At 59.6% G+C, this 57671-nt stretch carries 39 protein-coding genes and 1 pseudogene (1 of these 40 running past the window's edge); 23 read left to right on the forward strand and 17 right to left on the reverse strand.

Annotation, left to right across the window (positions count from 1 at the left end):
• Window positions 1-711: pseudogene (locus AC3WMV_RS25515) on the forward strand (hypothetical protein); the annotation flags it as partial.
• 184 nt (window positions 712-895) lie between these two features.
• On the opposite strand, the gene AC3WMV_RS25520 reads toward AC3WMV_RS25515, so the two are convergent.
• The 3 genes from AC3WMV_RS25520 to AC3WMV_RS25530 all read right to left on the reverse strand — a co-directional run bounded on the left by AC3WMV_RS25520 (window position 896) and on the right by AC3WMV_RS25530 (window position 11144).
• Window positions 896-1255, reverse strand: coding sequence for a DUF6124 family protein (locus tag AC3WMV_RS25520; RefSeq protein WP_103369212.1), 360 nt, complete (start codon window positions 1253-1255; stop codon window positions 896-898).
• Between the two features lie 96 nt (window positions 1256-1351).
• Entirely contained in the window at window positions 1352-1723 is a 372-nt protein-coding gene (locus tag AC3WMV_RS25525; protein WP_095138608.1) for a DUF6124 family protein, read from the reverse strand.
• Between the two features lie 814 nt (window positions 1724-2537).
• The gene (locus tag AC3WMV_RS25530) at window positions 2538-11144 is read right to left on the reverse strand and encodes a retention module-containing protein (RefSeq protein WP_103369211.1); all 8607 of its coding nucleotides are present in this window, start codon (window positions 11142-11144) and stop codon (window positions 2538-2540) included.
• 532 nt (window positions 11145-11676) lie between these two features.
• Here AC3WMV_RS25530 and AC3WMV_RS25535 point away from each other — a divergent pair.
• The 3 genes from AC3WMV_RS25535 (at window position 11677) to AC3WMV_RS25545 (ending at window position 16895) form a co-directional block, all read left to right on the forward strand.
• Window positions 11677-13035, forward strand: coding sequence for a TolC family outer membrane protein (locus AC3WMV_RS25535; RefSeq protein WP_007962570.1), 1359 nt, complete (start codon window positions 11677-11679; stop codon window positions 13033-13035).
• A gap of 141 nt (window positions 13036-13176) precedes the next feature.
• Window positions 13177-15339: a type I secretion system permease/ATPase gene (locus tag AC3WMV_RS25540; RefSeq protein WP_096797468.1), complete on the forward strand. Its 2163-nt coding sequence runs from the start codon at window positions 13177-13179 to the stop codon at window positions 15337-15339.
• 194 nt (window positions 15340-15533) lie between these two features.
• Window positions 15534-16895, forward strand: a complete 1362-nt coding sequence (locus tag AC3WMV_RS25545) for an HlyD family type I secretion periplasmic adaptor subunit (RefSeq protein WP_098967759.1) — start codon at window positions 15534-15536, stop codon at window positions 16893-16895.
• A gap of 148 nt (window positions 16896-17043) precedes the next feature.
• Here the strand turns inward: AC3WMV_RS25545 and AC3WMV_RS25550 are convergent, their stop codons facing one another.
• Window positions 17044-17637, reverse strand: a complete 594-nt coding sequence (locus tag AC3WMV_RS25550; protein ID WP_103369209.1) for a tRNA-uridine aminocarboxypropyltransferase — start codon at window positions 17635-17637, stop codon at window positions 17044-17046.
• 5 nt (window positions 17638-17642) lie between these two features.
• Window positions 17643-18536 (reverse strand): LysR family transcriptional regulator, encoded by an 894-nt coding sequence (locus tag AC3WMV_RS25555; RefSeq protein ID WP_007956593.1) that lies wholly within the window; start codon window positions 18534-18536, stop codon window positions 17643-17645.
• Between the two features lie 340 nt (window positions 18537-18876).
• On the opposite strand from AC3WMV_RS25555, the gene speB reads away from it, so the two are divergent.
• From speB to AC3WMV_RS25585, 6 genes are all read left to right on the forward strand, one after another.
• On the forward strand, window positions 18877-19827 hold the full coding sequence (gene speB, locus AC3WMV_RS25560; RefSeq protein ID WP_003222717.1) for an agmatinase: 951 nt from the start codon (window positions 18877-18879) through the stop codon (window positions 19825-19827).
• A gap of 10 nt (window positions 19828-19837) precedes the next feature.
• Complete coding sequence (locus AC3WMV_RS25565) at window positions 19838-20260, forward strand: YybH family protein (RefSeq protein WP_027614575.1); 423 nt, start codon at window positions 19838-19840, stop codon at window positions 20258-20260.
• 56 nt (window positions 20261-20316) lie between these two features.
• Window positions 20317-21819, forward strand: coding sequence for a purine-cytosine permease family protein (locus AC3WMV_RS25570; protein WP_027614574.1), 1503 nt, complete (start codon window positions 20317-20319; stop codon window positions 21817-21819).
• A gap of 162 nt (window positions 21820-21981) precedes the next feature.
• The gene (locus tag AC3WMV_RS25575) at window positions 21982-23361 is read left to right on the forward strand and encodes a sodium:solute symporter family protein (RefSeq protein WP_103369208.1); all 1380 of its coding nucleotides are present in this window, start codon (window positions 21982-21984) and stop codon (window positions 23359-23361) included.
• 86 nt (window positions 23362-23447) lie between these two features.
• Window positions 23448-24173 (forward strand): MBL fold metallo-hydrolase, encoded by a 726-nt coding sequence (locus AC3WMV_RS25580; RefSeq protein ID WP_103369207.1) that lies wholly within the window; start codon window positions 23448-23450, stop codon window positions 24171-24173.
• A 42-nt stretch (window positions 24174-24215) separates the two neighbouring features.
• Complete coding sequence (locus AC3WMV_RS25585) at window positions 24216-24464, forward strand: phosphopantetheine-containing protein (RefSeq protein WP_097090492.1); 249 nt, start codon at window positions 24216-24218, stop codon at window positions 24462-24464.
• Between the two features lie 88 nt (window positions 24465-24552).
• On the opposite strand, the gene AC3WMV_RS25590 is transcribed toward AC3WMV_RS25585, so the two are convergent.
• Together AC3WMV_RS25590 and ptrR are read right to left on the reverse strand one after the other, a co-directional pair.
• Entirely contained in the window at window positions 24553-24681 is a 129-nt protein-coding gene (locus tag AC3WMV_RS25590; RefSeq protein WP_003184145.1) for a PA1414 family protein, read from the reverse strand.
• A 142-nt stretch (window positions 24682-24823) separates the two neighbouring features.
• Window positions 24824-25717, reverse strand: coding sequence for a putrescine utilization regulator PtrR (ptrR, locus tag AC3WMV_RS25595; RefSeq protein ID WP_103369214.1), 894 nt, complete (start codon window positions 25715-25717; stop codon window positions 24824-24826).
• A gap of 104 nt (window positions 25718-25821) precedes the next feature.
• Here ptrR and AC3WMV_RS25600 point away from each other — a divergent pair, with 104 nt between their 5' ends.
• The gene (locus AC3WMV_RS25600) at window positions 25822-27003 is read left to right on the forward strand and encodes an MFS transporter (protein ID WP_103369206.1); all 1182 of its coding nucleotides are present in this window, start codon (window positions 25822-25824) and stop codon (window positions 27001-27003) included.
• On the opposite strand, the gene AC3WMV_RS25605 is transcribed toward AC3WMV_RS25600, so the two are convergent.
• The 3 genes from AC3WMV_RS25605 to AC3WMV_RS25615 form a co-directional block, all read right to left on the reverse strand.
• Complete coding sequence (locus tag AC3WMV_RS25605) at window positions 26948-27880, reverse strand: DMT family transporter (protein ID WP_103369205.1); 933 nt, start codon at window positions 27878-27880, stop codon at window positions 26948-26950. The genes AC3WMV_RS25600 and AC3WMV_RS25605 overlap by 56 nt on opposite strands.
• A gap of 241 nt (window positions 27881-28121) precedes the next feature.
• Window positions 28122-28526, reverse strand: coding sequence for a DUF2177 family protein (locus AC3WMV_RS25610; RefSeq protein WP_103369204.1), 405 nt, complete (start codon window positions 28524-28526; stop codon window positions 28122-28124).
• A 45-nt stretch (window positions 28527-28571) separates the two neighbouring features.
• The gene (locus tag AC3WMV_RS25615; RefSeq protein ID WP_103369203.1) at window positions 28572-29408 is read right to left on the reverse strand and encodes a CvfB family protein; all 837 of its coding nucleotides are present in this window, start codon (window positions 29406-29408) and stop codon (window positions 28572-28574) included.
• A gap of 349 nt (window positions 29409-29757) precedes the next feature.
• Here AC3WMV_RS25615 and AC3WMV_RS25620 point away from each other — a divergent pair, with 349 nt between their 5' ends.
• The 3 genes from AC3WMV_RS25620 (at window position 29758) to AC3WMV_RS25630 (ending at window position 31812) form a co-directional block, all read left to right on the forward strand.
• Entirely contained in the window at window positions 29758-29946 is a 189-nt protein-coding gene (locus tag AC3WMV_RS25620) for a PFL_1563 family small protein (RefSeq protein WP_016985943.1), read from the forward strand.
• A 205-nt stretch (window positions 29947-30151) separates the two neighbouring features.
• Complete coding sequence (locus tag AC3WMV_RS25625; protein ID WP_096797476.1) at window positions 30152-30871, forward strand: TorF family putative porin; 720 nt, start codon at window positions 30152-30154, stop codon at window positions 30869-30871.
• Window positions 30872-30942: 71 nt separating this feature from the next.
• A complete protein-coding gene (locus AC3WMV_RS25630) occupies window positions 30943-31812 on the forward strand; it encodes a DUF6279 family lipoprotein (protein ID WP_103369202.1) in 870 nt (289 codons plus the stop codon).
• A 114-nt stretch (window positions 31813-31926) separates the two neighbouring features.
• On the opposite strand, the gene AC3WMV_RS25635 is transcribed toward AC3WMV_RS25630, so the two are convergent.
• Complete coding sequence (locus AC3WMV_RS25635; protein WP_096797478.1) at window positions 31927-32319, reverse strand: transcriptional regulator; 393 nt, start codon at window positions 32317-32319, stop codon at window positions 31927-31929.
• A gap of 175 nt (window positions 32320-32494) precedes the next feature.
• Here AC3WMV_RS25635 and AC3WMV_RS25640 point away from each other — a divergent pair, with 175 nt between their 5' ends.
• The gene (locus AC3WMV_RS25640; RefSeq protein ID WP_103369201.1) at window positions 32495-33229 is read left to right on the forward strand and encodes a DUF899 domain-containing protein; all 735 of its coding nucleotides are present in this window, start codon (window positions 32495-32497) and stop codon (window positions 33227-33229) included.
• Between the two features lie 76 nt (window positions 33230-33305).
• On the opposite strand, the gene AC3WMV_RS25645 is transcribed toward AC3WMV_RS25640, so the two are convergent.
• Both AC3WMV_RS25645 and AC3WMV_RS25650 read right to left on the reverse strand, forming a co-directional pair.
• Window positions 33306-33608, reverse strand: coding sequence for a hypothetical protein (locus AC3WMV_RS25645; protein WP_103369200.1), 303 nt, complete (start codon window positions 33606-33608; stop codon window positions 33306-33308).
• The gene (locus AC3WMV_RS25650) at window positions 33605-46861 is read right to left on the reverse strand and encodes a hemagglutinin repeat-containing protein (protein ID WP_103369199.1); all 13257 of its coding nucleotides are present in this window, start codon (window positions 46859-46861) and stop codon (window positions 33605-33607) included. The genes AC3WMV_RS25645 and AC3WMV_RS25650 overlap by 4 nt, the downstream gene beginning before the upstream one ends.
• Before the next feature lie 445 nt (window positions 46862-47306).
• Between AC3WMV_RS25650 and AC3WMV_RS25655 the strand changes: the two genes are divergently transcribed.
• The 3 genes from AC3WMV_RS25655 (at window position 47307) to AC3WMV_RS25665 (ending at window position 49041) form a co-directional block, all read left to right on the forward strand.
• Window positions 47307-47582 (forward strand): hypothetical protein, encoded by a 276-nt coding sequence (locus AC3WMV_RS25655; protein ID WP_097086740.1) that lies wholly within the window; start codon window positions 47307-47309, stop codon window positions 47580-47582.
• A gap of 262 nt (window positions 47583-47844) precedes the next feature.
• The gene (locus AC3WMV_RS25660; RefSeq protein WP_097086739.1) at window positions 47845-48429 is read left to right on the forward strand and encodes a papain-like cysteine protease family protein; all 585 of its coding nucleotides are present in this window, start codon (window positions 47845-47847) and stop codon (window positions 48427-48429) included.
• 12 nt (window positions 48430-48441) lie between these two features.
• Window positions 48442-49041 carry a hypothetical protein gene (locus AC3WMV_RS25665; protein WP_103369673.1) on the forward strand — a complete coding sequence of 200 codons (600 nt, stop codon included), beginning with the start codon at window positions 48442-48444 and terminating at the stop codon, window positions 49039-49041.
• Between the two features lie 62 nt (window positions 49042-49103).
• Here the strand turns inward: AC3WMV_RS25665 and AC3WMV_RS25670 are convergent, their stop codons facing one another.
• The gene (locus tag AC3WMV_RS25670) at window positions 49104-50444 is read right to left on the reverse strand and encodes a DEAD/DEAH box helicase (protein ID WP_041070247.1); all 1341 of its coding nucleotides are present in this window, start codon (window positions 50442-50444) and stop codon (window positions 49104-49106) included.
• 191 nt (window positions 50445-50635) lie between these two features.
• Here AC3WMV_RS25670 and AC3WMV_RS25675 point away from each other — a divergent pair, with 191 nt between their 5' ends.
• Window positions 50636-51934, forward strand: a complete 1299-nt coding sequence (locus AC3WMV_RS25675) for a mechanosensitive ion channel family protein (RefSeq protein ID WP_097086735.1) — start codon at window positions 50636-50638, stop codon at window positions 51932-51934.
• A gap of 109 nt (window positions 51935-52043) precedes the next feature.
• Here the strand turns inward: AC3WMV_RS25675 and AC3WMV_RS25680 are convergent, their stop codons facing one another.
• The 3 genes from AC3WMV_RS25680 to AC3WMV_RS25690 all read right to left on the reverse strand — a co-directional run bounded on the left by AC3WMV_RS25680 (window position 52044) and on the right by AC3WMV_RS25690 (window position 54389).
• A complete protein-coding gene (locus tag AC3WMV_RS25680; protein WP_103369672.1) occupies window positions 52044-52901 on the reverse strand; it encodes a carboxylate/amino acid/amine transporter in 858 nt (285 codons plus the stop codon).
• 343 nt (window positions 52902-53244) lie between these two features.
• Window positions 53245-53844 carry an FMN-dependent NADH-azoreductase gene (locus AC3WMV_RS25685; protein ID WP_096796629.1) on the reverse strand — a complete coding sequence of 200 codons (600 nt, stop codon included), beginning with the start codon at window positions 53842-53844 and terminating at the stop codon, window positions 53245-53247.
• Between the two features lie 230 nt (window positions 53845-54074).
• Entirely contained in the window at window positions 54075-54389 is a 315-nt protein-coding gene (locus tag AC3WMV_RS25690) for a 3-phosphoglycerate kinase (protein WP_096796628.1), read from the reverse strand.
• A gap of 49 nt (window positions 54390-54438) precedes the next feature.
• Here AC3WMV_RS25690 and AC3WMV_RS25695 point away from each other — a divergent pair, with 49 nt between their 5' ends.
• The 4 genes from AC3WMV_RS25695 to AC3WMV_RS25710 form a co-directional block, all read left to right on the forward strand.
• The gene (locus AC3WMV_RS25695; protein WP_027614550.1) at window positions 54439-55362 is read left to right on the forward strand and encodes a PA3225 family LysR-type transcriptional regulator; all 924 of its coding nucleotides are present in this window, start codon (window positions 54439-54441) and stop codon (window positions 55360-55362) included.
• A 14-nt stretch (window positions 55363-55376) separates the two neighbouring features.
• A complete protein-coding gene (locus tag AC3WMV_RS25700) occupies window positions 55377-56180 on the forward strand; it encodes an alpha/beta fold hydrolase (protein WP_098967722.1) in 804 nt (267 codons plus the stop codon).
• A 3-nt stretch (window positions 56181-56183) separates the two neighbouring features.
• Complete coding sequence (locus tag AC3WMV_RS25705; protein WP_027614548.1) at window positions 56184-56747, forward strand: peptidylprolyl isomerase; 564 nt, start codon at window positions 56184-56186, stop codon at window positions 56745-56747.
• Window positions 56748-56835: 88 nt separating this feature from the next.
• Window positions 56836-57671, forward strand: partial view of an ABC transporter ATP-binding protein gene (locus AC3WMV_RS25710; RefSeq protein ID WP_103369671.1) — the start only. 997 nt of this gene lie beyond the right edge of the window; the window shows 836 of its 1833 coding nt (coding positions 1-836); it begins with the start codon at window positions 56836-56838; its stop codon lies off the right edge, out of view.

A 57671-nucleotide genomic window follows, 5' to 3' on the forward strand; every position in this document is an offset into this window, starting at 1 on the left:
GAGAGCGAGGCAGTGGTTTTCCCTGTGCGCACTTACACGATCAAAGCGATTGAGGATGTGCGGCCAGAAATTACCCGTGTAGAAGACTCAAAAGGGAATGAGATTCTCCCAGACGGCACGACTGGCGACACCACGATCAAACTTGAAGGGAAAGGGGCTAAAGGTCAGCAAGTCAAGATCAAGGATGGCGCCATCGAGATAGGCATTGCCGACATCGATCCACAGAATGGTGACTGGGAGTTGACGGTGACGGACTTGAGCGTGGGTGACCACCGTTTTATCGCCATCGCTCTGTATGGCAGTGAGCAGGAGTCGGATCCGCGAACCTTGACCGTGACCGCATCCACGACGGTCCGATTCTGCGTCACAACCACCCCGCAGTCTCCTGGTAGTTTTGAAACAATACCAAACGGAAGCACGCTAAATATCGCATCTTTTAGAAATCACTATTTGAGTTGCGAATTCTACGCAGTTAGCCCCAGGGAACACCACGTTCTCATAATCGAGCGCAACAACATCGAGTGGTTCTCTTTATATAGTGGCACTAGATTAAATAAATGGTACCGACTGCATAAGGATTTTTATCCCGCATCCATCCCCCCTCGACTCTTAGAACCCGGCCGTTACACCATGTACATATATGCAACCGACTCCGCCCCCTCCAACCCGCGACAAGAGCTCCTAGGGGAACAGACTGTCACATTCATTTGATACGAACAACGTGAACCCATCTCATCCGCCTTCCCGTCAGGCGTAGCGGATGAAAAACGATTTTTACGTCACCTACTTTTTCGCCTTAAGGGCGGGGGCGGATCAAATGATCCGCCCCCGTTGTATTTCCGCATTATCCGCCGTGTTCAAAGCCTGCTCGCAATGAGGCCATCAATGCTGGCGCCTAATCCTTGGGCACGACGTTATCCAGCGCCTGATTCACCGCCAACTCCCCCAGCATAACCACCTGCGCAATGCCCAACACCGTATTACGACTCGGCCCCTCCAGCGTGCCGGCAAAGTCACCGAGCATCACCGTGGCCGAGGCCAGGGATTCGCAGGCGTTGGCCAGCAGGGATTCGGTGTCGGTTTGCGGGTTGACCATGAACATACTGCTAGGGGTGTAGGGCGTTGCCATGATGTTCGCGGGCGCGAGGTAGTGGTCGAGGGCGCGTTCGGCGGCTTCGTGGAGTTTTCTGGAGTTGAGGGACTCGTACGGCGATACCGGGTCTGTGATTGGTGGATTGGGCTTGGTTTCGGACATCGACTGAGGCTCCGGGCAAGTACCCCTTGAGGCACTTTGAAAGAATGACGACCTGTAGGCGCTGCCAAAGGCTGCGCCAACAGGTGTGCCGGGCAGTTAGTTCGGCACGCGGCGGCCGTCCAGTACCCGGTTGACCATCAGTTCACTGAGCATGATCACCTGATGCAGCATCAGCATCGCCCGGCGCTGTGGGTGGTCGACGGTGTCGCCGATATCGCGGGCCATGTCGCTGGCGGCGGCTAATGATTCGCAGGCTTCGACGAGCAAGGTTTCTTCGTCCACGGTGGGGTCGATGAGGAAGATTCTGTTCGCCTTGCATGACGAGGTTGAAGGGATCGAGATCTTCAGTGCGCCGGGGTTGAGGTAGAAGTTGATGGCGCGGTCGGTTGCCGCTTTTATCTTCTGCGGGTCGAGGGCTGGGTCGTACGGGATCGAGGTGTCTGGGGGGTTGGGTGTGGCTTTGAACATAAATGAAACTCCAATTTGAACAATAGGAGCCATCACCCTCGCTACCAAACGGCGGGTGGCGGCCATGCGCGGGTTGGTAGACCGGTCAAATTGGGTAACCCGGCGCTCACGAATGAGCCCCACGCATGCCCACCATATAAAGCCATATCTCAAAAAAGAAACAGCAATGAAGGTGTCGCAACAACGACAATTTAAGACGGGCTACCAAACCCGATCACTGATTTTCAGTGACAGGGATACGATATAGCCCGCCCCATAGCCGTGTAAGCCGGCGGATTCTGGCGTACCCGTAGGTAACGGCGCAAGGCGTTGTAGCCGGTATGGCGTAACGGTTCGTGTACTTTAAACGTGGTTGCGGGATGATGTTTATTTGCGGGGTTTGCTCTGTTGTTTTGATTTTGTCTGGTAGGCCGCCATCGTTGGCAAGCCAGCTCCCACAGTTGGAGTGTGTGCATTCAGTTGGGGATTGGTCGGCTGGGAGCCGCTTTCGCGAGCAGGCTCGCTCCCACAGTTGGAATGCGTGCATTCAGATGGGGGGTTGGTCGGCTGGTAGGCCGCCATCGTTGGCAAGCCAGCTCCCACAGTTGGAGTGTGTACATTCAGTTGGGGTTTGGTCGGCTGGGAGGCCGCTTTCGCGAGCAGGCTCGCTCCCACAGGGGAGCTTTGTTGTTCACAAAATGCTGAGCACCCTAAATCCAATGTGGGAGCGAGCCTGCTCGCGAAGGCTGACGCACTGGCAACCCATCTCTCCAGACAGAAAAAACCCGCCGCCCCGATCAACCGGAACGGCGGGTTTTGTCGTTTCAGGCCTTGATCACACTGTGTCCACTTTCAGCGAATGATCATTGAGCATGCCGCTGATGATCGTCGCCGTGTCGTGCCCGCCGGCTACCACCCCACCCGCCCCCGGGGTCACGCCGTAGTGGCTGGCGAGGTTGACGCCGGCCAAGTCGATGGTCTGGTTCGGCGTGGCGCCGGCCAGCGCGCTGACGTCGATGCTGGTGAGAACCGAGGCGCCGCTGCCGGTGACGGTGAAGTGCAGATAGTCGTCCAGCGACGCGGTGGTGCCGTTTTCACCTTGCAGCAGTTGCGACAGGTCGAGCTTGTCGGTGCCGGGGGTGAAATCGGTGATGGTGTCGTGGCCGGTGTTGCCCTTCAGGTACTGGAAGGTGTCCGCGCCGGCCCCGCCAGTCAGGGTGTTGTTGCCCATGCCGCCGATCAGCAGGTCATCTCCGCCACCACCGTTGAGGATGTCATTGCCCAGGCCGCCGTTGATCACGTTGTTATTGTTGTCGCCGGTCAGGGTGTCGTTGAAGTTCGAGCCGACCAGATTCTCGATATTACTGATCGTGTCGGTACCGGCGCCGATGGTGTTTTGCGCGCCGAGCAGGCCGAGGTTGACCGTGACCCCGGCGGTGGCGTGGGCATAGCTGACCGTGTCGATGCCGGTGCCGCCGTCGAGAATGTCGTTGCCCGGGCCGCTGTAGAGCAAGTCGTTGCCCGCGCCGCCGTGCATCTCGTTGTTGCCGGAACCGGCGGTCAGTACGTCGTTGCCGTCGCCGCCATTGAGGATGTTGTTGCCGGTGCCCGCCACCAGAATGTCATCCCCGGCAGTACCGGTGAGGGTGTGGCCATCCTGATAGGTGATGCTGACGTTGGCGGTGTCGCTGCCGCCATGGTTGTCATTGGCGATATAGGTGCCGTGGAAATCCGGCGTCACGTCATGGGCGCCGGCGTAGTTGACCGTCATGGTCAGTTGATAGTTTTCCGCTGCCGTCGGATTGCTGCCGCTGGTGTTGCTGATGTTGGTCACGTGGATCTGGTAGGTGCCATCGGCACCGGCAGTGATGGTGCCGCCGTCAGCGATGCTGACGAACGCGCCGCCGTTGACCGAGTACTCCATGGTGACGTGGCCGGCCGCGAGGTTGTGATCCAGGTTCAGCGTTTCGCCCTGTTTCAGTTTGACGGTGATCAGGTCCTCATCGTTGGCATTGGCATTGGTCACCGCACCGAGGTAACCGCTGACCACCAGCACTGCGGTCATCGCGGCGGTGTTGGCGGCGAATGCAGCGCGTACGTCGGCCAGGTTCTGGTTGGCGGCGGTGTTGCCGGTGCCGGCGAAGTTGATCGCGCCGGTGCCGGTGAAGTCCGCGCCCTTGGCCACCCATCCGGTGTTGAAGCTGGTCGGCGAAGCGTTGAGCGTGTCGCCGTCCGGATCGGTGTCGTTGGCCAGCAACAGTTCGCCCGGCACGGTGATGTTGCTCGACAGCACGTTGGTGATGACGTGGTCGTCCGTCGCCACCGGTGGCGAGTTGGGGATCACTTTCACGGTCAGCGTCGAGCTGGCGAGGTCGCCGTCGTTGTCGCTGAGGGTGAAACCGATGTTCTCGGTGATCACCGTGGTCGTGGTTTTTTGCGAGGTGTAGCTGTAGTCACCGGTGTCCAGGTTGATCACCAGCGTGCCGCTGTTGTTGGTGGCGATGCTGATCGTGTTGTTCACGGTGTTGAACGTGCCGTGGTTGGTGCCGCCGGATGCGGTCAACGAACCCTGGCCGCTGTTGGCGCGCGGGTCATAGGTGTAGGTGGTGCCGTCGACCACGATGGATTTGATGAAGCCGCCATCGGCGCCGAAGGTACCGCCCTCGCCCAGCAGCGAACCGGTGACCGGCGCACCTTCCACAGTGCCCGACAGCACCGAGTTGAGCTGATTGAGGTCGGTGACCACTACCGCGTTGGTGTTGGTGTGGCTGATGCCGTCATAGGCCAGCGGATCGAGGTTGGCGTTGCTCACGCCGCTGCCCAGACCGATGGCGTAGTTCTTGATGTTGTTGGCATCGAGGAAGTTTTTCAGCGCGGCTTCGTCGGCAGCGTTGATGTCGCCTTCGTTGGGTTTGCCGTCGGAGAAGAAGTAGCCGACGTTCTGCGCCCCGGTGAGTTTGCCCGAGGTGTTGAACGCGGTCTGCATCACCGCCACGGCAGCGTCGTAGTTGGTACCGCCACCGGCGGTGAGGCCGGCGAGTATGGACTTGGCCGTCGCCACATCGACCCACACCGAAGTCCGGTCAGTGGCATTACTGCTGAAGGTGACGAGCTGCACCTTCACATCGCCGAGATCATCGTACTTGTCGAGCAAGGCACTGATGGCCTGCTTGGCCAGCGCCAGACGTGATAGCCCCGGCACACCGGAGGCGTCGGCCATACTGCCGGAGATGTCGAGGACGATCAGCAGGTTGGAATCGATCTCCACCGCCGCCACCGAACGATCCGACGCCACGGCTTTGGGCACGTCGTCGACGATGTTGACCACAATCGTGCTGGTGGTGCTGTTGCCCAGCGCATCGGTGGCTTTGTAGGTAAAACTTTCGCTCAGGGTGTTGGCGCCGTCGTTGGCGTTCGGCGTGGTTTTCGGTGCCGAGGTCAGGGTGTAGGTGTAAGTGCCGTCGGCGTTGAGCTGGATCTGCCCGTAAGTGCCGGTGGCGCTGCCGACCAGGGTGTAGGTGAGCGCCCCGCTACCGCCGCTGACCGCGCCGACCAGTGTGCCGGTGGCGGTTTCGCCGGTGTTGCTCGGGTCGCTGCCGGTGACCGTGCCGGGGGCCAGGTCCTGGCCGTCCTTGGTCAGGTCGAGGGCTTTTTCATAGACCGTCACGTCCTGATCCACCGATGCAATCAGTTTGCTGTCGGCGACATTGATGGTGATGGTGGTGGTGCTTTCGTCGCCGTCGCCGTCGCGGATGGTATAGGTGAACGTGTCGGTGGCGCCCGGTGGGCTCACCGAGTTCGGGTTGCTGTGGTAGATGGCGTTACCCGCCGCGTCCAGGGTCAGGTAGCCGTAGGCGCCGTTGATGTTGCTGTTGAGGCCGCCGATCGCCGAGGTCGCGGTATTGCTGCCGGCGCGCACGCCGACCACTGCCCCGCCTGCCGCTGCGCCATCGGCGCCGGTAACGTCGTTGCCGAGCACGCTGATATTGACCGTGCCGCCCTCCGCCACCAAGCCGGTGTCGGCCTTGGCGGTCGGCAGGTCATCGATGATGTTGACGTTGATCTGGCCGCTGGCGGTGCTGCCATCGGTGTCAGTCGCGACTACGTTGAAGTTTTCGGTGAGGCTGTTGGCGCCGTTACCGGTCGGGTGATTTTCGTTATCCACCAGGGTATAGCTGTAGCTGACCACGCCGGTCGCAGGGTTGTAACCGGTGACGGTGAACGTGCTGCCCAGCGGCGACACCACCGATTGCGGGAAGCCTGCGGCGACCCCGTTGGTCACGACGGCAATGCCACCGACGGTGAGGGTTTGCAGGCCATCCAGGGCCGTGACGGTGAACGTACCGCTCTGGGTCAGCGCCGGAGTATCGGGGCTGGTGCCGTCACTGAGGTTTTTCTCGTAGACGGTGAGTTCGCCGCCGTTGACGTCGAGGCCGTTGAGCACCACCGGATCGTCGTTGTTGTGGATGTTCAGCACCAGGTTGGCGGTGCTGGTATCGCCGTCAGCATCGGTGAGGGTGTAGGTGAATGTCTCGGTGCCGTTTCCACCGCCGTGCAGCGCTTTGAAGTCGGCGTCAGCCGGGTTGAGCGTGTAGGTGTAAGTGCCGTTGGCATTGAGCACCAGCGTGCCGTAAGTCCCGGTGAAGGTACCGGCGGTGATCGGCCCGGCATTCGGTCCGGTGGCGACCACGTCCGCGCCTTGCACGTCGTTAGTCAGCACGTTGCCGGTCAGGGTCAGCTGGGTTTCCGAGGCACTGGTGGCGTTGCTGTCGTTGAGGGCTTTGGGCACGTCATCGACGATGCTGACGACGATGGTGCTGGTGACCACATTGCCCAGCGAATCGGTGGCCTGATAGGTGAAGGTTTCAGTCAGGGTATTGACCCCGTCGTCGGCATGCGGTGTGGTGGTCGCGGGCGAGGTCAGGGTGTAGGTATAAGTGCCGTTGGGGTTGAGCACGATCTGCCCGTAGTTGCCGGTGGCACTGCCGACCAGCGCATAGCTGATGGCGCCAACCGCACCGGTGACCGAACCGACCAGTGTGCTGGAGGCGGTTTCACCCGTATTGGTCGGGTCGCTGCCGATGACCGTACCCGGGGCCAGATCGGCGCCGTCCTTGGTCAGGTCGAGGGCTTTTTCGTAGACGGTGACGTCGGTGTCGCTGGTCGCATACAGCTTGCTGTTGGCGACATCGATGGTGATGGTGGTGGTGCTTTCATCGCCATCGGAATCGCGCACGGTGTAGGTGAACACATCCACCGCACCGGGGCCGTTCACGGCATTGGGGTTGCTGTGATAGACCGCGTTGCCGTTGGCATCGAGGGTCAGGTAACCGTAGGTGCCATTGATGTTGCTGTTGAGGCCGCCGATGGCCGAGGTGGATGTGTCGGAGCCGGCTCGCACACCGACTACCGCGCCGGTCACGGCCGGGCCGTCGGCGCCGCCGATGTCATTGTCGAGCACGTTGCCGCTGACGGTGCCGCCCTCCGCCACCGACGCGGCATCGGCATGCGCGCTCGGCAGGTCATCGATGATGTTGACGTTGATCTGGCCGCTGGCGGTGCTGCCGTCAGTGTCAGTCGCCACCACGTTGAAGTTCTCGGTGATGCTGTTGGCGCCATTGCCGTTGGGATGGGTTTCGTTATCGACCAGGGTGTAGCTGTAGCTGACCACGCCAGTCGCCGGGTTGTAGCCGGTGATGGTCAGCGTGCTGCCCAACGGCGTGACGATCGATTGCGGGAAGCCTGCGGCCACACCACCGGTGACGACGTTGATGCCGCCCACGGTCAGGGTTTGCAGACCGTCGAGCGCGGTCACGGTGAAGGTACCGCTCTGAGTCAGCGCCGGAGTATCGGGACTGGTGCCGTCGCTGAGATTTTTTTCGTAGACGGTGAGTTCGCCGCCATTCACGTCGAGACCGTTGAGGGTCACCGGATCGTCGTTGTTGTGGATCTGCAGGACGAGGTTGGCGGTGCTGGTATCGCCGTCCGAGTCAGTGATGGTGTAGGTGAAATTTTCGGTGCCGTTGCCGCCGCCGTGCAGGTTTTTGAAGTCGGCGTCGTTGGTGTTCAGTGTGTAGGTGTAAGTGCCGTCAGTGTGCAGTTCCAGCGTGCCATAGGTGCCAGTGAACGTACCGGCGGTGACCGGGCCGGTGGGCACGCGGTCGGCGCCTTGCACGTCGTTGGTGAGGACGTTGCCGGTCAGGATCAACTGACTTTCAGACGCGGTGTTGGCGTTGGAATCGTTCAGCGCTTTTGGCAGGTCGTCGATGATGTTTACATCGAGGGTTGCGTTAGCGGTGGTGCCGTTGTCGTCCACTACGGTGACGGCGAACTGTTCAGGCAGATTGTTGGCGCCGTTGGCGGTTGGATGTGCCTCGTTGTCGACCAGGGTGTAGCTGTAGCTGACGACACCGGTGGTCGCGTTGAATCCGGTGATGGTCAACGTGCTGCCCAGCGGTGTGGTGACCGATTGCGGGAAGCCTGCGGCTACACCGTTGGTGACCACGGCGATGCCACCGACGGTCAGGGTCGTCACGCCGTCCAGCGCAGTGATGGTGAACGTGCCGCTTTGGGTCAACGCAGTGGAATCGGGTGCGCTGCCGTCAGTGAGATTTTTCTCGTAGACGGTGAGTTCACCGCCATTGACGTCGAGCCCGTTGATGATCACCGGATCGTCGTTGTTGTGGATCTGCAGGACGAGGTTGGCGGTGCTGGTATCGCCATCGGAATCGGTGATGGTGTAGGTGAAGGTTTCGGTGCCATTGCCGCCACCGTGCAGGTTTTTGAAGTCGGCGTCGGTGGTGTTCAGCGTGTAGGTGTAGGTGCCGTCGGTGTGCAGTTCCAGCGTGCCGTAGGTGCCGGTGAACGTACCGGCAGTCACTGGGCCGGTCGGTACGCGGTCGGCGCCCTGAACATCGTTGGTCAGGACATTGCCGGTGAGGGTCAGATTGGTTTCTGACGCGGTGTTGGCGTTGGAATCGTTCAGCGCTTTTGGCAGGTCGTCGATGATGTTCACATCGAGGGTCGCGTTGGCGGTGGTGCCATTGTCATCCACTACCGTTACGGCGAACTGCTCGGGCAGGTTGTTTGCGCCATTGGCGGTTGGGTGTGCCTCGTTGTCGATCAACGTGTAACTGTAACTCACAACACCCGTAGTGGCGTTGAAACCAGTGATGGTCAGCGTGCTGCCGAGCGGTGTAGTGACCGATTGCGGGAAGCCTGCGGCCACGCCGTTGGTGACCACGGCGATGCCGCCGACGGTCAGCGTGGTGACGCCGTCCAGAGCGGTGATGGTGAAGGTGCCGCTTTGAGTTAGCGCGTTGGTATCAGGCGCGCTGCCGGTGCTGAGGTTTTTTTCGTAAACGGTCAGCTCTCCGCCGTTAACGTCGAGGCCGCTGATGACCACGGGGTCGTCGTTGTTGTGGATTTGCAGGACGAGATTCGCAGTGCTGGTATCGCCGTCCGAATCGGTGATGGTGTAGGTGAAAGTCTCGGTGCCATTACCGCCGCCGTGCAGGTTTTTGAAGTCGGCGTCGGTAGTGTTCAGCGTGTAGGTGTAAGTGCCGTCGGTGTGCAGTTCGAGGGTGCCGTAGGTGCCGGTGAAGGTGCCGGCGGTGACTGGACCGGTGGGTACGCGGTCGGCGCCTTGTACGTCGTTGGTCAGTACGTTACCGGTCAGGGTCAACTGAGTTTCCGAAGCGGTGCCAGTGTTGCTGTCATCGATTGCTTTAGGCAGGTCGTCGATCACGTTCACATCAAGCGTTGCATTGGCAGTCGTGCCGTTGTCGTCCACGACGGTGACGGCGAACTGCTCAGGCAAATTGTTGGCGCCATTGGCGGTTGGGTGTGCCTCGTTGTCGACCAGGGTGTAGCTGTAACTCACAACACCGGTGGTGGCATTGAAACCGGTGATGGTCAGCGTGCTGCCCAACGGTGTAGTCACCGATTGCGGGAAGCCCGCGGCCACGCCGTTAGTGACAACGGCGATGCCGCCCACCGTCAGCGTGGTAACGCCATCCAGTGCGGTGATAGTGAACGTGCCACTCTGGGTCAGCGCATTGGCATCCGGCTCGCTACCGCTGCTGAGGTTTTTTTCATAAACCGTCAGCTCGCCACCTTCAACGTTCAACCCGTTGATCACCACCGGATCGTCGTTGTTGTGAATCTGCAGAACCAGATTCGCAGTGCTGGTATCGCCGTCCGAATCGGTGAGGGTGTAGGTGAAAGTCTCGGTGCCATTGCCGCCACCGTGCAGCGCTTTGAAATCTGCGTCGCTGGTGTTCAGGGTGTAGGTGTACGTGCCATTGGCATTCAATACGAGGGTACCGAAAGTGCCGGTAAAGGTGCCGGCAGTGACCGGGCCGGTGGGCACGCGGTCAGCGCCTTGCACATCGTTGGTCAGGACGTTGCCGGTCAAGGTCAACTGGGTTTCCGAGGCGGTGTTGGCGTTGCTGTCATTCGCCGCTTTGGGCACGTCATCGATGATGTTGACGTCGAGCGAGCCGGTGGCGCTGTCGCCATTGCTGTCGCTTGCGGTCACGGTGAAATGTTCACTGAGGCTGTTGGCGCCGTCACCGGCCGGATGGGCATCGTTGCCGTTGAGGGTGTAGCTGTAGCTGACTACGCCGGTGCTGGCGTTATACCCGGTGATGGTCAGGGTGTTGCCCAGTTGTGTGGTGATCGACTGCGGGAAACCGGCCGCCACACCACCGCTGATCACGTTGATACCGCCGATGTTCAGGCTGCTCAGACCGTCCGGCGCCGACACCGTGAAGCTGCCGCTCTGGGTCAGCGCGCCGGGGTTGGCAGAGGAGCCGGCAGGCAGGTTGGCTTCGTTGAGGGTCAGCTCACCGCCAGGCACGGCGAGGCCACTGAGGGTCACCAGGTTGTTGACCGGCGGCGGCACGATCGGCGTGTTGTCGCCATTGTCGATGACTGCGTTGTGCCGCTCTTCGGGAAACTCGGGAATACCGTTGAAACCGGCGGTCGGGAAGCCGATCACCGGATCCACGCGCCCACCGACTTCCGTCAGCAGGACAAAACTGTGGCCGCCACCCAACTCACCTGGCGCGCCGCCCGGTGCATTCGGGCCGGCGGCGGTGGCCTCTGCCGCTTTGGTCGGGTCTTCACCGGCAGCGATGGCTTTCTGAATCTGCTCGACGTCAGTCAGTTGTGCTTCGCTGGGGGTCAGCGCTTCAGGGGAATCGACATGCACCGCCTGATTGGCCAGCAGTTGCCCGGACATGGTCATGCTGCTGTCGCGGCCCAGGGTCAACTCGTGGCCATTTTGCAGATGAATGGCGACGGCACCTTCTGCGCCGGTGATCACTTGATCGCCGGCAAACAAGCGGTCGCCCTCGACCAGGGCGCGGCGCGTGCCGTCGGTGCCCTGCGCAAAAACCTGACCAATGACTTTAGTGACTGTCCCGATGAGCGTTGCCATGTGAAATTCCTCCGCTGCCGACCACCGTCGGCACTGGTTCGCGAAGCAGCCCATGGCTCAATCGGGTTGTCGGGGCGACGCTCGCACCTCGACAGTTCGTTTCGCAGGTTGCGCAAACGAGGAAACTTCAGTGCTTTCAAGCACTTCGGACTCCTGATCAATGCAGCGAACCCACTAACGCTACGTAACGGTGGTGAATCACCCGAGTGACAAAAATCTGTCGCTCATCTGCCGCTACGCGTCCCTCCCCTTCAGCAGTACTTCGCCGTATGTCGCAAAGTGAATGGAACTTTCCTCAAGCCTTTTTGTGCTCCCTAAAGCGCATGAAACAAAGGCTTTCGATCTGAACAATGTGCTGGTTTTCGCCAAGCGCATAAGTTTTTTTCGGCATAAGCCTTATGAAAATTTTTTCTTAGCTACGCTTCAGGATGTTCTTAGCTCTGTTGTTACAAGAGTGAAACGCTTACACCTCAAATTATCGTCAAATATTTGGCGACAGTAACGCACCATCAGGACCAGGGAGATGCACCCCATGCGCGTTTTAACCCCCCTCTGCAGCGCGGTTTTGCTGGCCATGGCTTGCACTTCCCAAGCCCAGGCCATGAATCTGACCGAAGCGATTCAAAGCACCATCGCCACCCACCCGGACCTCGCCTCGCGCGTGGACGCCAAACTGTCCGCCGATGAGCAAGTGAAAGTGGCCAAGGGTGGCTTCTATCCGTCCGTCGATCTGAATGCCGCTTACGGGCGCGGTTACAGCGACAACACCAATACCCGGGCTTTCGGTAATCACCACACCGAAATCCTCAATTACACCCAGTCGGAGCTACGGCTGCGGCAAATGATCTTCGACGGCTTCAACACCGCCAACGAGGTCGAGCGCACCAAGGGCGTTTCCAACTCGCGCGCTTACTACGCGCAAGGCACCGCTCAGGATCTGGCGCTGCGTACCATCGAGGTCTACCTCGAAGTGCTCAAGCGCCGTGAACTGGTGACGCTGGCCAGGAACAACCTGCAAGCGCACTTGCGCGTCAACGATCAGATCGGCCTGCGCACCCAGCGCGGCATCGGCAGCACCGCCGACTCCGATCAGTCGGTGGCCCGTAAGGCGCTGGCGCAGAACAACCTCGACACCGCCGAAGTCGATCTGGCCGACGCCGAATCGAATTTCTACGCCGTGGTCGGGCGCATGCCCGATGAACTGGAAGCGCCACCGTCGACTCGCGGCGAAATCCCAACCAGCCTGCCGGAAGCCCAGCAGAGCATGGTCGAGAACAACCCGTACCTGAAATCCGCGCAGGCGGACGTGCAGTCGGCCGAGAGCCAGTATGAAGTTGCCAAGTCGCCGTTCTACCCGCGTTTTGACGCCGAAGCGGCGGTGGGTGCGAACAACAACGTGCAAGGCGATGAAGGCCACGACAACGAATGGCGCGTCGGCGTGATCATGAATTACAACCTGTTCCGTGGCGGCAGCGACAAGGCTCGTCTGGCCTCCGATGCGCACCAGATCAATCAGGCGATGGACATACGCAACAACGCCTTGCGTCAGTTGAACGAGAACATTCACCTGGCGTGGAACGCCATGGTCAACGCGAACAAACAGACCCCGACCGCCCGTGAATACGCCGAGACCACCAAGCGTGTACGTGCGGCGTATCAGGATCAGTTCGGCCTCGGCCAACGCACCCTGCTCGACTTGCTCGACAGTGAAAACGAGCTTTACAACGCCAACCGCCGCTACACCGAAATTCGCTACACCGAGGAATATTCGATGTACCGCGTGCTGGCGAACATGGGCCAGTTGCTGAGCAAGCAACGGGTGGTGCTGCCGGCGGATGCGATTGCGGCGACCGAAGTCAAAAACGAGGCGCGCCTGCCCGAACTGAAATGAGGTAACCCCGTGTAGGAGCTGCCGAAGGCTGCGATCTGTTGATCTTGATCTGCAAAAACAACATCAAAAGATCGCAGCCTTCGGCAGCGCCTACAGGGGAGATGTGTCGAAAGTCGAGTCCGTTCAACAGGGGCGATCAATATGACCAGCATGGCCGAAGGCGGACACACCGGGATCGATCCGCGGCTGAGCTTCGATGACCCGTTACTCGACGGTCTGCTGATCCTCTGCAAACTGCATGGCGCGACGGTCAGTCGTGCCAGCCTGAGTGCCGGGCTGCCCCTGAACAAGCAACGTCTGAGTCTGGACCTGCTGCCCCGCGCAGCAGCCCGGGCCGGTTTGCAGGCGCGCTTGTTGCGCCGCGAACTGAAGGATATTTCTGCGCTGAATCTGCCGATCCTGTTGCTGCTCAAGGACGGCCGCACTGCCGTACTGCGGCGTTTTGCCGATGACGGCAAGGCGCTGATCCTGCCCAGCGAAGCCGATGGTGGCGAGCAATGGGTCGAGCGCGAAGAACTCGCCGAACACTACAGCGGCCAGGCCTTGTTCGCCCGTCCGCGCCACGAACTTGAAGACTTGCGTTCACCGCTGGTGCCGCGAGTGCATGCCTGGTTTCGCGACACCCTGAAGCTGTCGAAATGGCTGTACAGCGACGCGATCCTTGCCAGTTTCCTGATCAACCTTTTAGGCCTGATGGTGCCGCTTTTCGTCATGCAGACCTACGACCGCGTGGTGCCGAATCAGGCCACGTCGACCCTGTGGGTATTGGCGATCGGCCTGCTGATCGGTACCGGTTTCGAACTGGTGCTGCGGGTGGTGCGCGCGCACCTGCTGGACACCGCCGGGAAGAAAACCGATGTGATCCTTTCCGCGACTTTATTTGAACGGATCACCGGCATGGCGATGAAGGCGCGGCCGGCAACCATCGGCGGTTTCGCCCAGAGCATTCATGACTTTCAGGGCCTGCGCGAATTCCTCACCGCCGTGACCCTGACCAGCCTGATCGACCTGCCCTTCGTGGTGTTGATGCTGGTGGTGATCGGTCTGCTCGGTGGCTGGCTGGTGGTGATTCCGCTGCTGGCGTTTCCAATCACGATCATATTTGCTCTGGCGATTCAGGTGCGCCTGCGTGACACCGTGCAGAAAAGCCTGAGCCTGGGTGCCGAACGGCAGGCGCTGCTGATCGAAACCCTCGGCGGCCTGGAAACCCTCAAGGCCTGCAGCGCCGAAAGCGAGCGCCAGCACAAATGGGAAAGTACCCACGGCGCCCTCACCCGCCTCGACAGCCACGCGCGCAACCTCTCGGCGCTGGCGACCAACGGCACGCTGTTCATTCAGCAGTTCTCGGGGATGGCGACGATCGTCGCCGGGGTCTACAGCATCATCGCCGGCAACCTCAGCGTCGGTGCGCTGGTGGCCAGCTACATGCTCGGCAGCCGGGTGCTCGCGCCGCTGGGGCAGATCGCCGGGCTGATCACCCGCTACCAGCAAGCGCAACTGACCATGAAAAGCACCGACGCGCTGATGGGCCTGCCCCAGGAACGCGACGGCAAACAGCGACCGCTGGAACGCACGCAACTGCAAGGCGCGCTGGACGTCAGCGGCGTGACCTTTCACTACAACGGCCAGAACGCACCGGCGCTGAGCAACGTCAGCTTCAGCATGAAACCCGGCGAGCGGATCGGCATCATCGGCCGTAGCGGCTCGGGCAAAAGCACCCTGGCGCGACTGGTGATGGGCTTCTATGAACCCGAGGAAGGCCAGTTGCTGCTCGACGGTCTCGACCTGCGGCAACTGGATGTCGCCGACCTGCGCCAGCAGATCGGTTACGTCGCCCATGACCTGCCGCTGCTGGCCGGCAGCCTGCGCGACAACCTGACCCTCGGCGCCCGCTACATTAGCGATTCACGCATGCTCGAAGTTGCCGAGCTGACCGGCGTCACTGAACTGGCCCGCCAGCATCCGCAAGGGTTCGACCGGCCAGTGGGCGAGCGTGGGCAGTTACTCTCCGGTGGCCAGCGTCAGGCCGTTTTACTCGCTCGGGCGTTGCTGCTCGACCCACCGATCATGCTGCTCGATGAACCCACCAGCGCCATGGACAACAGCAGTGAAGACCTGCTGCGCCAGAAGCTCCACGGCTGGGTGCAAGGCAAGACCCTGCTGCTGGTCACCCATCGCACCTCGATGCTGAGCCTTGTGGATCGGCTGCTGGTACTGGACAACGGCCGGGTCGTCGCCGACGGCCCGAAAGAAGCGGTCATCGATGCACTGCGCAAGGGCCGCGTCGGCTCGGCAGCGGTTTAGATGCGTGCACATAATTTATGGCTCTCACAAAACTGTGGCGAGGGGATTTATCCCCGATGGGCTGCGCAGCAGCCCCAAAGACTCTGAGGGCGCTTCGCACCCTATCGGGGATAAATCCCCTCACCACAAGTAAGTGTTCCGGGCGACGCATGGGTTGTGCGGTTTGATGTTTCCTAACTGAGGGGTATCGCCCCATGTCTGCATCTTCAGATAGCAAATCACGCGGCTACTTCGACAGTTTCGGCAAAAGCGCCGAGGCCGAGTTCATGCCGGAAACCGCCGGCGCTTCGTTGCAGGATTCGCCGCGCTGGTCGCGGATCACCGTGTGGCTCGCAGCGGCGCTGCTGATCAGTGCACTGGTCTGGGCCAAGTTCGCCGTGCTGGAAGAAGTGACCATGGGCGAAGGCAAGGCGATTCCGTCAAGCAAGGTCCAGGTGATCCAGAACCTGGAGGGCGGGATCGTCACCGAGATTTTTGTCCGTGAAGGACAGATGGTGAACAAGGGCGACAAGTTGCTGCGCCTGGATGACACACGCTTCCTGTCGAACAAGGGTGAGAGCGAGGCCGATCGTTACGCCCTGACCGCGCAAGTCGAACGCCTTTCCGCCGAAGCCGAGGGCCGTCCGTTCAAACTGTCTGACGAGGTGATCGCCAAAGCGCCACAGGTCGCCGAAGACGAACGGGCACTCTACGACCAGCGCCAACGGCGTCTGGCCAGCGAACAACGCACCCTCACCGAACAGCTGCGGCAGAAGACTCAGGAGCTGGCGGAATTCCGCTCCAAGCAAGGCCAGTACAGTTCCAGCCTGGCGCTGCTGCAGCAAGAGATGAACATGTCGGCGCCACTGGTCGGCACCGGTGCGGTGTCGCCGGTGGAGATCCTGCGACTGAAACGCAGCGCGGTGGAAATTCGCGGCTCACTGAACGCAACGACCCTGGCCATCCCAAGGGCGGAATCGGCAATCAACGAGATCAAGAGCAAGATCGACGAATCGGAACAGACTTTCCGTTCCGACGCCGCCAAGGACCTCAATCAGAAGCGCACCGACCTGTCGAAAATCACCGCGTCGAGCATCGCCATCGACGACCGCGTCAGCCGCACCACCGTGACTTCGCCAGTGCACGGGGTGATCAAGCAACTCAAGGTCAACACCATCGGCGGCGTGGTGCAGCCGGGCAGCGACATGGTGGAAATCGTGCCGCTGGAAGACAACCTGCTGATCGAAGCCAAGGTGCGTCCGCAAGACGTCGCGTTCCTCCATCCGGGCCAGAAAGCCATGGTCAAGTTCAGTGCCTATGACTACACGATCTACGGCGGGCTGAGCGCAAAACTGGAACTGATCGGCGCCGACACGATTACCGATGACAAGGGCAACAGCTTCTACCTGATTCAGGTGCGCACCGATAAAAACCATTTGGGCGGCGATGTGAAACCGCTGCTGATCATCCCGGGGATGGTGGCGACGGTGGACATTATTACCGGGGAGAAAAGTGTGCTGGATTACCTGCTAAAACCGGTGTTGAAAGCGCGGACCGAGGCGATGCGGGAGCGGTAGGCATTGTTGAGATTTGCGCTGATTGATCCGGCGCCTTCGCGAGCAGGCTCGCTCCCACAGGGTGTTTGAGCTGAGCACATAATTTGTGCACACCTGCGATCAAATGTGGGAGCGAGCCTGCTCGCGAAGAGGCCCGTTTCAACAACCATTATTTCGCATGATTACGCTGAAAAACCTCCTCCCCCATCGCCGCAATCTGCCCCTCGATCAACGCTTCGAACGGCTTGAGCAACGGCGCAAACGTCGTCGGTGCTTCGAGGGTTTCCAGCGCCTGCACAATCGCCTCGATGGTCGACAACGCCCCCGGCCCCGGGGCCTTGCGCAACCGGTAGCGCGACACCCCGCCCTGCGCCAGCGTCACCCGCGGCAACGCCGCCAGCAGCGGGTTGAGATGAAGCATCTTGCGTGCCTTGCGCCAGGTGCCATCCGGCACCACCAGCAACAACGGTTCAGCGGATTCGCGGTAAGCCTGCATCGGCTGCGCATCGTCAGCGGGAAACAACAACCGCGCCTGATACCCCCGCCGATTGAGCAGCGTCGGCAGATCCTCGAACACTTCACCGACAATCAACTCGGCATTGGTCAAACCCAGAGCTGCCAGTCGCGCGGTGTTAAGCGCGTGATTGACCTCGCTCGGATGCTGCAACAGCAACACCCGGGTGCGGCTATCGAGGCTCGGGATCAGCGGGCACAGGCAATGGGTGTGTGGGCGCAGGCAGCGCGGGCATTGGGGTCTGGACATGGTTCTTATGCCTGATTGAGCTGTGCTTTGAGCAAATCACGGAAGGTCTGGATCAGCGGCTCGCGGCTGCGGCCACGGCGCATGATCATCGAGAATGGCGCCTGATAACCGAAGGTCGCCGGCAGCAACACGCGCAGGTCGCCCTTGTCGGCCCAGGCCTGGGCGTAGTGTTCTGGCAAGTAACCGATGTAGGCGCCGGAGAGCACCAGAATCAGTTGCGCCTCCATACTTTCCACAGTCGCCGCGCTGTGTTTGAAACCGTGCCGTGCCAGCTCGGCCTGGCTCCAGTAACCACGGCCGACCATGCGTTGCTGGGTGATGACCTGCTCGGGGATCCGCCGCTCGTTGAACAGCGGATGCCGGCTGCTGCAATACAGCCAGTGCTGCTCGCGGTACAGCGGCATATACACCAGACCGCTCATGCGCGTGGAAAACGCACCGATGGCCAGATCGAGGCGGTTGTCCTGCACGCCGAGTTGCAGTTCGTACGGGCTCATCACCGACAGATGCAAATGCACCGCCGGGTGTTCCTGACTGTAGGCGCCAATGGCCTCGGCGAACGGCAAGGCCTTGTCGCTGACGGTGGAGTCGATCACCCCGAGGTTGAGCGTGCCGCGCAGTTCGCCCTTGAGCGCCGCGGCGTATTGCTCGAAACCTTCGAGTTCGGCGAGCAGGCGCAGGGTTTCCTGATGGAACAGCTCACCCTTGCTGGTCAGGCTGAACCCACCGCGCCCGCGATGGCACAGTACCAGACCGAGCGCGGCTTCAAGCTGGCTCATGTAAGTGCTGATCGCCGAGGTCGACAGGTTGAGCTCCTGCTGCGCATTGGCAAAGCCCTGATGGCGGACCACGCTGACGAAGATGCGCAATAGTTTCAGGTCGGGTAAAGCGTTGGCCATGTCTACTCCATCACAAGAAGCATTCGGTGCGTCCGAAGAAACACAGTCCCTGTGGGAGCGGGCTTGCTCGCGAAGGCTTCGTATCAGTTGGCATCCATGTTGCTGACACACCGCATTCGCGAGCAAGCCCGCTCCCACACAGGCGTCATGTTCACCCCGGCGAACAGCGACGAGTCTATCTCCAGCCTCAACATTAGTTTAGAAAAATCTGAACTAAGTTTTTGCCCGTAGCGATTCTTCCCCGCCACTACATTTCGCAGAATCGGCCCCACAGCGGCGTCCGAACCTGTGCTCAACGGTGCGCCGATATAAATAAAACAAAGACGATGAGGCCCTACCCGTGGACAAGATTCTTCACCAACCACTGGGCGGCAACGAAATGCCGCGCTTCGGCGGCATCGCCACCATGCTCCGACTCCCCCATGTACCGACCGCTGCCGGCCTGGACGCTGCCTTCGTTGGCGTGCCACTGGACATCGGTACTTCGCTGCGCCCCGGCACCCGCTTCGGGCCGCGCGACATCCGCACCGAATCGGTGATGATCCGCCCGTACAACATGGCCACCGGCGCTGCGCCGTTCGACTCGCTGTCGGTCGCCGACATCGGTGACGTGGCGATCAACACCTTCAACCTGCTCGACGCCGTACGCATCATCGAAGAAGCCTACGACAACATCCTCGAGCACAACGTGATCCCGATGACACTGGGTGGTGACCACACCATCACCCTGCCGATCCTGCGGGCGATTCACAAGAAGCACGGCAAGGTCGGTCTGGTGCACATCGATGCCCACGCTGACGTCAACGATCACATGTTCGGCGAGAAGATCGCTCACGGCACGACCTTCCGTCGCGCCGTCGAAGAAGGTCTTCTGGACTGCGACCGCGTGGTGCAGATTGGTTTGCGCGCGCAGGGTTACACCGCTGACGACTTCAACTGGAGCCGCGATCAGGGTTTCCGCGTGGTGCAGGCCGAAGAGTGCTGGCACAAATCGCTGGCGCCGCTGATGGCCGAAGTGCGCGAGAAAGTCGGCGGCGGCCCGGTGTACCTGAGCTTCGACATCGACGGCATCGACCCGGCCTGGGCGCCCGGCACCGGCACCCCGGAAATCGGGGGTCTGACGACCATTCAGGCGATTGAAATCGTTCGCGGCTGTCAGGGCCTCGACCTGATCGGCTGCGATCTGGTAGAAGTCTCGCCCGCCTACGACACTACCGGCAACACCTCGCTGCTGGCCGCCAACCTGCTGTACGAAATGCTCTGCGTACTGCCTGGCGTGGTTCACCGCTGAGGGTTCGGCCATGAACGAACGTGATCAGGTGTTGAAAGCGGCTGCCGATCTGGTGTCCGCCTTCGCTCGTAACGATCGCGAGGCTTATTTCGGCGCGTTCAGCGCCGATGCAAGTTTCGTGTTTTACACCCTCGAACAGCCGCTGCTGTCGCGCGATGCCTATCAGGCCTTGTGGGACAGCTGGCGTGCCGAGGATGGCTTTGAAGTGCTGTCGTGCACTTCGAGCAACGCCTTCGTCAGCCTGCAAGGTGACGTGGCGGTGTTTATCCATGACGTGGCCACCGAGCTGCGCATGCAAGGGGAGCAACATTTCAGCCAGGAGCGCGAGACGATTGTTTTCAAGAAACAAGCGTCGAGCCTAGAACAACAAGGCCATTGGCTGGCCTGCCACGAACATTTGTCCGCAATGCCGGAAGGGCTGCCATCCCCTTAGCCAAACAGGTGACGCCTCACACACGATGAGGCGCGCCTTTATGATCGGAGCAGATCATGAATAACAACAACAACGACCAAAGCCTTACGCAAATTGAAACCCACGGGGTCGAACAGATCCCGGACCACGAACGCACCGCAGGCCCGACGGACTTGTTCCGGATGATCTTCGGTGGTTCCAATACCTTTGCCACCGCCGTGCTCGGCAGTTTCCCGGTGCTGTTCGGTCTGTCGTTTCAGGCCGGTGTCTGGGCGATTGTGCTGGGCGTGCTGCTCGGCTCGCTGATCCTCGCCCCGATGGGCCTGTTCGGCCCGCTCAACGGCACCAACAATGCCGTGTCCTCCGGGGCGCACTTCGGCGTGCACGGGCGGATCGTCGGTTCGTTCCTGTCGCTGTTGACCGCCATCGCATTTTTCTCGCTCTCGGTGTGGAGTTCGGGGGATGCGTTGATCGGGGGTGCGAAACGCCTGATTGGTCTGCCGGAAACCGACCTGACCCTGGGCCTGGCCTACGGCCTGTTCGCGATTCTGGTGCTGACCGTGTGCATCTACGGCTTCCGCTTTTTGCTGTGGGTGAACAAGATCGCGGTGTGGAGCGCCAGCCTGTTGTTCCTGCTGGGCATCTTCGCCTTCGCCGGTCCTTTCGACGTCAACTACGCCGGCACGGTGAACCTCGGTCAACCGGGCTTCTGGGCGGCGTTCATCGGCGCGGCGCTGGTCGCGATGAGCAACCCGATTTCCTTCGGCGCGTTCCTCGGCGACTGGTCGCGCTACATCCCGCGTGACACCTCCAAGCAGCGGATCATGGCCGCTGTGGTGCTGTCGCAGATCGCCACGTTCATTCCGTTCCTGTTCGGCCTGAGCACCGCGACCATCGTCGCGATCAAGGCGCCGGACTACATCGCGGCGAACAACTATGTGGGCGGCCTGCTGGCGGTATCGCCGAGCTGGTTCTTCCTGCCGGTGTGCCTGATTGCAGTGATCGGCGGCATGTCCACCGGCACCACCTCGCTGTATGGCACCGGGCTGGACATGTCCAGCGTATTCCCACGGGTGCTGTCGCGGGTCAAGGCAACGTTGCTGATCGGCGTGCTGTCGATTGCCTTCATCTTCATCGGGCGCTTCGCGGCGAATCTGGTGCAAAGCGTGTCGACCTTCGCCGTGCTGATCATTACCTGCACCACCCCGTGGATGGTGATCATGATCATCGGCCTGCTGGTGCGTCGCGGCTTCTACTGCCCGGATGACCTGCAAGTGTTCACTCGCGGCGAGCAAGGCGGACGCTACTGGTTCAATCACGGCTGGAACTGGCGTGGCCTGGGCGCATGGATCCCGAGCGCGGCGGTCGGCCTGTGCTTCGTCAACCTGCCGGGACAATTCGTCGGCCCGCTGGGTGAGTTGGCCGGCGGCATCGACATCAGCCTGCCGGTGACTCTGGGCCTGGCCTCGGTGGTGTACCTGACGCTGCTGAGCCTGTTCCCGGAACCGCGCGAAGTGTTCGGCCCCAAGGATGCCCGGCGTGAAGCCGCAGTAAAACCTCAACTGCGTCAGGCCGCCTGACGCAGATCCCCTGTGGGAGCGAGCCTGCTCGCGAAAGCGATCTTTCAGTCACTTCTTTGTTGAATGTGCCGACGCCTTCGCGAGCAGGCTCGCTCCCACAGTGAGCAGCACCCCGAACCAAATTTGTTTCACCATAAAAAAGACAATCGGAGACACGCCATCATGGCTTTGGATTTATTCGTCGTCCTCATCTACGCCGCCGGCATGCTCTTGCTCGGCTACTTCGGCATGCGCAAGGCCAAGACCAACGAGGACTTTCTCGTGGCTGGTCGTAACCTCGGCCCAAGCCTGTACATGGGCACCATGGCCGCGACCGTACTGGGTGGCGCGTCCACCGTCGGCACCGTACGCCTGGGTTACGTGCATGGCATCTCCGGTTTCTGGCTGTGTGCGGCGCTGGGTTGCGGCATCGTCGCGCTGAACCTGTTCCTCGCCAAACCGCTGCTGAAACTGAAGATCTACACCGTTACCCAGGTGCTGGAAAAACGCTATAACCCGATGGCCCGCTCGGCGAGCGCGGCGATCATGCTGGCCTACGCGCTGATGATCGGCGTGACCTCGATCCTCGCCATCGGCACCGTGCTGCAAGTGCTGTTCGGCCTGCCGTTCTGGATCTCGGTATTGCTCGGCGGTGGCGTGGTGGTGATCTACTCGGCCATCGGCGGCATGTGGTCGCTGACCCTGACCGACATCGTCCAGTTCATCATCAAGACCGTGGGCCTGATGTTCATCCTGTTGCCGATCTGCCTGTACCGCGTCGGCGGCTGGGACGAACTGGTGCTGAAGCTGCCGGCAGCGGCGTTCAACTTCACCACCATCGGCTGGGACACGATCATCACCTACTTCATGATCTACTTCTTCGGCATCCTGATCGGTCAGGACATCTGGCAACGGGTGTTCACCGTCAAGACCGCCAAAGTCGCCCAGTACGCCGGCAGCATCGCCGGTATCTACTGCATCCTCTACGGCCTGGCCTGCGCGCTGATCGGCATGGCCGCGCACGTACTGATCCCGGATCTGGACAACGTCAACAACGCCTTCGCCGCCATCGTCAAACTGTCGCTGCCGGACGGCATCCGTGGTCTGGTGATCGCTGCAGCACTGGCGGCGATGATGTCCACCGCCAGCGCCGGCCTGCTGGCAGCGGCCACCACGCTGACTGAAGACCTGCTGCCGAAACTGCGCGGCGGCAAACAGTCGAGCCTGGCAATCAACCGCCTGTTCACCTTGCTGACTGGTGTTGTGGTACTGGGCATCGCGCTGGTGGTGAATGACGTGATCAGCGCCCTGACCCTGGCCTACAACCTGCTGGTGGGCGGCATGCTGATCCCGCTGATCGGTGCGATCTTCTGGAAACGCGCGACCACCGCCGGCGCCATCGCCAGCATGGGCCTGGGCTTTGCTACCGCGCTGCTGTTCATGTTCAAGGATGGTCTGGATGCGAACACGCCGATCTACTACAGCCTGGCTGTGGGTCTGATCAGCTTTGTGGTGGTCAGCCTGGTCTCCCCTCGCCCGGCGACGGTGGCGAGTGCGATCTAAGCTTTGATGTAACGACTTGATGCTTTCTTCGACGGGTGTGGCGTCGGTTGCCACACCCGTTTTTTTACGTCTGGAGAAAATGGCTCATGAAGATCGTTTCGCGCGATCAGTGGTTCGAAGTTCAGCACTTGAGCGATGGCATTCGGCTGATCCATGAGCCGTATATCCGCCCGTTCTACCGCTGCAATTTGTGGCACGTGCAGGGGCGCGACACAGACTTGTTGCTCGACAGCGGCTCGGGGCTGGTCAGCCTGCGCGAGCAGTTACCGTGGATTACCGAGCGGCCATTGGTGGCGGCGGCCAGTCATTGCCACTTCGACCACATCGCCGGGCATCACGAATTCGCCGAGCGTCTGGTGCATCGTGCCGAGGCCGACATCCTCGCCGCGCCAGACGGAGAGAACGACCTAAGCCGGGCCTTCGTCGGCGAAGACATGTTCGACGCGCACCCGGACTGCCCGCTGTGCTACGCCGAATACCGGGTCAAGGCAGCGCCGGCCACTGGGTTTGTCGAGGATGGCGACGTGCTGGATCTGGGCAATCGCACCTTGCAGGTGCTGCACACGCCGGGGCATTCGCCGGGCGGGATCAGCCTGTATGAAGCGGCGACCGAAACGTTGTTCAGCGGCGACATCATCTACGACGGGCCGCTGATCGAAGACGCCTACCACTCCAATCTGCAGGATTACGCGGCCAGTCTGCGACGTTTGCAGGCGCTGCCGATCCGCACCGTGCATGGCGGGCATTTCGGCAGTTTTTCCGGCGGGCATTTGCGTTCGATGATTGACGAATGGTTGCGTCGACACGCTTGAGGCCTGCTGTAATCAGTCAACACAACAACGAAACTGTCTGCCATGAGAAGAGCTGCCGTGCGTGCTGCCGTGCACCGATACATTCAGCGCCTGCTGGACTCCCGCGAATTCAACGACGACACCAGCCTGGTGCAATTAGGGCTGGAGAAGGCAGATATCGAAGATCTGATATTTCATCTGGAAGATGAGTTCGGACTGACGGCGTTTACAGCCGAAGAGGATCACATGCTCAAGACCGCGAAGACTGCGAAGGACTTGAGCCGGTTTCTGCTGGAGATCGGGCGACACTGAAAGCAAAAGATCGCAGCCTGCGGCAGCTCCTACACTTTTCTCTGTAGGAGCTGCCGAAGGCTGCGATCTTTTGATCTTTAATCAGGCACTACCGCCGGCGAGGCTGACGCCGGCGCTGTTCGTCATCGGTGCGGATCGGAACAGGTTGCAGAGGCGGTTCGATCAAGCCGAGGGCAACACCCAAATCGTGCAGCCAGTTCTGAATTTTCTCTTTCATCGTCATGCCCCCTTCAGGGTAGTGCTGAGCGGCCGGAATTCTGAGGCCGCTTCGCACTGATAATAGTCCGAAGTCCTACGCAATGCTCGGCCAAATCCGCAATGATCTGTTACTGAATTGAACAGAATTACGATTGGTTGGTTCACGCCGTCTGCCGGGATTCACTCGATGCCACGGGATAGAGCGCTTGCTGCTGTTCAATCCAGGCATTGAGGTTGGCCCCGACCATGCCCTTGCGCCACATGAGCCACGTTGTCGCACTGGCAAACGGCTCGGCCAACGGGTGCACTGCAACGCTTTCGCGCCCCGGCAGACTGGCCAGCATCGACTCCGACATCAATGCCACACCGCTGCCGGCAATCACGCAGGCAAGCATGCCCTGATAGGACTCGATCTCCATCGCCCGCCCCATCGCCGCCTGATAGTGAACGAACCACGCCTCCAGCCGCGCGCGGTAGGCGCAACCGTGGCGGAAGGTGAACACTGCCCTGCCCTCGACGTCCTTGGCGCTGCGGATCGGCGGGTGGTCGGCCTCGCTGATCAGCACCAGACGCTCCTCACACAGCGGCACGCCGTCGATCCCCGCCAGTTGTGGCGGGCCGTCCACCAGCGCCGCATCGAGACGCCCGGAGACCAGACCTTCGAGCAATTCGCCGCTGGGTCCGGACTGCACTTGCAGATTCACCGCCGGGTATTGCTTGTGATAGCGCGCCAACAGCGCCGGCAAATGGATCGCCGCCGTGCTGTACAGCGTGCCGAGGACAAAATCCCCGGCCGGCTGCCCGCCCATCACCGCTGCACTGGCCTGATCGCGCAGGGCGAACAACTTGCCGGTGTAGTCCAGCAGGACTTTTCCCGCAGGCGACAACTGCAAACGCTGACGCTCACGAACGAAAAGTTCGACGCCCAATTGCTCCTCCAGCTGTTTGAGCCGGGTCGACAGATTGGACGGCACCCGGTGCAAACGCTCGGCGGCGCGGGTGATCGAACCCTCCTCGGCCACCGCCTGGAAGATCCGCAATTGGCTGAACTCCACCACCATTCTCCATAACAGAACAAGTTGCTCACTATTATTCAATTTTAAAGAAAGTCAATCGCTTCTAGCCTGACGGTCATTGCTCCTTCAAAGGAATCCCGACCATGTCGCCACTGATTCGCTTATCCGCCTGTTTCGTCGCCCTGATGATGGCCATGGGCATCGGGCGTTTCGCCCTCACCCCACAAATGCCGCACCTGCTCAGCGAAGGCCAGGTCGACCTGACCGCCGCCGGTCTGATTGCTGCGGCCAATTACCTCGGCTACCTGTTGGGCGCAGTGGACGCGATGTTCGCCCATCGTCCGCAGCAAGTGCAGCGCCGGTTGCACGGTGGCTTGTGGCTGTGTGTGCTGCTGACACTGGGCTCGTTCTGGGCCAACGGTTTCTGGGCGCACCTGTTGCTGCGCTTTGGCACCGGGGTGGCGAGTGCCTGGGTGCTGGTGATGATCACCGCACTGAGTCAACCACTGGCAGCGGCGGCAGGTCGGCCACGGCTGGGTGCGCTGGTATTTGCCGGTCCCGGACTGGGAATTTTTCTGACCGGGCTGCTGGCACTGTTCTCACATCTGCTGAATCAGACCTCTGCCACCTTGTGGCTGATCTATGCCGCCGTGGCGCTGGTGATGTTGCTGGGGATCGTGCGGATCCTGCCGCAACCGGGCCTGCACACGCCGGTCGCCACCCTCAACGTCAATCATTCGAATCGCGGCATCCCGCGACTGGCAGCGGTGTATGCGTTATATGGCGTGGGTTACATCATCCCGGCCACGTTTCTCTCGCAAATGGCCAACGCGCAGTTTCACGGGCAATGGCAGGCCGACCTGTTCTGGCCGTGCTTCGGTCTTGGTGCGGCGATTGGCGTGCTGTTGGTGAGCCTGCGTTGCCATGATCCGAACACCACACGGCACTGGCTGACCGCCACCCTGTGGTTGCAGGCGCTCGGGGTCTTCGCCTGTCTGTTGGGCAGTGGTTATGGCCTGGCGCTGGGGGTGGTGTTGTGCGGCATGCCGTTCCTGGCCTGCATGCAACTGGTGATGCAACGTTCGCGAGAACTGGCGCCGCACACAACTCAGCGCAACGCCGGACTGCTGACCGCATGCTTCGCCGTCGGCCAGCTCAGCGGGCCGTTGCTGGCGGCGCTCAGCAGCCATTTCAGCGGTGGTCTGCAACCGGCGCTGATCATTGCCGGCAGCGGTCTGCTGATTGCCGGCGGGCTGGCGCTGCAATCGGTCAGCGCTGGCCGAGGGCTTTGCGCAAACACCGACGCACCCACTGCTCAGCGCTGACAAAGGTGATGCCAAGCAACACCAGCACCGCGCCGATGACGAAGTTCACGCTCAACTCTTCACCAAGCAGCACCACGCCGAACGTGACGCCGAACAACGGCGTCATGAACGAAAACACCGCAAGGTTAGCCGCCAGATAGCGGCGCAGCAGCCAGAACCAGGTCAGGTAACTGAAGAACGACACCACCAGGCCCTGGAACAGTACGCTGGCCACCGCCACGGTGGTCAGGCTGACGTGGCTGATCTGGCCGCTGAACAGCGCGATCAACAGCAGGCCGACGAAGCCGACGATCAGTTGATAGAACAGAGTCAACGTCACCGGCGCTTCCGATAGCCGCGAAGCGCGCACCACCACAGTGGTCGCGCCCCAGCAGGCACCGGCAATGACCCCGAACGCATCGCCCAGCAGCATGCGCCGGTCGAGGTTGTCCCACGACACGCCGCCGGCGAAGGCAATGGCGATACCGACGAACGCGAGCAGAATCCCCAGCCATTGCAAAGGTCGCAGGCGTTCACTCGCCAGCAGGAAATGCACGCCGAGTGCGGTGAAAATCGGTGCGGTGTAGAGGAACACCGACATGTGCGCGGCGGTGGTCAGTTGCAGACCTTCGGCGATGAAGAAGAACTCCAGACCGAACAGCGCACCGGCCAGCAGCCCTCCACGCCAGGTGTTGCCCACCTGATCCCAACCGCCCTTCCAGCACAGCAGCAAACCCACCAGCAACGCGGAAATCCCCGAACGCCCGGCCGCCTGCATCACCGGCGCGATGTCGGGCGCGGCCCACTTGATCATCACTTGCTGCACGCCCCAGATCAGGCAGAGGCCGATCATCACCTGCAAGGCAAACCCATCGGCATTGCGCCGCTCGACACTCACCGCAACACCTCAAACACACACAACATGGCAGCCGTCCAATGGTCAAAAATCTGTGTCGGGATTATCAATCAGTCGGACAGAAAAAGCCGTCTGGAAAAGACATTTTGTGCTTCAGTGGCGTCAGGGGTGAATGGTTGTCGGCTGCGCCGCCATTCGCGAGCAAGCCCGCTCCCACAGGATGATCGCATTCCCCCTGTGGGAGCGGGCTTGCTCGCGAAGGCGTCGCCCCAGACAACAAAGATTACGGGGCTGACTTCACAAATCGCTTTGCCGCCAAAAAGCCGACCGTACACGCCACAGCCGTAGCAAACGTCCCCCACGCCCAATCCAGCAAACTCACCTGCACCGACCACCCGCGCAATGTCGCCCAATTCGTCAGGTCATACGTGCCATACGCCACCAGCCCCAGCAGCGCGCCCATCTTTGCCGCACGTTGCCAGCTCTGTGCCGGCAAGACCACAAACACCACGCAGCCAAAAACATACAGGCAATAAAAAACCGCTGCCGGAACCAGCAGCGGTTTTTCGAGCATCAACGAACCGAGCAGTTCGCGGTAGGTTGGCGCCATCAGCACGCCGAGCCAGATACCGTCGAGCAACAGAAACGCCAGCAGAGTGGCGATATAAGCAAGCAACGGCTTTTTCATTTACCCGACCTCAAGTGACCCCATGCAACATGGGCCCCGCAAGGCTCAGGTTAGTTCAATGCGATCGGCATGAATGACGATCTTGCCTTCCTTGTACAGCGAACCGATGGCCTTCTTGAAGTTGCCCTTGCTGACACCGAACAGACTGCTGATCAACGCCGGATCGCTCTTGTCGCTGACGGCCAGCGTGCCATTGTTTTCACGCAACTTGGCGAGGATCTTCGAGCTCAGGCTGCTGGCCGCTTCCTGACCCACCGGTTGCAGGCTGAGGCTGATCTTGCCGTCGGCGCGCACTTCCTTGATGTAACCCTTCTCGCGCATGCCGGACCGCATGAACTTGAAGATTTCATTCTTGTGGATCAAGCCCCAGTGCTTGTTGTTGATGATCGCCTTGAAGCCCATGTCGGTGGCTTCAGCCACCAGCAGATCAACTTCCTGACCGGCGCTGTAGTTGGCCGGGGTCTTGTCGAGATAGCGATCCAGACGTGCGGTGGCGGTGATGCGGCGCGTGTGTTTGTCGAGGTAGACGTGCACCACGCAGTACTCACCAGCGGTCATCTGCCGCTTTTCTTCGGAATACGGCAGCAACAGATCTTTGGGCAAGCCCCAATCGAGGAACACGCCGATGCTGTTGATTTCAACAACTTTCAGGCTGGCAAATTCGCCGACCTGAACTTTTGGTTTTTCAGTGGTAGCGATAAGTTTGTCATCGCTGTCCAGATAAATAAAAACGTTGAGCCAGTCTTCATCTTCGCTAGGAATATCTTTAGGGATATAACGGTTGGGCAAAAGAATTTCGCCGTCGGCACCGCCGTCCAGATATAAACCGAAGTTAGTGTGTTTAACCACTTGCAAACTGTTGTAACGCCCGACTAAAGCCATTTTCCAAAACCCTCATTGCGTGGGCGGCATTCTACCCGGTTTTGCCGGTCTCGTTCGCTGGGCAAGCAGCCTGCCGCAGAAAATCTGCGGAAGCCTTGATTTTCCTTGGTTTGCGCAGGCGGCTTGCCATTCGTCAGGCCAGCGCGAAGCCTGCTGTGCCGTTTCACGGCGGACATTTGCGCCAATGAAGAATAAATGTTGTTATTTAAAACAGTGGCTTAGGGGGATATTTCGGATAATTAATCGAGAATAATCCACCCACGCGCTCAGTTATTCCCGGGGATATTTATCAAGCAATTGTCAAGTTATTCCTGTACGATGCCTGGCCGAGTTACTTTTCTACAGGTTAATGGCCGCCATGCGTGTAAAAGCATCCACCAGCAAAGCAAAGCCAGCTCCAGCCGTTGAAACCAGCGAATCGATCAACGATCAGATCGCAGCGTTCCTCAAGTCCGGCGGCGAAATCCAGCAAATTGCCAAAGGCGTCAGCGGCCAGACGTTCGGTCCGTCCAAGCAGATCAGCCTGGGCAAGAAGTAACACCCGGTAATACACCCGTCCTGAGACGCTTTGAGCTTCGAAGCGTCTGGACTGGCACCCGCGTTACACCCTCCTTCTGTTTAACCAAATCTTTGAAAATCGACGAACGGCCATCATTGCCGAGCATTCGCCGGTATCCTTGCACGCGTCTGGATCAAGCGTTTCAGCAGGCCAAGCCCTGCCCTCGCTGTTCATGGAGTGACGCATGCTCAAATCAACTTTCTGTTTATTGTTTGTGGGCCTTATGGCCTGCTCATCGGCGCACGCGCAAATTTTCCAGCGCGAGCTCGGCGACTTCGACCTCAAACTCGGCACCACGCCCAGCCGCAGCATGGCCCAAGGGCTGGTCAAACCGGCGGCAGTCGGCTCGTTCCACGGCGGCCTCGATCTGAGCCACGACAGCGGCCTGTATGTCGGCCAGTATGCACCGAGCATGGGCCTGACCCCGGGCAAGAATCTGGAAATCGACTCCTACGTCGGTTTCAAACAACCTTTCGATCAAACCCTCGGCTACGAAGTCGGGATGATCCACTACAGCTATCCCAAAGTAGACACCCTCGACAGCCAGGAGCTGTTCGGCGGCCTGACCCTGCTCGGCAGCCGCTTCGGCGTCGCCGTGAGCAATGACCCGGACAAACAGAACAACACGCTGTTCGCCGACCTCGGCGGCAATCAGCCGTTCGGCATCGGGATCAGCATGAAATACACCACCCACCAACTGAACACGCCGGTGTCGGTGGACGGTGGTTATGTCAGCAGTTTTACCGACTGGTCGGTGAAATTTTCCCGGCCGTTCATGGGCGTCGATCTCGATCTGATCTACAGCAATTCCAACCTCAGCGGCAGCGAATGCTCGGCGTACTCGGGGCACAACAGTCAGTGTGACGGGCTGGTGACGCTCAAGGCCGAGCGCGCATTCTATTGATCGGCTGAACTGCCGGGAGCTTCCTGCGTTCACATGAGAATCAGACGTCAGGCTCTCGCAAGGATTCGCTCATGTCTCGCTGGTTCAAACACCTCGCCACCCTGCTGATCTTCACCCTCGCCCTCGGCGCTTGCAGCCGTGTCGGCCTGGCCTATCGCAATCTCGACGTGATCATTCCATGGACGCTTGGCGACTACCTGGACATGAACGGCGAGCAGAAGGACTGGTTCAACGAACGGCTCAAGGAACACCTGAACTGGCACTGCACCACGCAGCTGCCGGGCTACCTCGACTGGCTGGATCGCTTGCAGGCAATGGTCGAAAGCAATCAGGTGACCGACGCTGCGCTGCAAGCACGAACCGAGGAAGCGAAAAAAGCCATTGCCGAAACTGCACGGCAGATCACACCGTCGGCCATCGAGCTGCTGCAAGGGCTGGACGACAGGCAAGTCGCCGAGATGAACGATGCGTTTGCCAAGGATCTGCGCAAACGGGAAAAGGAATACGTCAAACCACCACCGGCGCAGCAGATCGCCGAGCGCGGCGCGCGTATGGACAAGCGCCTGACCGATTGGCTTGGCCCGTTGAGCGCCACTCAGGAACAACGGGTGATGGCCTGGTCGACCGCTCTGGGCGATCAGAACACTCAATGGATCGCCAACCGCGCACATTGGCAGCAGCAGTTCAGTAACGCCGTTGCCCAGCGTAAAAGTCCGGGATTCCCACAACGGATCGAGACACTTCTGGTCAACCGCGAGCGTTTATGGACAGCGGATTACCAGAAGGCCTACGCCAACACCGAAGCACAAGCGCGCTCGCTGGCGGTGGATTTGATGGCCGAAAGTACGCCGCAGCAGCGTCAGCGGTTGCTGAAGAAAATCGAAGGGGTGCGTAAAGATTTCAATGACCTCAAATGCCTCAAGGCCGCACAAAAACCTTAAGGCTATGCAAAAAACAAAGTGGGAGCGGGCTTGCTCGCGAATGCGGTGTATCAGACACGTAAAGGGTGAATGACACGCCGCATTCGCGAGCAAGCCCGCTCCCACAAAAGGCTTTCAGGCAATCTGCGCTTTGGAAGCCACCTCATCAAACGTCGCTTCATCCAGCGCATCTTCCTGCTCGTCCAACACCTGCCGCGGATGATCATTGCCGGGAATGCTGCTGTCGATCAGGCTCAGCAGGCTTGATCCGCGTGGCGTCAGAATGAAATTGCTGCCGGTACTGCCCATATGATCCGGGCGCGGTTCGATAAATCCACGATCGAGCAACAAGCCTTCATATTCGCAAGCCACCGTTTTCAGGTGATCCAGATTCTCGATCGGCTCGCCTGCACTGGCTTTCTGCGCCGCATAGTCCTCGGCATATTTTCGCGGCGCGAAACTTTCGCCTGCGCTGTTCTGCACTTCATGCAGCAGGCGTTCAATCAAATCCCAGTTATAAGTCGTCATCCTGATTCAACCTCCGGTGCGCGTGATTTGGGGCGCTGTCATAGGTTGTGACCCGGACGCATCGCAGCCGTTCAGCGGCATTTTCCGCAGCGACCGACCGGCGGTCTGTCGAATTGATCGAGGGTTAAACGACTAGTCTGACAAAGACGGTTTCAACCCCGCAGGAGAAATCATCATGAACGTCGAGAATCATCCGGTCGTATCGCGAGAAGAATGGCTCGCTGCGCGCAAACAACATCTGGCCGACGAAAAGGCCTTCACCAAGGAACGCGACCGCCTCAGCGCCCAGCGCCGCGCGTTGCCCTGGGTCAAAGTCGACAAGGACTATCAATTTCAAGGCCCAAACGGCGAACTGAAACTGGCCGACCTGTTCGGCAAGCACAGCCAGTTGATCGTTTACCATTTCATGTTCGCCAAGGACTGGGAGGAAGGCTGTCAGGGCTGCTCGTTCCTGTCCGACCACATCGACGGCGCCAATCTGCACCTGGCCCACCACGACATCGCCATGGTCGCGGTCTCCCACGCCCCGTTTGAACAGTTCCAGGCCTTCAAGCAGCGCATGGGCTGGAAATTCGACTGGATCTCGTCAGACGGTTCCGATTTCAACTACGACTTTGGTGTTTGCGCCCGCGCTGAAGATGTTGCTACAGGAAAGGCTACGTACAACTACGAAAAGACTGACAGTGCCGAGGAAGAAATGCCCGGGCTGAGTGTGTTTTATCGTGATGAATCCGGGGAGATTTTCCATACCTATTCAACCTATGCCCGTGGGCTGGATATGTTGGTAGGGGCGTACAACTATCTCGACCTCACGCCCAAGGGCAGGAATGAGGACGAGATCATGGAGTGGGTGCGGCACCATGATCGGTATGAAAATGAAAAAACCTCGAGTTGCTGCCACCAGAGATAATCAGCAAATCAAAGGAAAGGCAGCGGCCGGCAATACCGCCCGCTGCATCCTGGATGCCTGGAATACGCATCACCGTTTAGTAGTTGAATTTCGTTTTGACTTGTTCGCCTTCGCGATAAGACAGGACAAATGACTTCCACGGCTCGCCGCGAGTGACCGCATTCTCGTGTAATTTTTCTACAAGCGCATAGATTTTCGAGTTATTGAAATCAGTTTCAGCGTCCCAAATTTCTGAGCCATTTTTTTCTACAGCGAGGTCGGCCTCCATATAGTTCCCCCCCCACTCAACGCTGTATCGAAAGGCGTCATAACCGTGAACAATTCCGGTCTCTACCAGCTCGAAAATTGATTTAACGAGTTCGAAGTCTTCTGTAATCACTCTATTACCTCCGGAATTTGATGAGGTTCATTTTTAAAAGTCACGGTTTTGGGTTTTCCGTCAATAACGTACGTCAATACTAACGAATCAGGTCGCACTGAGCCGGGATCTGCACGCTCAAACCTGACCGTAGTAGGCCCTACCGTTCGGGCAGGATCATCTAGGGCTTCCTTCACTCTATTCTCATAGAACACTTTGTAGGCTGAATTGTTGAAATTCTTGTCCTGAGGAAAAAGATTGTATTTATCACATGTCCCGCCATTGCTACACGCCTGAATGTGCCCGCCCACGTCAGTGTCACGGCCTTCTTTACCAGCCTCCGTCTGCCTGGAATCCCGAGGCACTTTCTCTTTGGTCGGGGTGAACGTCAGCTCTTCTACCATACCCTTGCTGTTGGTCGTAAAGGTATTGCCATTATCCAGCTCATACCGGGTGTTGGGGCTTCTGGCAGCAGGATTGTTGAGCAGTTCGTATTCATGACTGCCTTTGACGGACTTTGCAGTCTCGACTTTTACCACCGCCTCGACATGAGGCTTCGGCACGTCGGTGTGCACAGGCGCAACAGTTGGTTTGACCGGTGGCCCGTCGACCCATCCCTTGCCCGATGTATCGCCGAATTCATTTGCCCAACCCGGGTGTTTGGGATCAATCGGATCGGTAAGTTTACCGCCTGTGGTTCCCCTTCCGCCCGCGACACTGAAGACCTTGCCAGTGACACTGCCTGCCATGTTAGCCGCAGTGCCCAAGGCGATGTTCAGCAGAGTAGTGGCGCCGCGTACATAGATGTCGCCCTGCTGTTCGGTCGCTCCAGCGGCAAACATCGTTTTAAAGGTGTTATCACTGTGCTCTAGCCGGTCTTTGTCCTCACCGCTCAGTTCACTGGCAATGCCTTTGGAAATTGCGTCTTTGGCCGCGTCTATTTTGTCGCCGAACAACTTGGCGATCAGAACATTTCCTGCAAGACCAAGGGCCATTTTTGCCGGGCCCATTGCTGCCTGGATACCCAGAGCCAGCAACTGGGCCTGCTCCTTGGGCAGTCCGTCCATGAAGCTCTGCAACCGCTCAGTCTCAGCCAACAACTTGCCGCCGGGGGTGCCTGGTTGCAAATCCTTGAGCAAGGTGGTCAGGTTTTTTTTGTCGTTATCACGGTACTTGTTAACGTCCGGATTCCCCGGTTTATCACCATCAGCACCACACCCGCCTGAGTCGCTGCACCTGGCAAATTCCGCAAACACCTTCGCGTATTTACGGATGACCGCGACATCCTCCGGTTTCAGATTATTGATATCTCCCGGCTTCCCGCCATTTCGAACCAGATTTTTCGCGATGTTGAGGGCCAGGTCATCACCAAGATCCTTGCGCGCTGTCTCAGGAACTTCATCCAGCGATACCCGCTGTGCCTGAAGATTATTCCAGGCTTGACCGACAACGTTGACCGGTCCGGTAATCAGACTGAGCGCAGCCTCAAAGGAACCTTGAGTAGCGTCCGCGTAGTTCTCTATCTTATCGGCCCAAGCCTTCAACGTACCGGAAGGATCCGCTACAGCCTCAAGCGAGGACTTACTCACGTACAGATCGGTACGAGACTCCTTGTCCTTGGTAACTTCATAGCCCTTGTCGACATCACGGTTCAACCCGACAGTCGAGTCCTTGCCGGTCTCGGCGTCCTGGCGAACCACAATTTCCCCGGCCCCGACAGTGCCTCGCACAATCTGCTCGCGATCCTTGTCGTACTTCCAGCCACTGACGCTCCAGCCGTTCTCGCCCTCCTTGCCTTTGCCCGTCTGGCTGGCGTCCTGAGCGCCACTGCCTTTACCCGCCGTGTAACTGCCGCCGACGTTCAGGTAGTAGCCATGCTCCTTGTCTGAACCGGCAATATCACTGAAGCCCAGTGTGCCGGTATCCAGTTTCAGATTGCCGTTGTCGGCAGCGATCAGCGCACCGTCCAGTTGAGTGTGATTTTCGGTGCGGATATCAACCTTGTTTTTGCCGGTGATGGTGGTTTGCTGTTCGATCCAGTTGGTCTTGCCTGTCGTCTGGCCGTAGCCCACCGAACCGCTGACCCCGGCGCCCGGACCAAAAGTGGCAGTAACGCTGATATCAAACTCTTTGCCCTTCACCTTTCCGGTGTCGGCTACAGAAGACACATTGAGGTCACCACCCACGCGACCATTGACCTCATCGCCGCGCAGTGTTGCGCCGGCGATATTGGTGTCCCTGCCGCTGGTGAAGCCCAACCGGTCTCCGGCATAGAGGTAAGCCTCTTGTTGCCGCTCGCCCTCGCGCTCCAGATTGCCTTTGCCCATGCTGACACTGGCGTAGACACCAACACCCTCGGAACCAAAGACCAGCCCCACTTCACCGCCACCGTTGTGTCGGTTACTTTCGCTGTCGCTGTCGTTCTGTGCCGAACGAATGTTCAAATCGTTGAAGGCGTTGAGCTCGATATCCCGACGAGCAGTGACCTGCGTGCCGATCAGATTCAGATCGTGGTCAGCTTGCAGATTGACATCCCGGCCAGCCCCCAGTTGAGTGGGCGTAGAAGAGCCACGTGTCCCATCTTCAGTGGCTACGCCGTAGCTGCCACCGATGCCGATCTTGAAGCCGCCACTGGTGCCGCCATGAATGCCGCCCCAGCTGTCGCGCTGGGTGCTGTCCTGGCTGACAGCGCCTTTGGCGACATCGAAGGTGACGTCACGACCGACGATGTTGATGTCACGTCCTGCCTGGAACTTCGATCCCTTTACCGTTACATCATTCTTCGCATTCAAGCTCAAATCGTTGCCTGCATTCAGCGTCGAAGATCGGTTGCTCTGCTCAATGGTTTGCTGACTGCTGCTCTGTTTGCTGTTACCGAACTTGACGTCCGCTGTCGGTCCGGACAGGAACTGGCTGATGCCGTCCACAGCCTTGAGGGTGCTTGAGCCTTTGCTGACGTTGTCCTCACCTTTACCCGCACCATTGACCGCATCTTTCGTTTGCCCATAGTTGTGGTCGATACGCACGCCAAGGCCATTGCGCTCGGTTTCGCGCTGCTGCTCCACCAACAGGGTTTCACGGCCGGCGTCGATGTTGATATTGCGGTCGGCATTCAGTTCGATATCGTTATTGGCCGCCAGATCCGAGCCGATCTGGTTGATATCGCGTTTGGCGTTGATGGTCAGATCCTGCCCCGCACTGATCTGGCTGGCAGCACCGCTCTGCTGTTCACGTCGATTCTTTTCCTTGAGCCCATCGACGCCGGCAAAGACGCCCACGCCATTGTCATCACTGGAAAAGCCGATCCCCGTCTGTTTGGACTTCGACCACGCGTGCTCGGCACTTTCATTGGCAGAGGCCATGACGTTGACGTCCCGACCTGCGTCCATGCTGACGTGACGGCCAGCATCGATACCGCTACCCAATACATTGATATCGCGTTCGGCGCTGAGGATCGTGTCACGCCCGGCACTGACGAGGCTGCCCACACTGGTATTACCGTCACCCTGCCGCCCCGCTTCCTTGGCGGAGGTGAGAGACAGAAAGCCACCCGAGACCGAGAGACCGGTTTTCTTTTTGTAGGCCTCACTTCGGTTGTAATGGGTGTCGTTGGCCGATATCAGATTAATGTCACCCGTGTCATCCACCAGACCGGCGCGGAGCTCGGCATCGTTGCCTGCAGTAACAGCGCTGGCCTGCACTAGGACGTCTTTACCCGAAGCAATAACGACGTCATTGCCCGCTTGCAACTCGCTGGCGACTTGGGTGCTGCTGGAGTTGACGGCACTTTTTCCACTTTTTGACAGGCCAAATGAGCCTTTCTTGGTTGTCTTGCTGAAATCACTGTGTTCATCAGTACCCGAGAGCACCGAGATATCATTCAACGCACCCAGGACCAGATTGTTGCCGGCCTTCAACTGACTACCGATCACGGTGAGATCGCGCCCCCCCTCGAGGGAAACACCGCCCTTGTCCGACAGCTTCGCGTTCACGGTCAGGTCGCGCCCGGCCTCTACGACCGAGGCCACGTTGGTACTGTCGTAAGTCGCGCTTTCAGTAGTTTTGCTGCGCCCGAACGATCCCTTTTTCTTCCTGTAGTTATAGGTAGAGCTTTCATCCTGGGCAGAGGCAATGGTGAGGTCCTGAACGGCTTTCAAGCTCACATCTTCTTCGGCCTTGATCCGACTGGCGATGATGCCCAGATCATTACCCGCGCTCAGTGCAATATCGCGCCCGGCGTTCAGTACGGAGGATTGTTGCGTGATGCTGTGAGTCTCGTTCGCGCGCTTCTTGCTACGCGCGACGTAGTCACTTTCATCGGCAGCCGAGGTGATGACGATGTCATGGCCGGCATCCAGTTTGAGATCGCGCTTGGCATCCAGCCGACTTGCCACAACCGCCACATCCCGATCGGCACTGATCGACAGATCCCTTCCGGACGTCACTTCAGCCCCATGCTGGGTAATCGTCTGATTGAGATAGCTGCCGCCCCGCGCATTGGTGCTGCGATCCTGAACCGAGGTGATGTTCACATCGCGATCGGCATCGAGCGTCATGTCCCCACCGCTTTTCAGCACGCCGCCGATGTTGTTGATGTCTTTGCCGGACTTGATCGTCAGATCATTGGCCGCTTCGATTCGTGCGGCGTTGTCCAGGTAGTCGCGGTGGAACACGTTGCCACCGCGATTGACATCGACACTGGTCACGTCACGCTGGTTGATCACGCTGCCGTTGGTGGCTGTGAGGCTGACGTCCTTGCCGGAAATGATGCCGCCGGATTTGTTGATGATGTCGTTGCCGGCCTTGAGTGTCAGGCGCTCGCCCGCTTCAATCAGACCGGTGTTGGTAAGGTTGTTGCCGGCCTCGGCCGACAGGTTGTTGGAGGCGCGCAGCGTACCGGCGTTATTCAGGTCGCCACCGGCGATCAGGGTCACGTCACCGCCCTGGATCAATGCACCGTTAGGCGCCAGACGGTTGTTGGCCTGAGCCAGGTACAACACCGGCACCAGCACTTTCTCACCGTTCACTTCGTGCTCTTCGAGCCAGACGATGTCGTGGGTCAGTGCCGCCACTTGTTGCGCGGTCAGGGTGACGCCCACCGACAGGTTGAGCTGATCCTTGCTGGCGATGGCGTTGTTCATCAGGTACTTGAACATGCCTTCGTCAGAGGTCTGGCCGTCAATGAAGCGCTGGCCGGTGCGGGCCACCACGGCCTGCTGCACCATGCGTTGTTCAAACAGTCCGTCACCCAGGCGCTTGGCGCTGGTGTCGGGGTCGTAGCCGAGCTTGCCCAACAGATAGTCCGAACTCATGAACTGCTTGAGGTTGGTCAGCGCCGGGTTGGTTTCGATCAGGTATTTGTGCGGGTTGGAGCGCACGCTGGTGTCGGGCAGACCCTGCACGCGTGGTACGTCGAATGAAACCTGGCTACGGTTCGGCGCCATTACGCGGACCGGTCCGTCGCCGGCCACCGGACCTACGTTGAACTGTGCGGTCTTGTCATTGAGATTCAGCGAGGGAACGCCGCTCAAGGCCAGATCGCGTTTTTTCTTCGAGACCGGGTCGTTCTGGTCGAACTGCAACGCAGTCGCCGACCGAGCGGGCATGCCGTCCGAACGCTGGGTGGCACTGGCGGCAATGGTGCCGATGGTCCAGTCGCGACCGGCTACGAGGTCTTGTTCGCTGCCGCCCTTGTGGCTGAGACGGAACAGACCGTTGTCGCCGGTTGGCAGGGTGAAACCCGGCAGGGACAGCGGGTTGACCTGTTGTTGCGCAAGATCCGGTGGCAGCTGCGAATTGATGCGGATGACCGGAATTGTCGCTCCGGCATTCGGCCCCGTTTGCGGAGCGTTCTTCGCAACGGGGGCGAAGTTTGAATAGGCCTGCAAGGTACCGTTTTTGATGGTCGTTTTAGCATTGACCTCCACAGCCTGGCCGGCCTGGATAATCGCGGAGGCTCCACCCTTGTTCGTGTAAGTAATACCGCCACCAGGTTTTTGCGCGTATTCCAGAAGTCTCGCCGGAACTGGAACGTCAGGGCCTTGGCCGAAATAAGGGTTGAGTGTTGTTTTTGTCTGTTTGGCGAGGGGAATGGTGCCTAGGCCGCAACCCTGCCAATCCTGCCCGCCGCATGAATAGAACGAATATTCATGTTCGTATTTGGAATTCTTTCGCGCATATGCCGTGATCAGGCCGGTGGTATCATCAAAAAACGCATCAAAATCACGGTTTCTACCTGAATAGATGAGGGTTTTTGTATAGCTTCCAGATTCCAGCCCTGTGTTATCAAACGTGTCGACTTCAAGCTTGATATTTTGTCCCGCAGAGAATACCGAAGCGAAATTGGAAAAATTGCCGACGGTTGCGTTTACATTTCCGCCAACGGACACAATAGCCTGCTCGCCACTGATGATGGACTCAGACTCGTAATGTTCCTCGACATAAAAATCGATCCATTTGCATTCGCCGCCAACACATTGATAGGTGATATCACCGGAAAGGAGCTTCTCCTGCCCAAGGATGCCTTCTGTCTTGTTACTGAAGTTATTGGCGGATAGCGAAAAGTCACCGTCCACATTGATCGTCGCAGCCCGGTTGTTGACGGTGTTCGCCCGCCCGCCGTCCATTCCGGTAATGGTCAGATTGCCAAGGCTGTAGACGTTGCCGTTCTGGTTGGTGAAGTCATTGACGAGCAGGTTCATGGCGCTGCCGCTAAAGAGCAGGCCGCGCTCGTTCACCAGACTTGCAGTCCTGATATTCAGGTTCTGCGCAGCACCCAACGTACCGGTATTGCTCACGCCACCAGCGTTGATCGTCATCGTATTGCTGGACGTAAGTCGCCCACCGGCATTGATCAGCAGCCCGCCAATGTTGAATGTGCCCTGCCCGCCACTGCCAATACTCGAAGCGCTGGTCAGGCCCAGTTGCGCCGCCGTGAATGTCATGTCACCCAAGCTGCTGACACGGCCATTTCCGCCGTAAGTCCCGCCTATCTGGAAGTCCATGCCACCATCACTGGCAATCAAACCTTCGTTGGTCCAGTTGCCGCCACGCGCCACCAACTGATTGGAAGCGAGCAGTTGCCCGCTCGCGGTCTGCACAAAGTTGCCGACATTCACCGTCAACCGCCCAGCCTGAATCACACTGCTGTTGGTCCAGCTGTCCGCGTTCAGCGTCAGGCCGCCGAGGGTTACCAGCGAGCCGCCGGCGTTCATGACGTTGGCGGTCGAGATGCCGAATTCGCCGACGCCGACATGGGTGATCGAGCCGCCGGCATTGAGCAGGCTCGGCGCGGCAAGGTTGAAGTCGTTGTTGGCGGTTTCCACCAGACCGTTGCGGTTATCGAACTGGCTGCCGATCTGGAAATCGGTTTTGCCACCTGCGCCCAGCGCGCGCAGTTTGCCGCTCTGGTTATCGAGGTTGGCAGCGCGAATCGCCAGTGTGCCAGCGCTTTCGATCAGGCCGCTGCGGTTGCTGAGGTTGCCGCTGACACCCAGGTCGATGCCATTGCCGCTGATCTGGCCGGCGTTGTTGCTCATCGAGCCGGCGCTGGTTTTCACCTGTCCCCGGGCGTAGATCCCGCCGCCGCTGTTGTCGAGTGTGCCGGCGCCGGCGTTGAGCAGGATGTCACCGCTATTGGCGGCGAGGCGCCCACTGTCGCTGTAGATACCACCGAGTGCGCGCAGGTCGAGGCGGCTGCCTTCAATCTTGCCGCCCTGGCCGTTGCGCAACACGCCGGTCAGGCGGGTCTGCAGCAAACCCTTGAGGCTCGACAGCACACCGCCACGGCTGTCGAGGCTGGCGGCGGTGAGGGTCAGGTCGCCGTTCTGGGCGATGATCTTGCCGCCCTGGTTATCGATGGCGCCGCTGCCTGCATTCACGGTCAGTGCAGTCATGCTTTGCACAGCGCCCTTGGCGTTGTTCAGCGCGGCGGCAGTGAGGGTCACGCCGGCATCGCGGCTCGACAGCAGGCCGTCGGTATCGTTGCGCAACGTGCCGCCGACGGTGAGATCCAGTTGGCTGTTGGCCGACACGGTGCCGCGTTGGCTGTTGTTCAGATCACCACTGGTGAGCAGGCTCAGCACGGTCTGGCTGATCAATTGTCCACCGCGGTTGTCGACGCTGGTGGCGCGTTTGATCAACAGTGCCCCCGTACTGCCGAGAGCGCCGTTGACGTTGGTCAGGGCTCCGAGCAAATCGAGGGTGACGCTGTCTTCACCTACCAGATTGCCGCTGGTGTTGGTCAGTGGCCCGCCGGTAAAGGTCAGGGCTTTTTTCGCCATGACATTGCCGGCGTTGTTGTTCAGGCTGGCCGTACGGATATCGAGGGTATCGCCACTTTTGATCAGACCGCCCGAAGCGTTGCTGATCGCGCCGGTCATGCTCAGGGTTTGTTTGCCGTCACTGCTGACCGTGCCGCCGCTGTTGTCCAGACTTGCGGCGGTGATGGTCACCTCGCCGAGGCCACCAATGCCACCCTTGCTGTGGTTGAGCAGCGCGCCGCTGAGGTCGATGTTGACATTGCCGAGCTGGCTGGAGATCGCGCCTTCCAGGCTGTTGTCGAGGGTGCCGCCGCTGACGCTCACGCTTTTCCAGCCGGAGAGCAGACCGCTCTGGTTTTTCAGATCCGCCGCAGTAATGGTCAGTTGATCGTTGCTGATCAGATTGCCGCCACGGTTGTCCAGGCTGTTGCCTTTGAGGCTGAAGCTGTTGACGCTGGAAATCTCGCCCTTCTGGTTATTCAGGTTGCGCAGCGTCTCAATGCTCAACACGCCTTTGCTGTTGATCACGCCGTTCTGGTTATTCAGGTCACGCAGGTGGGCGATGTTCAGCAAACCCTTGCTGCTGATCAGGCCGTCCTGGTTATTCAGATCCTGTGCGGTGGCGCCCAGATCGATCGCCACGCCCGCAACACCCACCAGCGTGCCGCCCTGATTATTCAGGCCGGTGCTGTTGAGGTTCAGCTGTTGCGCGGCCTTGATGCCGCCCTTGTTCTGGTTGTTCAGCAGTCCATCGACCTTGACGTCGATATCGCTGTCACTGAGCAAAACACCTTCGCCGCTGTTATCCAGACTCGCCGCGCGAACCTGCAGCGCCGCCGCCGCGATCTTGCCTTTGATCGAGGTCAGCGCGTTGTCGATCTGCAGGGTGAGTTTCTGATTGCTCAGCAGTTGGCCGCCGCTGTTATCCAATGACTTGGCGAGCAGTTCGAAAGCCTGATCACTGGAGATCTCGCCGCCACGGTTGTTTATGTCGGCCAGATTCTTCAACAGCAACTGACCCGGCGCACTGATGACGCCGCCCTGGTTGTTCAACGCGCCGCCGTTCAGATCGACGCTGACATCAGCATTGCTGCTGAACAGCCTGCCGCCCTGTTGATCGAGACCACGAACATTGGCCACCAGCGAATTGGCCGCGCCAAGGCTGCCGGCGGTGTTGGTGACCTGGCCGGCCGTGATGTGCAGTTGATCGGCGGAGTAAATGCTGGCCTGGCTGTTGATGAGGTCGCCGGTGGTGATGCCCAGTTTGCCTTTGCCACTGATCGCGCCTTGTTGCTGGTTATCCAGCGTGCTGCTGTTGAGCGTCAGGTCGGTGTCGGTCAGCAGTTTGCCGCTCTGGTTACTGATGGCGCCACGGGTGTCGATGGTCAGCGCTTTAGCGCTGGAGACCGTGCCGGCCTTGTTGTCGAGGCTGTCGGCGTTGATCGCCATAGCCCCTTCGTTGACGACACTGCCCTGCCCGTTGTTCAGACCCGCAGAGAGGTTGATTGCGATATCTTTCTGGCTGGTCAGACGTCCGCTGTTTTCCAGGGTCTTGCCCGTCAGGGTCAAGCCGCTGTCACCAGACAGCAGCCCCTTGTTGCGGTTGATGACGTCATTAACCGTCAGCGCCAGATTGCCGCCGGCGAGCATGTAGCCGCTGTCGCTGTTATCCAGCCATGCGCCGATCAGGCTCACATCAGCCTTGCTCGACAGCTCGCCGCTGCGGTTGTCGACACGGTCAACGGTAAGGTTCAGCGCTTTTGTAGAACCGATGAGGCCTTCCTGACGGTTATCCAGACTGGCGGCCGTGATCGTCAGGCCGTTGTCGGCGATGACCACACCGTTCTGGTTATCGAACATGCCAGTCACGCTGAAATCAACATCGCCGCGCACACGAATGTCGCCGCTGTTGTTGTTCAGACTGTCGCTGCGACTGTCGAGGCTGGCGGAAGCAATCACCCCTTTGACGTTGCTCAGGGCGCGGTCGATGACGAGGGTGAGCTTTTCATTGCTGAGCAATTTGCCGCCGTCGTTGTTCAGGCTTTGCGCATTGAGGCTCCAGGCCTTGGCAGCGGAAATTTCGCCGGCACTGTTGTCGACGTCCTTGAGGTTTTTCAGCAGCAACTGGCCCGGCGTATGAATATTGCCGCGCTGGTTGTTGAGCAGGCCGTTGTTCATGTCCAGGGTCAGGTCGCTGTTGCTGAACAGCTCGCCGCCGTCCTGCTCCAGCGAGGTCAGCGAAGCCTGAAGTTTCTGCTGGCTACCGATGGTGCCCCCGGAGTTGTCCAGGTGCCCGGCGGTCAACAACAGCGTGCCATCGGTGGCGATACTGCCGCTCTGACGGTTTTTCAACTCGCCGGTGGTCAGCGTCGAATCGGCCTTGGCGCTGATGATGCCGTTGGCGCTGTTATCCAGGCTGCCACTTTTGAATGTCAGGCCTTTCTGCGAGACGATCAGGCCGCCCTGGCTCAGTACCTCACCGGTGGCGGTCAGCGCCATTGCTTCAAGGCTCGACAGTTTGCCCAAGCGATTGTCGAGGCTGCCAGCGGTGAGAATCATTTGCCCTTCACTGCTGATCAGGCCTTGCTGGTTATCCATCGCGCCGTCGAAGGTCAGCCCAAGACTGTTCTGACTGACGATCCGCCCAGCGACGTTGTTCAACCCGGTGCCGCTCAGCGTGCTCGCGCCCTTGCTGAAAATCAGGCCGTTGCTGGCGTTGATGATCTGCGCGACCTTCGCCTCCAGCGTGGTGTCGGACAACACCTTGCCGCCCTCGCTGTTGTCCAGGCGCGACCCGTTGATGTACAGGTCCTGCTGGCTGGAGAGCGAGCCGCCGCGGTTGTCGATCTGGTCGACGTTGACCGTCAGGGTCTTGAGCGACCCGACGAGACCGTCCTGATGGTTCTGCAGCTTCTTGCCAGTCAGCAACAGGTTGCCTTCGGCGACCAATTCACCGCCCTGCTGGTTCAGGCTGTCGATGTTGGCGTCGACATCGCCCTTGCCGGAAATCCGTCCGCCATCGTTGATGACATTGTTGGCCTTGAGCCTCAGCAAACCGGTCGAGGTGAGCAGACCGCCGTTGCGGTTGTCCAGCGTGTTGCCCTCGAACGTCAGCGTTGTCTTGCTTTCAACGCGGCCCTTGTCGCCGTTATCCAGTTCACTGATCAGCAGTTTCGCCGCCTGATCAGCGCGAATCGTGCCACTGCGGTTGTCCGTATTGGCGCTGGTAACCGTCAGGGTGTTGAGGCTGGAAATTTTGCCGGCGCGGTTATCCAGGCGCGTGGCCTGCACGTCCATCGCTGCGTTGGCCTGGATCAGGCCTTTGTTCTGGTTGTCCAGGCGATCGCTGATGCGCGTGGTCAGCGTGCCTTGACTGGTCAACTGGCCTTGCTGGCTATTGTCGAATTGCTGTGCGCGCAGGGTCAGCGCTTGTCTGGCGCCGATCCGGCCGCCGTTGCTGTTGTTGATCGCACTGATGGCGGTGATGTCGAGCAACTGCCCGGCGGTCATCACACCGGCGACGTTATCCAGCGAAGTGACCGTCAGCACTGCGTCGGTCTGGGCGCTGAGTTCGCCATTGCGGTTGATCAATTGACCGATGTTGCCGGTCAGTCTGGTCTGGCTGTTGATCACGCCTTTGTTGTTCAGCACTTGAGCGGCATTCAGGTTCATCGTGCCGCCGCTCAGTACGCGTCCGCTATTGCGGTTGTCCAGGGTGTCCGCCGTGATCGCCGTGGTTTGTCCGCTGAGGGTTCCGCCCTGGTTGCTCAGGGTTTGCGCAGTGCTGACTGTCAGATTGCGGCCGGCGATGAGGCTTTTGCCAGTGTTGTCGAGGTTCTGCGCACTCAGGTTCAGATCACCGTTGCCGTTGCGCCCGCCGTCGGCGTTGACCCCGGCTTCGATGACACCGCCGTTGGTCAATTGCCCACCGGCACTCAGGGCAATACTGTCGCGGGCAGCCAGGGTCTGGCGGTTGGTCAGATTGCCTTGGGTCTGCACATTGAGCGCGGTGCCGGCATAGACTGGGCCGCGCGCATCAAGGCTGGCCGCCTTGACGTTGACCGCGCCAGTGGCCGAGGTATCAACCAGGCTCAATTGACCATTGGCATCAAGCTGAATATCGCCACCGCTGGCGATCAGTTTACCGTCGAGCTTCACGCCGACCCCGGCCTCGGTGCCGACCAGTTTGATCGCCCCGGCATACATGCCGCCCAGCGCCGAAGAGTCAATCGCCAGTTGCGGCTTGGCGCTGCCATCATCGGCGCGGGCCGTGGCGCTGAGATGTTCAGCGTTGACGTCGTTACGCCCGGCGACGATGGTCAGGTTTTTCGCCTGGATCTCGGCGTTGATCTTCGCGGTGCGGGTGATGATTTCGAAGCGGTCGATATTGGTTGCGTTAAGCCCGGCGCCTTCGATGGCGACCGAGCCTTGATCGACCTGAAAGCGATCGAGGCGACCGTTGTCCAGCACCGGTTTGCCGGTGGTCAACGTGACCCGTGGCGCATTGATGAAACCGCAGCCGTTGCAGGTGATGCCGTAGGGGTTGGCCACGATCACCCGCGCCGACTGCCCCGCCACTTCGGTGTAACCGCGCAACTGGCTTGGGTTGCCGCTGATGACTTCGTTGAGAATCGCTTGCGCCGAGCCGCTGTTTTTCAGGTTCGGGTTGCCGATGATGTGCCCGGCCAACTGGGTGTTCGAGGTTTGCGTCGAGCCGTTGTTGAGGATGACGCCCTGCGCGCCGACGTTGTAATCGTGGAACTGGTTGTGCGACAGCCCGCTGCCGTTGGGCGTGGCGATGTTGATGATCGGCACGCCATTGCCGGCCCGATCCAGCGCGGTGTTCGGGTTGGCCACGACAATGCCGTCGGCCTGCGCCCACATCGGTTGCCAGAACATGACGTTCGCCAGCAGGAACGCCAGCCCGCGCTTGGGCATGCCCCAGAAATGCTCACGGGTTTTCACGTCAGCAGAAGGCTGACCAGCGAGGAAGGCGTATTGGCGAACGTCCATGTTTGAGCTCTCGTTGCGACAGGCGAGTGAGGTCTGGGTAATCAACAGGCAAAGCGATCCCTGCCTGGCCAAAACACGGGGCCAGGTGAGAGAACAAGCAAAAAGGGGGATAAATGCGCGCCTCGGTCAGAACGTCCAAAGCGTGGCAAAAACGATCGCAGAACCGCTGGCGAATAGTTTGTTCGATCCCTCGAAATCACAATTTGATATCAATGTGATGGCGCGATGGTAGATTGCCATCATTCTGGCGTCAATAAGTCGTACAGCGTCTTTTACAACAACCTCTCTAACCCGTGGCTTTTCCTCAAGAGGTCTGCTTTTCAGGGGAAGATCGCGACCGTTCGGTCACTCTAAATGGACTGGTAAAAACACTGGAACTGAACTTTTCACCGCCCGAAACCCTCCACCGATCAACCCGCCCTACCCGGAACGGAGGCCTGCCCCCATGAAAACCCTGCTCAAGCTCACCCTCGCCGCCACCCTGGCCTGCGCCCTGCCGGTCTGGGCCTGCACACCAGAAGAAGCCACCGCCAAACGCGAACAACTGGCCAAGGAAGTGGCCAAGCTCACCGAACAGAATCCGGCCAAGGCCAAGGAAATCAATGCCGAGTTGCAGAAGATGGACTTGGGCACGGCAAGCGCCGATCTGCCGGACAAGTGCCAGTTGATTGATCAGCGCTTGAAGGAACTGGACTCGGCTGAGAAAAAAGCCGACAGCTAAAAACAAGATCAAAAGATCGCAGCCTGCGGCAGCTCCTACACCAGACCCTGTAGGAGCTGCCGCAGGCTGCGATCTTTTGATCTTAAAAATGCATTTGTGCATTTATTTTCTTGCATAAACGCATATCCAGACTAAGGTTACATCGAGCAAGGAGATCGGCACCGTTCATCGCAGATGAAAACCGTTACCCACCGATCGCTCGGCAATACCGCAACACAATCACAAGCTGGACGCTTGTTTTCATTCATGGAGGACTGAAAAAATGTTAACCACTCAAGCAACATCGTTCACCGGCGAGAGCCTGCCAAGGTGCCTTGTTGGCCACCTGATCGACCCGCAACTGGTCGAGGTTGAAGCCACTGCGCAAACCGCGGCACTGGCCGCTGCCAACCTTAACTTCACGATGCAGAAACAGACTCAGACCAATTGGTGCTGGGCCGCTGTTTCCGCTTCGGTCGGCAATTATTACGGCACTGGAAACTGGACCCAGTGCGGCGTCGCCAGCACCCAACTGGACCGCAATTGCTGCAGCCAGCCGGGGCCGTGCAACGTCTACGGCTATCTGGATTCGGCCCTGCAGACCACCCGCAGCTATAACGGGATGAATCAGGGTTCGCTGCAGATGTCGGCCATTCAGAACCAGATCAACATGGGCCGCCCGGTCGGCCTGCGTTGTGCCTGGTACGGTGGTGGCGCGCACTTCCTGGCGATCTACGGCACCAACGGCAACTACGTGCTGATCGCCGACTCGATCTACGGTTACTCGACCCGCGCGCTGAACTCATTCCCCGGTTCGTACAACGGCGGCGGCAACTGGACTCACACTTATTTCACCGCAAAAAACTAGGAGGGCGACATCATGCAACTGACTTATCCAAAGGCGCCTTCCAACGGCGTACAGACTTTGCGTCCGGTGCTGCAAGCCGCGCTGCAAAACCAGGGCTTCGGCATCAACCGCCAGTTCGCCAACGCGACACCGGCCAAAGTCAGCCTCAGCGAAGCCTATCGCGGCTACTCGCTGACACTCGACGACCTGAGCCAAGGCAAGGGTCTGAAAGACGCACGTATAGGCGACTGGCATTACCTGGTGTTTGCCGACGGCGTAAGCATTGCCGATGCGCAACTGGCCGAGGTGCGTGGCCATGTCGAGTTCGCTTCGCTGAACCACGGCACCCGGGCCGCCGACACCGTGGGCGCGTTGAAACTGGCGGAACAGGCGCCGCAATTGCAGGGCAAGAGCGTTGAACTGCGGGTGCTGTTTGTCTCGGCACTGCACGTCGTGGCGATCTGGCTGCACGCTGCCGGTGAAGATGTACTGATCCCGATCGAGCCGACGCCGAAAGAGCTTGGGGACTCGCGGCTGTACAGCGAAGCCGCGCTGCTCGCGCTGCTCAAACCGGCGGCAGGTCGCGCCAAACAGCGCTTTGACGCAGACACCAGCGGACAGTTGGGGAGCTGACAAACCCTGCGCAAAAAAAACCCGGACACTGTCCGGGTTTTTTATTGGCCATTTGTGGCGATTTATTCAGCCGCTGGCTCAGCCGGCTTGCGACGTTTGAGCGGGGCCATGCCGTCGCTGCTCACCAGAGAATCCGGCTTCGGACGGTTGGCGCTCTTGCGCTTGGTCGGGGTCTTGGCGGCGGTTTTCTTCTTGTCGCCCTTGGCGTCGGTCTTTTTCTTCTTCACGCCGACGGCTTTGCCCGAGGCCTTGACCTTCTTCGGTCCGCCGTAGGTGCCTTTGACTTCCTTGATGGTGCGGCGCTCGAAGCTCTGCTTGAGGTAGCGCTCGATGCTCGACATCAGGTTCCAGTCGCCGTGGCAGATCAGCGAGATCGCCAGACCGTCGTTGCCTGCGCGGCCGGTACGACCGATGCGGTGCACGTATTCGTCGCCGCTGCGTGGCATGTCGAAGTTGATCACCAGATCCAGGCCATCAACGTCCAGACCACGGGCCGCGACGTCGGTAGCGACCAGAATCTTCACGCCGCCCTGCTTCAGACGATCGATCGCCAGTTTGCGATCCTTCTGGTCTTTCTCGCCGTGCAGCACGAACGCCTTGTATTCCTGAGCCACGAGGCGGCCGTAGATGCGGTCGGCCATGGCACGGGTGTTGGTGAAGACGATGGCCTTCTGGTAGGTCTCGTTGGCCAGCAGCCAGTTCACAATCTGCTCTTTGTGCTGATTGTGGTCGGCGGTGATGATTTGCTGGCGGGTGGTCGAGTTCAGCTGGCTGACCGCGTTGAGCTGCAGGTGCTCTGGGTTGTTCAGCACCTTGGCGATCATCTCGCGCAGGCCGGAACCGCCGGTGGTGGCGGAGAACAGCATGGTCTGCTGACGGTTCGGGCATTCGTCGACCAGACGTTGCACGTCTTCGGCGAAACCCATATCGAGCATGCGGTCGGCTTCGTCGAGCACCAGCACTTCAACTTCTTTGAGGTCGAGGTTGCCGGCGTTGAGTTGCTCGATCATCCGGCCCGGCGTACCGATCAGGATGTCCGGCACCTTGCGCAGCATCGCGGCCTGCACCTTGAAGTCTTCACCGCCGGTGATCAGGCCGGACTTGATGAAGGTGAACTGCGAGAAGCGTTCAACTTCTTTCAGGGTCTGCTGGGCCAGTTCGCGGGTCGGCAGCAGGATCAGGGTCTTGATGCTGACGCGGATCTTCGCCGGGCCGATCAGGCGATTGAGGATCGGCAGGACAAAAGCGGCGGTCTTGCCGCTACCGGTTTGCGCCGTCACCCGCAGGTCACGCCCCTGGAGCGCCAGCGGAATGGCCGCTGCTTGCACAGGCGTTGGCTCGACAAATTTCAGCTCGGCCACGGCTTTGAGCAGGCGTTCGTGCAGGGCGAATTGGGAAAACACGGGTGCTACCTCGAAGATATGCAAAAAAACAGCTGCATAGGTTACCGGTTTCGAGCGCTCAGGCCGAGTTTCTTTATACAAACGGGCGTAATCAGTGGCTTTTTTGTTGCTCGATTTGTCTCCAACGGTAATACACAGCGTCTTAAATGCTCTAATCGCCCATCGCGTCTTACAGAAGAATCGTTGCTCACATGGATTTCAAACAGCTCTGGCTCAACGCCCAAGACCTCTGGGGTGCCCTCGAAAAGCACCCATTCCTGCAATCCGGCCTGGCGCTGATGCTGCTATTGGTGATCGCGCTGGTGCTCGGACGAGTGGCACGCTATCTGATCCTGCATGCCAGCCGCATGCTCGGGCGTCAGCCAGCCCTGCACTGGATCAACGACTTTCGCCACAACAAGGTGTTTCAACGTCTGGCGCAGATGACGCCGTCGCTGGTGATCCAGTTCGGCCTGCACTTGGTGCCGGAACTGAGCAAAACCGCGATGACCTTTCTCGGCAACGTGGCGCTGTCGTTCACCATTCTGTTCCTGCTGCTATCGGTCAGTGCCCTGCTCAATGCGCTGCTGGACATTTACGCGCGCACCGAACACGCCCGCACCCGCTCGATCAAGGGCTATGTGCAACTGGCGAAAATGGTCTTGTACGTGTTTGGTGCGATCATCATCGTCGCCACCCTCATCGACCGTTCGCCGCTGTTGCTGCTCTCCGGTCTGGGTGCGATGTCGGCGGTGATTCTGTTGGTCTACAAGGACACGTTGCTGTCGTTCGTTGCCAGCGTGCAACTGACCAGCAACGACATGCTGCGAGTCGGCGACTGGATCGAGATGCCGCAAGTCGGTGCCGATGGCGACGTGGTCGACATCACCCTGCACACGGTCAAGGTGCAGAACTTCGACAAGACCATCGTTTCGATCCCGACCTGGCGCCTGATGTCCGAGTCGTTCCGCAACTGGCGCGGCATGCAACAGTCCGGCGGGCGACGGATCAAGCGCAGCCTGTTCATCGACGCCAGCGGCGTGCGCTTCATTCGTGACGATGAAGAAGAAAAGCTTTCCCAGGTGCACCTGCTGACCGGCTACATGGGCCGCAAGAAAGCCGAACTCAAGGCGTGGAACGAAGCGCAGGGTAACGTGGCTGCGATGTCGGCCAACCGCCGGCGCATGACCAACATCGGCACCTTCCGCGCTTATGCGCTGGCGTATTTGAAGAGTCACCCGGAGGTGCAGCCGAACATGACCTGCATGGTGCGCCAGATGCAGACCACGGCGCAGGGCATTCCACTGGAAATCTACTGCTTCACCACCACCACGGTGTGGGCCGATTACGAGCGGATTCAGGGGGATATTTTCGACTATCTGCTGGCGGTGCTGCCGGAGTTTGGCTTGAGCCTGTATCAGCAGCCGAGTGGCGGGGATTTGCGTACCGGGTTGCTGCCGGCGGTGCTGGGTTCGGCGCACATTCCGGAACCGCAAAAACACCTCATGTAACGCCACCGATCAAAACTGTAGGAGTGAGCCTGCTCGCGATAGCGGTGTATCCGTCAAATCAAAGTTGACTGTCACACCGCTATCGCGAGCAGGCTCACTCCTACGAGGGTTACGCGGTGTGTCTGATACCCAACCGGCTGATCCACACTGCCGCCAGAATCACACTCCCGCCAAGCAACAACCTTCCCAGCTCCTCATGCTGATTCCAGATCAGCAGATTCAGCAGCAAGCCCACTGGCACATGCAGGTTGTTCATCACCGCCAGCGTGCCGCCGTTGACCATGCACGCGCCTTTGTTCCACCAGTATATGCCCAGCGCCGTCGAGACCAGACCGAGGAACAGCAACACGCCCCACTGCAACGGCGCTTCGGGCAGGAAGTTGGACTTGCCGAACAGCAGAAACGCCGGCAATACCACCGCCAGTGCCCCGAGGTAGAAGAAGCCGAAACGCCGGTAATGCGGCAGATCGCTCGGGTGTTTCGCCACCAGATGCTTGTACATCACCTGCCCCGCCGCGTAGGTGAAGTTGGCCAGTTGCAGCAACAGGAAGCCCATGAAGAAGTCCGGACTGACGCTGTCGAAACGAATCACCGCCGCACCGCCCACCGCTACCAACGCGGCGATCAGCGCCCACGGATTGAAGCGGCGGTTCAGCGCATCTTCGATCAACGTCACGTGCAGCGGCGTGAGGATGGTGAACAGCAGCACTTCCGGCACCGTCAACACGCGAAAGCTCAGGTACAGGCAAACGTAGGTGATGCCGAACTGCAACGCGCCGATCAGCAGCATGCCGCGCATGAACGAGGGCTCCACCGAGCGCCAGCGGGTCAACGGAATGAACACCAGCCCGGCCAGCACCACGCGCACCAGCACTGCGAAGTAGCTGTCGACGTGACCGGCGAGGTATTCGCCGATCAGACTGAAGGAAAACGCCTGGATCAGCGTGACAAAAAGTAGATAGCCCATGGTCGCCTCTGTTTCGAATGGCGGCGACGATAGCGGTTTTTGCGCCAGACCGCGAACCTCAGGCAACACTGAACCCTGTGGGAGCGAGCTTGCTCGCGAAGGCATCGTGTCAGTCGACGAATATTTGACTGACACACCGCCTTCGCGAGCAAGCCCGCTCCCACAAGGATTACACGTGCCTCAGATAATCCCAGGCAAAAAAAAGCCCGATCTCGCTAAAGCGTTCAATCGGGCTACAGCACTCAGGAGCAACAAGTGCAAAGGGAGGTTCGATGCGCGTAGAGCCTTGAAGGGGTTGCGCCAGGTCACTTAAACAAGCGGCGATTATCTGGCGATTAACATATCAAGCGACCTGGGACAGTTTGGCGTTGGCCTGATTCAGGCCCTTCTCCTGGAAGTCGCCGCCCAGGTTCATGCCTTCGGCGTGAATGAAGGTCACGTCATGGATGCCGATGAAACCCATTACCTGACGCAGGTACGGTTCCTGATGGTCGGCCGGGCCGCCGGCGTAGATGCCGCCGCGAGCAGTGAGCACGTAGGCACGCTTGCCGCTGAGCAGGCCTTGCGGGCCGGTTTCGGTGTACTTGAAGGTCACGCCGGCACGCAGCACGTGGTCGAGCCAGGCCTTGAGGGTGCTCGGGATCGCGAAGTTGTACATCGGCGCCGCCATCACCAGCACGTCGGCGGCGAGCAATTCATCGGTCAACTCGTTGGAGCGCTCCAGCGACGATTGTTCGCTGGCATTGCGCTGCTCGGCAGGCTTCATCCAGCCGCCCAGCAGGTTGGCGTCCAGGTGCGGAACGGGGTTCACGGCGAGGTCACGCACGGTGATCTGATCGTTGGGATGCGCCGCTTTCCACTGACCAATGAAGGTCTGGGTCAGTTGACGGGAAACCGAGTCTTGCTGGCGGGCGCTGCTTTCAATGATCAGAACGCGGGACATGGTGTGTAGTCTCCATCCGAGAATGTTGTAGGTCGATGGAGTGAAGGTTAAACAGGGTTGTATCGATGAAAAAGCGCAAATAATTGCTGCAAAGCATCGAATAATTCGTTTAGATGCTGACACGCACCTTTGTAGGAGTGAGCCTGCTCGCGATAGCGGCGTGTCCGATACATCAGAGTTGACTGACACACCGCTATCGCGAGCAGGCTCACTCCTACAAGGGATCGGTGTTATTTCGGGCTGCAGCTCAGGTCGATGCGCAGCCTGATGATCTCGCGGGAGAACTTGGCCGTGGCATTCGTATGCTTGCGGGCCGGGACTTCGATGTTGCGCGTACGCGGTGCTTCCGGGCCATTGTTGAAAACGACTTTGCAGATTGCATCGACATCACCGAAGTTGACGACTTTTATGGAGCCGATGTCTTTGTCGGTGTCGAAGGTCTCGTAGTCGATCTTCAAGCCATTGAGGTTCTTCTGCACATCGATCGGGTAAGCAAACGCAGTCAGCGGCAGCAACGCGAGCACCACACAACAGAATTTTTTCATTCGCCAGTCTCCATGAGGGACGGCCAGCTTAGGACAAGAGGAGCTATTGATGAAAGCGCCCCGCGTGACCCTTGATCAATGGCGAACATTGCAGGCCGTGGTCGACCACGGTGGTTTCGCCCAGGCCGCCGAGGTTCTGCACCGTTCGCAATCGTCGGTGAGTTATACCGTCGCCCGCATGCAGGACCAGCTCGGCGTGCCGTTGCTGCGCATCGACGGGCGTAAAGCGGTGCTCACCGAAGCCGGCGGCGTACTGCTGCGCCGCTCGCGACAACTGGTGAAACAGGCCAGCCAACTGGAAGACCTCGCCCACCACATGGAGCAAGGTTGGGAAGCCGAAGTGCGGCTGGTGGTCGATGCGGCTTACCCGAGCGCACGCATCGTGCGGGCGCTGACCGCGTTCATGCCGCAGAGCCGCGGCTGCCGCGTGCGTCTGCGCGAGGAGGTGTTGTCGGGGGTCGAGGAGGTCTTGCTCGAAGGCGTGGCCGATCTGGCAATCACCGGCCTGAGCATCCCCGGCTACCTCGGCGCGGAATTGAGCGACGTCGAATTTGTCGCGGTCGCCCACCCTGATCACGCGCTGCATCGGCTCAACCGCGAACTGAGCTTCCAGGACCTGGAAACCCAGATGCAGGTGGTGATTCGCGACTCCGGCCGCCAGCAACCACGCGACGTCGGCTGGCTCGGCGCCGAACAGCGCTGGACCGTCGGCAGCCTCGCCACGGCTGCCACGTTCGTCAGCAGCGGCCTGGGCTTTGCCTGGCTGCCACGACACATGATCGAACGGGAATTGAAGGAAGGCACGCTCAAGCTGCTACCGTTGGATCAGGGTGGCAGCCGCAACCCGAGCTTCTATCTGTATTCGAACAAGGACAAACCGCTGGGCCCGGCCACACAAATCCTCATCGAACTGTTGCGCACCTTCGACACTTTGCCGCTTGACGCACCGTTCGCCGCCCCCGAGCAAGCCTGACACGGAGTTCACCGATGGCCTATTTCGAACATGAAGGTTGCAACCTGCACTACGAGGAATATGGCCACGGCACCCCGTTGCTACTGGTTCACGGACTGGGTTCGAGCACCCTGGACTGGGAAATGCAGATCCCGGCGCTGTCGGCGCACTACCGGGTGATCGTTCCGGATATACGCGGTCACGGTCGCTCGGACAAACCTCGCGAGCGCTACAGCATCGCCGGGTTCAGCGCCGATCTGCTGGCATTGATCGAACACCTGAAACTCGGCCCGGTGCATTACGTCGGGCTGTCGATGGGCGGGATGATCGGCTTTCAGTTCGGCGTCGATCAGCCGCAAATGCTGAAAAGCCTGACCATCGTCAACAGCGCCCCCGAGGTCAAACTCCGCAGCCGCGACGATTACTGGCAGTGGTTCAAGCGCTGGAGCCTGATGCGCGTGCTGAGTCTGGCGACCATCGGCAAGGCGCTGGGCGGCAAACTTTTTCCCAAGCCTGAACAAGCTGATCTGCGGCAGAAAATGGCCGAACGCTGGGCAAAAAACGACAAACGTGCTTATCTCGCCAGCTTCGATGCGATTGTTGGCTGGGGCGTTCAGGAACGACTTTCCCGGGTGACCTGTCCAACGCTCATCGTCACTGCCGACCGTGACTACACACCGGTAGCACTGAAAGAAACCTATGTAAAACTGCTGCCCGATGCGCGGCTGGTGGTCATCGCCGATTCGCGCCACGCCACCCCGCTCGATCAACCCGAACGCTTCAATCAAACGCTGCTGGATTTTCTCGCCGCAGCCGACATTCAATCTCAGGATCACTGACCCATGCTGAAAAAACTCGCCCTCGCCGCCGGCACCGTGCTGTTTGCTGCCAACCTGATGGCTGCCACGCCTGCCAAAGCACCGCACGTGCTGCTGGACACTACCAACGGCCAGATCGAAATCGAACTGGATCCGGTCAAGGCGCCAATCAGTACCAAAAATTTTCTGGATTACGTCAACAGCGGCTTTTACACCAACACCATTTTCCACCGGGTGATCCCGGGCTTCATGGCTCAGGGCGGCGGTTTCACCCAGCAGATGCAACAGAAAGAGACCAAGGCACCGATCAAGAACGAAGCCAGCAATGGCCTGCACAACGTTCGCGGCACTTTGTCGATGGCCCGTACCTCCAACCCGGATTCGGCCACCAGCCAGTTCTTCATCAACGTCGCCGACAACGCCTTCCTCGATCCGGGCCGTGACGCCGGTTACGCGGTATTCGCCAAAGTGGTCAAAGGCATGGACGTAGTCGACATCATCGTCAACTCGCAGACCACCACCAAACAGGGCATGCAAAACGTGCCTGTCGACCCTGTGATCATCAAGTCGGCCAAAGTCATCGACTAAGCTGTACAGGGCGTTTCGAGCGGCGCTGGCCTGAAGCCACGCCGCTCACACCGATAAAAGGAGAGCCCGGCATCCGGGCGGTTATCTGATGCTCTATCGCCGTTTCGAACAACTGATCGACATATTCCGCGACGCCCCTACGGCGTCCCCGCCGGATCGTGTCTGGCCCTTCTATACCTATTACCTCAAGCAGGTCTGGCCGAGTTTTGCCGCCCTGCTCGTCGTCGGCCTGTTTGCCGCGTTGATCGAAGTGGCGCTGTTCAGCTACCTGAGCCGCATCATCGACCTGGCCCAGGGCACGCCCAACCCGAATTTCTTCAGCGACCATGCCCTCGAACTGACCTGGATGGTGGTGGTCGCCCTGGTACTGCGGCCGATCTTTTTCGGCCTGCACGATCTGCTGGTGCATCAGACCCTGAGCCCGGGGATGACCAGCATGATCCGCTGGCAGAACCACAGTTACGTGCTCAAGCAGAGCCTGAATTTCTTCCAGAACGACTTCGCCGGGCGCATCGCCCAACGCATCATGCAGACCGGCAACTCGCTGCGCGATTCGGCGGTGCAAGCGGTGGATGCGCTGTGGCACGTGGTGATCTACGCGATCAGTTCGCTGGTGCTATTCGCCGAAGCCGACTGGCGCCTGATGATCCCGCTGCTGACGTGGATCGTCGCCTACATCGGTGAGCTGTATTACTTCGTGCCACGGGTGAAAGAGCGTTCGGTGCAAGCTTCCGACGCGCGCTCGAAACTGATGGGGCGGATCGTCGACGGCTACACCAACATCGCCACCCTCAAGCTGTTCGCCCACACCAATTTCGAACAGCACTACGCCAAGGAAGCCATCGAAGAACAGACGGTCAAGGCGCAGATGGCCGGCCGCGTGGTGACCAGCATGGACGTGGCGATCACCACCATGAACGGCCT

This window comes from Pseudomonas sp. FW305-3-2-15-E-TSA4 (assembly GCF_058787295.1).

What these genes read in the sequence shown, in the direction of transcription:
- AC3WMV_RS25625 (WP_096797476.1), top strand. Translation starts at nt 30,152, where the DNA reads ATGCTCAAATCAACTTTCTGTTTATTGTTTGTGGGCCTTATGGCCTGC.
- AC3WMV_RS25590 (WP_003184145.1), bottom strand. Translation starts at nt 24,681, where the DNA reads ATGAAAGAGAAAATTCAGAACTGGCTGCACGATTTGGGTGTTGCCCTC.
- AC3WMV_RS25610 (WP_103369204.1), bottom strand. Translation starts at nt 28,526, where the DNA reads ATGAAAAAGCCGTTGCTTGCTTATATCGCCACTCTGCTGGCGTTTCTG.
- AC3WMV_RS25600 (WP_103369206.1), top strand. Translation starts at nt 25,822, where the DNA reads ATGTCGCCACTGATTCGCTTATCCGCCTGTTTCGTCGCCCTGATGATG.
- AC3WMV_RS25690 (WP_096796628.1), bottom strand. Translation starts at nt 54,389, where the DNA reads ATGAAAAAATTCTGTTGTGTGGTGCTCGCGTTGCTGCCGCTGACTGCG.
- AC3WMV_RS25650 (WP_103369199.1), bottom strand. Translation starts at nt 46,861, where the DNA reads ATGGACGTTCGCCAATACGCCTTCCTCGCTGGTCAGCCTTCTGCTGAC.
- AC3WMV_RS25585 (WP_097090492.1), top strand. Translation starts at nt 24,216, where the DNA reads ATGAGAAGAGCTGCCGTGCGTGCTGCCGTGCACCGATACATTCAGCGC.
- AC3WMV_RS25675 (WP_097086735.1), top strand. Translation starts at nt 50,636, where the DNA reads ATGGATTTCAAACAGCTCTGGCTCAACGCCCAAGACCTCTGGGGTGCC.
- AC3WMV_RS25570 (WP_027614574.1), top strand. Translation starts at nt 20,317, where the DNA reads ATGAATAACAACAACAACGACCAAAGCCTTACGCAAATTGAAACCCAC.
- AC3WMV_RS25540 (WP_096797468.1), top strand. Translation starts at nt 13,177, where the DNA reads ATGACCAGCATGGCCGAAGGCGGACACACCGGGATCGATCCGCGGCTG.
- AC3WMV_RS25665 (WP_103369673.1), top strand. Translation starts at nt 48,442, where the DNA reads ATGCAACTGACTTATCCAAAGGCGCCTTCCAACGGCGTACAGACTTTG.
- AC3WMV_RS25655 (WP_097086740.1), top strand. Translation starts at nt 47,307, where the DNA reads ATGAAAACCCTGCTCAAGCTCACCCTCGCCGCCACCCTGGCCTGCGCC.
- AC3WMV_RS25630 (WP_103369202.1), top strand. Translation starts at nt 30,943, where the DNA reads ATGTCTCGCTGGTTCAAACACCTCGCCACCCTGCTGATCTTCACCCTC.
- AC3WMV_RS25535 (WP_007962570.1), top strand. Translation starts at nt 11,677, where the DNA reads ATGCGCGTTTTAACCCCCCTCTGCAGCGCGGTTTTGCTGGCCATGGCT.
- AC3WMV_RS25695 (WP_027614550.1), top strand. Translation starts at nt 54,439, where the DNA reads ATGAAAGCGCCCCGCGTGACCCTTGATCAATGGCGAACATTGCAGGCC.
- AC3WMV_RS25525 (WP_095138608.1), bottom strand. Translation starts at nt 1,723, where the DNA reads ATGTTCAAAGCCACACCCAACCCCCCAGACACCTCGATCCCGTACGAC.
- AC3WMV_RS25615 (WP_103369203.1), bottom strand. Translation starts at nt 29,408, where the DNA reads ATGGCTTTAGTCGGGCGTTACAACAGTTTGCAAGTGGTTAAACACACT.
- AC3WMV_RS25680 (WP_103369672.1), bottom strand. Translation starts at nt 52,901, where the DNA reads ATGGGCTATCTACTTTTTGTCACGCTGATCCAGGCGTTTTCCTTCAGT.
- AC3WMV_RS25580 (WP_103369207.1), top strand. Translation starts at nt 23,448, where the DNA reads ATGAAGATCGTTTCGCGCGATCAGTGGTTCGAAGTTCAGCACTTGAGC.
- AC3WMV_RS25555 (WP_007956593.1), bottom strand. Translation starts at nt 18,536, where the DNA reads ATGGCCAACGCTTTACCCGACCTGAAACTATTGCGCATCTTCGTCAGC.
- AC3WMV_RS25520 (WP_103369212.1), bottom strand. Translation starts at nt 1,255, where the DNA reads ATGTCCGAAACCAAGCCCAATCCACCAATCACAGACCCGGTATCGCCG.
- AC3WMV_RS25635 (WP_096797478.1), bottom strand. Translation starts at nt 32,319, where the DNA reads ATGACGACTTATAACTGGGATTTGATTGAACGCCTGCTGCATGAAGTG.
- AC3WMV_RS25640 (WP_103369201.1), top strand. Translation starts at nt 32,495, where the DNA reads ATGAACGTCGAGAATCATCCGGTCGTATCGCGAGAAGAATGGCTCGCT.
- AC3WMV_RS25700 (WP_098967722.1), top strand. Translation starts at nt 55,377, where the DNA reads ATGGCCTATTTCGAACATGAAGGTTGCAACCTGCACTACGAGGAATAT.
- AC3WMV_RS25530 (WP_103369211.1), bottom strand. Translation starts at nt 11,144, where the DNA reads ATGGCAACGCTCATCGGGACAGTCACTAAAGTCATTGGTCAGGTTTTT.
- AC3WMV_RS25575 (WP_103369208.1), top strand. Translation starts at nt 21,982, where the DNA reads ATGGCTTTGGATTTATTCGTCGTCCTCATCTACGCCGCCGGCATGCTC.
- AC3WMV_RS25705 (WP_027614548.1), top strand. Translation starts at nt 56,184, where the DNA reads ATGCTGAAAAAACTCGCCCTCGCCGCCGGCACCGTGCTGTTTGCTGCC.
- AC3WMV_RS25550 (WP_103369209.1), bottom strand. Translation starts at nt 17,637, where the DNA reads ATGTCCAGACCCCAATGCCCGCGCTGCCTGCGCCCACACACCCATTGC.
- AC3WMV_RS25565 (WP_027614575.1), top strand. Translation starts at nt 19,838, where the DNA reads ATGAACGAACGTGATCAGGTGTTGAAAGCGGCTGCCGATCTGGTGTCC.
- AC3WMV_RS25685 (WP_096796629.1), bottom strand. Translation starts at nt 53,844, where the DNA reads ATGTCCCGCGTTCTGATCATTGAAAGCAGCGCCCGCCAGCAAGACTCG.
- AC3WMV_RS25545 (WP_098967759.1), top strand. Translation starts at nt 15,534, where the DNA reads ATGTCTGCATCTTCAGATAGCAAATCACGCGGCTACTTCGACAGTTTC.
- AC3WMV_RS25660 (WP_097086739.1), top strand. Translation starts at nt 47,845, where the DNA reads ATGTTAACCACTCAAGCAACATCGTTCACCGGCGAGAGCCTGCCAAGG.
- AC3WMV_RS25620 (WP_016985943.1), top strand. Translation starts at nt 29,758, where the DNA reads ATGGCCGCCATGCGTGTAAAAGCATCCACCAGCAAAGCAAAGCCAGCT.